At 41.0% G+C, this 51,936-nt stretch carries 42 protein-coding genes and 1 riboswitch; of the genes, 32 read left to right on the forward strand and 10 right to left on the reverse strand.

The features are described from left to right. Positions 1-205: 205 nt before the first annotated feature. Positions 206-1,498: a TolC family protein gene (locus BUC07_RS16455; protein WP_175552554.1), complete on the reverse strand. Its 1,293-nt coding sequence runs from the start codon at positions 1,496-1,498 to the stop codon at positions 206-208. A 170-nt stretch (positions 1,499-1,668) separates the two neighbouring features. Between BUC07_RS16455 and BUC07_RS16460 the strand changes: the two genes are divergently transcribed. The 3 genes from BUC07_RS16460 to BUC07_RS16470 all read left to right on the forward strand — a co-directional run bounded on the left by BUC07_RS16460 (position 1,669) and on the right by BUC07_RS16470 (position 4,753). Continuing rightward, positions 1,669-2,514, forward strand: coding sequence for an AraC family transcriptional regulator (locus BUC07_RS16460; protein ID WP_073172114.1), 846 nt, complete (start codon positions 1,669-1,671; stop codon positions 2,512-2,514). A gap of 411 nt (positions 2,515-2,925) precedes the next feature. Beyond that, on the forward strand, positions 2,926-3,807 hold the full coding sequence (locus tag BUC07_RS16465) for a class I SAM-dependent methyltransferase (RefSeq protein WP_073172117.1): 882 nt from the start codon (positions 2,926-2,928) through the stop codon (positions 3,805-3,807). 199 nt (positions 3,808-4,006) lie between these two features. Further along, entirely contained in the window at positions 4,007-4,753 is a 747-nt protein-coding gene (locus BUC07_RS16470) for a hypothetical protein (protein ID WP_073172119.1), read from the forward strand. 165 nt (positions 4,754-4,918) lie between these two features. On the opposite strand, the gene BUC07_RS21545 is transcribed toward BUC07_RS16470, so the two are convergent. Then, the gene (locus BUC07_RS21545) at positions 4,919-5,683 is read right to left on the reverse strand and encodes a flavin reductase (RefSeq protein ID WP_073172122.1); all 765 of its coding nucleotides are present in this window, start codon (positions 5,681-5,683) and stop codon (positions 4,919-4,921) included. Between the two features lie 236 nt (positions 5,684-5,919). Here BUC07_RS21545 and BUC07_RS16480 point away from each other — a divergent pair, with 236 nt between their 5' ends. The 3 genes from BUC07_RS16480 to BUC07_RS16490 all read left to right on the forward strand — a co-directional run bounded on the left by BUC07_RS16480 (position 5,920) and on the right by BUC07_RS16490 (position 8,978). Continuing rightward, on the forward strand, positions 5,920-7,287 hold the full coding sequence (locus tag BUC07_RS16480) for a sigma-54-dependent transcriptional regulator (RefSeq protein WP_073172227.1): 1,368 nt from the start codon (positions 5,920-5,922) through the stop codon (positions 7,285-7,287). A gap of 214 nt (positions 7,288-7,501) precedes the next feature. Next, on the forward strand, positions 7,502-8,302 hold the full coding sequence (locus BUC07_RS16485; protein ID WP_073172125.1) for a sensor histidine kinase: 801 nt from the start codon (positions 7,502-7,504) through the stop codon (positions 8,300-8,302). 7 nt (positions 8,303-8,309) lie between these two features. Further along, positions 8,310-8,978 carry a response regulator transcription factor gene (locus BUC07_RS16490; protein ID WP_073172128.1) on the forward strand — a complete coding sequence of 223 codons (669 nt, stop codon included), beginning with the start codon at positions 8,310-8,312 and terminating at the stop codon, positions 8,976-8,978. Positions 8,979-9,520: 542 nt separating this feature from the next. On the opposite strand, the gene ppdK is transcribed toward BUC07_RS16490, so the two are convergent. Continuing rightward, positions 9,521-12,223, reverse strand: a complete 2,703-nt coding sequence (gene ppdK, locus BUC07_RS16495; protein WP_073172131.1) for a pyruvate, phosphate dikinase — start codon at positions 12,221-12,223, stop codon at positions 9,521-9,523. Between the two features lie 598 nt (positions 12,224-12,821). Here ppdK and clpB point away from each other — a divergent pair. Continuing rightward, entirely contained in the window at positions 12,822-15,410 is a 2,589-nt protein-coding gene (clpB, locus tag BUC07_RS16500) for an ATP-dependent chaperone ClpB (RefSeq protein WP_073172134.1), read from the forward strand. A gap of 55 nt (positions 15,411-15,465) precedes the next feature. On the opposite strand, the gene BUC07_RS16505 is transcribed toward clpB, so the two are convergent. Beyond that, on the reverse strand, positions 15,466-15,819 hold the full coding sequence (locus tag BUC07_RS16505) for an Hpt domain-containing protein (protein ID WP_073172137.1): 354 nt from the start codon (positions 15,817-15,819) through the stop codon (positions 15,466-15,468). A 190-nt stretch (positions 15,820-16,009) separates the two neighbouring features. Here BUC07_RS16505 and gcvT point away from each other — a divergent pair, with 190 nt between their 5' ends. The 8 genes from gcvT (at position 16,010) to BUC07_RS16545 (ending at position 29,418) form a co-directional block, all read left to right on the forward strand. Then, positions 16,010-17,092, forward strand: coding sequence for a glycine cleavage system aminomethyltransferase GcvT (gene gcvT / locus BUC07_RS16510; protein ID WP_073172231.1), 1,083 nt, complete (start codon positions 16,010-16,012; stop codon positions 17,090-17,092). Positions 17,093-17,694: 602 nt separating this feature from the next. Continuing rightward, entirely contained in the window at positions 17,695-18,957 is a 1,263-nt protein-coding gene (locus tag BUC07_RS16515; protein ID WP_073172142.1) for an IS110 family RNA-guided transposase, read from the forward strand. 280 nt (positions 18,958-19,237) lie between these two features. Next, positions 19,238-20,308 carry a 3-phosphoserine/phosphohydroxythreonine transaminase gene (serC, locus tag BUC07_RS16520; RefSeq protein ID WP_073172234.1) on the forward strand — a complete coding sequence of 357 codons (1,071 nt, stop codon included), beginning with the start codon at positions 19,238-19,240 and terminating at the stop codon, positions 20,306-20,308. 70 nt (positions 20,309-20,378) lie between these two features. After that, the gene (locus tag BUC07_RS16525; RefSeq protein WP_073172153.1) at positions 20,379-21,308 is read left to right on the forward strand and encodes an NAD(P)-dependent oxidoreductase; all 930 of its coding nucleotides are present in this window, start codon (positions 20,379-20,381) and stop codon (positions 21,306-21,308) included. A gap of 2 nt (positions 21,309-21,310) precedes the next feature. Continuing rightward, on the forward strand, positions 21,311-22,561 hold the full coding sequence (locus BUC07_RS16530; protein WP_073172156.1) for a DUF1015 domain-containing protein: 1,251 nt from the start codon (positions 21,311-21,313) through the stop codon (positions 22,559-22,561). Positions 22,562-22,691: 130 nt separating this feature from the next. Then, positions 22,692-25,667 carry a PEP/pyruvate-binding domain-containing protein gene (locus BUC07_RS16535; protein ID WP_073172159.1) on the forward strand — a complete coding sequence of 992 codons (2,976 nt, stop codon included), beginning with the start codon at positions 22,692-22,694 and terminating at the stop codon, positions 25,665-25,667. Between the two features lie 249 nt (positions 25,668-25,916). Continuing rightward, positions 25,917-28,232 carry a sodium-translocating pyrophosphatase gene (locus tag BUC07_RS16540; protein WP_073172162.1) on the forward strand — a complete coding sequence of 772 codons (2,316 nt, stop codon included), beginning with the start codon at positions 25,917-25,919 and terminating at the stop codon, positions 28,230-28,232. Between the two features lie 172 nt (positions 28,233-28,404). After that, complete coding sequence (locus BUC07_RS16545; protein WP_073172164.1) at positions 28,405-29,418, forward strand: dihydroorotate dehydrogenase-like protein; 1,014 nt, start codon at positions 28,405-28,407, stop codon at positions 29,416-29,418. A gap of 381 nt (positions 29,419-29,799) precedes the next feature. Here the strand turns inward: BUC07_RS16545 and BUC07_RS16550 are convergent, their stop codons facing one another. Both BUC07_RS16550 and BUC07_RS16555 read right to left on the reverse strand, forming a co-directional pair. Next, entirely contained in the window at positions 29,800-31,002 is a 1,203-nt protein-coding gene (locus tag BUC07_RS16550) for a SpoIIE family protein phosphatase (protein WP_073172167.1), read from the reverse strand. Beyond that, complete coding sequence (locus BUC07_RS16555) at positions 30,986-31,912, reverse strand: PAS domain-containing protein (protein ID WP_073172171.1); 927 nt, start codon at positions 31,910-31,912, stop codon at positions 30,986-30,988. The genes BUC07_RS16550 and BUC07_RS16555 overlap by 17 nt, the downstream gene beginning before the upstream one ends. A gap of 187 nt (positions 31,913-32,099) precedes the next feature. Between BUC07_RS16555 and BUC07_RS16560 the strand changes: the two genes are divergently transcribed. From BUC07_RS16560 to BUC07_RS16605, 10 genes are all read left to right on the forward strand, one after another. Next, positions 32,100-32,444 carry a hypothetical protein gene (locus BUC07_RS16560; protein WP_073172174.1) on the forward strand — a complete coding sequence of 115 codons (345 nt, stop codon included), beginning with the start codon at positions 32,100-32,102 and terminating at the stop codon, positions 32,442-32,444. Further along, positions 32,444-32,863, forward strand: a complete 420-nt coding sequence (locus tag BUC07_RS16565; RefSeq protein ID WP_245792726.1) for an ATP-binding protein — start codon at positions 32,444-32,446, stop codon at positions 32,861-32,863. The genes BUC07_RS16560 and BUC07_RS16565 overlap by 1 nt, the downstream gene beginning before the upstream one ends. Positions 32,864-33,000: 137 nt before the next feature. Next, positions 33,001-34,368, forward strand: coding sequence for a [Fe-Fe] hydrogenase large subunit C-terminal domain-containing protein (locus BUC07_RS16570; protein ID WP_073172241.1), 1,368 nt, complete (start codon positions 33,001-33,003; stop codon positions 34,366-34,368). Further along, on the forward strand, positions 34,355-34,702 hold the full coding sequence (locus BUC07_RS16575; protein ID WP_073172177.1) for a serine kinase: 348 nt from the start codon (positions 34,355-34,357) through the stop codon (positions 34,700-34,702). The genes BUC07_RS16570 and BUC07_RS16575 overlap by 14 nt, the downstream gene beginning before the upstream one ends. A gap of 101 nt (positions 34,703-34,803) precedes the next feature. Beyond that, positions 34,804-35,544 carry a PHP domain-containing protein gene (locus tag BUC07_RS16580; protein WP_073172180.1) on the forward strand — a complete coding sequence of 247 codons (741 nt, stop codon included), beginning with the start codon at positions 34,804-34,806 and terminating at the stop codon, positions 35,542-35,544. Then, positions 35,541-36,089: an ATP-binding protein gene (locus BUC07_RS16585; RefSeq protein ID WP_073172183.1), complete on the forward strand. Its 549-nt coding sequence runs from the start codon at positions 35,541-35,543 to the stop codon at positions 36,087-36,089. The genes BUC07_RS16580 and BUC07_RS16585 overlap by 4 nt, the downstream gene beginning before the upstream one ends. Positions 36,090-36,105: 16 nt before the next feature. Further along, a complete protein-coding gene (locus tag BUC07_RS16590) occupies positions 36,106-36,501 on the forward strand; it encodes a (2Fe-2S) ferredoxin domain-containing protein (RefSeq protein ID WP_073172187.1) in 396 nt (131 codons plus the stop codon). Positions 36,502-36,522: 21 nt separating this feature from the next. Beyond that, positions 36,523-38,316, forward strand: a complete 1,794-nt coding sequence (locus tag BUC07_RS16595; RefSeq protein ID WP_073172190.1) for an NADH-quinone oxidoreductase subunit NuoF — start codon at positions 36,523-36,525, stop codon at positions 38,314-38,316. An 18-nt stretch (positions 38,317-38,334) separates the two neighbouring features. Further along, complete coding sequence (locus tag BUC07_RS16600) at positions 38,335-40,086, forward strand: NADH-dependent [FeFe] hydrogenase, group A6 (RefSeq protein ID WP_073172193.1); 1,752 nt, start codon at positions 38,335-38,337, stop codon at positions 40,084-40,086. Between the two features lie 53 nt (positions 40,087-40,139). Then, positions 40,140-40,649, forward strand: coding sequence for an NADH-quinone oxidoreductase subunit NuoE family protein (locus BUC07_RS16605; RefSeq protein WP_073172196.1), 510 nt, complete (start codon positions 40,140-40,142; stop codon positions 40,647-40,649). A 60-nt stretch (positions 40,650-40,709) separates the two neighbouring features. Here the strand turns inward: BUC07_RS16605 and BUC07_RS16610 are convergent, their stop codons facing one another. The 4 genes from BUC07_RS16610 to BUC07_RS16625 form a co-directional block, all read right to left on the reverse strand. Next, positions 40,710-41,444 carry a TerB family tellurite resistance protein gene (locus BUC07_RS16610; RefSeq protein WP_073172199.1) on the reverse strand — a complete coding sequence of 245 codons (735 nt, stop codon included), beginning with the start codon at positions 41,442-41,444 and terminating at the stop codon, positions 40,710-40,712. Continuing rightward, the gene (coaE, locus tag BUC07_RS16615) at positions 41,428-42,030 is read right to left on the reverse strand and encodes a dephospho-CoA kinase (RefSeq protein ID WP_073172243.1); all 603 of its coding nucleotides are present in this window, start codon (positions 42,028-42,030) and stop codon (positions 41,428-41,430) included. The genes BUC07_RS16610 and coaE overlap by 17 nt, the downstream gene beginning before the upstream one ends. A gap of 21 nt (positions 42,031-42,051) precedes the next feature. Further along, a complete protein-coding gene (locus BUC07_RS16620) occupies positions 42,052-43,041 on the reverse strand; it encodes a CdaR family protein (RefSeq protein WP_073172202.1) in 990 nt (329 codons plus the stop codon). Positions 43,042-43,117: 76 nt separating this feature from the next. Then, the gene (locus BUC07_RS16625) at positions 43,118-44,752 is read right to left on the reverse strand and encodes an ATP-binding response regulator (protein ID WP_175552555.1); all 1,635 of its coding nucleotides are present in this window, start codon (positions 44,750-44,752) and stop codon (positions 43,118-43,120) included. Between the two features lie 372 nt (positions 44,753-45,124). On the opposite strand from BUC07_RS16625, the gene BUC07_RS16630 reads away from it, so the two are divergent. The 7 genes from BUC07_RS16630 (at position 45,125) to BUC07_RS16660 (ending at position 51,487) form a co-directional block, all read left to right on the forward strand. Beyond that, positions 45,125-46,453, forward strand: coding sequence for a UDP-glucose dehydrogenase family protein (locus BUC07_RS16630; protein ID WP_073172209.1), 1,329 nt, complete (start codon positions 45,125-45,127; stop codon positions 46,451-46,453). A gap of 18 nt (positions 46,454-46,471) precedes the next feature. Continuing rightward, entirely contained in the window at positions 46,472-47,425 is a 954-nt protein-coding gene (locus BUC07_RS16635) for a UDP-glucuronic acid decarboxylase family protein (protein ID WP_073172246.1), read from the forward strand. Between the two features lie 138 nt (positions 47,426-47,563). Then, positions 47,564-47,854, forward strand: a complete 291-nt coding sequence (locus tag BUC07_RS16640; RefSeq protein ID WP_073172212.1) for a hypothetical protein — start codon at positions 47,564-47,566, stop codon at positions 47,852-47,854. An 88-nt stretch (positions 47,855-47,942) separates the two neighbouring features. Then, a riboswitch (cobalamin riboswitch) is annotated at positions 47,943-48,150 on the forward strand. Positions 48,151-48,251: 101 nt separating this feature from the next. Beyond that, positions 48,252-49,226, forward strand: coding sequence for a DUF4465 domain-containing protein (locus tag BUC07_RS16645; protein ID WP_175552556.1), 975 nt, complete (start codon positions 48,252-48,254; stop codon positions 49,224-49,226). A gap of 117 nt (positions 49,227-49,343) precedes the next feature. Continuing rightward, positions 49,344-49,913: an FKBP-type peptidyl-prolyl cis-trans isomerase gene (locus tag BUC07_RS16650; protein ID WP_073172218.1), complete on the forward strand. Its 570-nt coding sequence runs from the start codon at positions 49,344-49,346 to the stop codon at positions 49,911-49,913. An 85-nt stretch (positions 49,914-49,998) separates the two neighbouring features. After that, positions 49,999-51,072 (forward strand): chorismate synthase, encoded by a 1,074-nt coding sequence (gene aroC / locus BUC07_RS16655; protein ID WP_073172221.1) that lies wholly within the window; start codon positions 49,999-50,001, stop codon positions 51,070-51,072. Between the two features lies 1 nt (position 51,073). Next, entirely contained in the window at positions 51,074-51,487 is a 414-nt protein-coding gene (locus BUC07_RS16660; RefSeq protein WP_073172224.1) for a DUF134 domain-containing protein, read from the forward strand. Positions 51,488-51,936 lie beyond the last annotated feature (449 nt).

A 51,936-nucleotide genomic window follows, 5' to 3' on the forward strand; every position in this document is an offset into this window, starting at 1 on the left:
GAATTATAATTATTATATCCCCTGGTAGTCATTCTATAACAGATTTGTGGTAAAATCCATTAAGATACTGATTATCAGGGGTTTAATCAAATATTTTAAATACTTATTTTGCTCATTTTCAAATAGTTATCCACATTTTTAACGAAGTATTGTAATATTTATCAATTATTGTTTTTAATGTGTTTCATTCAATCAAAGTTTGTTATCAAAGAGTACCTATCTCTCTGAGTAATTTGTAGTAATTAAATACAACATCGAGTTTAGCATTAATAACTTGTAATTCTGCTTTCAACTTCATGTTACTGGCATCGAGCATTTCTGTTATCAAAGCAAGGTCATTCTGATACCTGTTGTTGATTACTGCATAATTTTCACTTGCCAACTGAAAGCTTTTCTGATAGGTATATAGTTTCTCATAAGCCTCACCATATTTTGTTTGGGCAGAATAAATAGCTGTGCGGGTGTTTTCTAATTCTGCCTCGTAAGCATAGTTTGCAGTATTTAAAGAGGATTTGGCAAGCGATATTTTATTGCTTGATTTATACAGCGATGCCAGATTGCATTTAATGCCAACACCCAGATACCAATAGTTTAAATTTTTGTTGATTGGCGGAACTTCCATTGTTATTGGTCCTTCAAAATAGTCAGCTCCAAATATTGCAACTGAAGGATACAAATCGGCTTTTGCCAGTTTAATATCTTTTTGTGCAACTTCCTTTTGCAATGATTGGATTTTAACACTTGGGCGTTTTTCATTTGCCTCATCAACCAAATTTTCTGCAAACAAAGGCAACTCATTTATATTCTGTACCGATGAGTCGGGAATAATAACTGTTTCATCGGGTAAGCCAAGAGCAATAGTTAAATGTATATTTACAATGCTTATGTTATTTTCAATTTCTATAAGTGCAAGTTTAAGGTTTTGTAACATTAACTCATATCGGGTAAGGTCGTTATCTAGTGCCATTCCTGTAGTAAGCTTTGCTTTTACATGCCGGATAAGTTCATTGGTTTCTTCAATGTTTTTATTAAATACTTTTTTTTGATTGTAGAGCTTATAAAGGTCGAGGTATTGTCCGGCTACGAGTAAACGAATATCCATACGGTTTTTATCATGCGACAGTGTAGCTATTTGTGATTCCAATTCGGCTTTTTCTATAGCATTAGATACAGCATCTCCTGCAAAAACCACATACGAAGCCTCTGCCGAAAAATTATTGCCAAAATGAGGCATTGCTGCATTCTGTGCATTTGAAAAATTGCGGTCAAATATTGTTGCATCGCCCAAATACATTGCTGATATTCCCACATCGACCGAAGGCAAACGTAAATTTTCAGCAACATCAATAGCCATATTAGCTGTTTCGGATATGGACTTACTAATTTTTAAATGAGTACTATTCCGCTCTGCTAAAACAAAAACTGTATCCAGCGATATGATTTTTTCTTTAGGTATTTGGGCAAATCCAACCTGAGCACTGATTAAAAACAGTGCCAACCAACAATGTATTTTCATAAAATAAAATTGAATTAATTAAGTCGCAAAAATCGTTTAGTTTGTTTCCGTTTTGGTTATCATTAATTCGCTAATAGTTGTCAAAATTTCCACATTTAATTGTTTTATGAATAAATTTTAGTTCTTTTGCTTATCAAAAAAAGAATTGACACATGTATCCTAATGAAGTATTCTCAAACACAGAATTAACCGAGGATGAATTTGCAATAGCATTGACAAGTAATAAATTACCTCTAAATAGTGCATTGGCGAAAGCTGGGAAATGCATTATATGTTATTGTCTAAATGGAGAAGCCGAGATAGAAGTAAACCTGACAAAGCATCGTTTTGTCAAGTCCGAAATAATGGTAATATTTCCCAGTCAAATTGTAGAACAAAAAAAAATCAGCCCCGATTTTTTAATCATGTATTTCACCCTTGCACCACATATTCTCCAAGAAGTTACCTTTCGGTTTCCGCCATCATTCCTTAACTTCTTACATTATCATTTTTATTACCGTGTTGGTGACGAAACAGTGAAAGAAGAAGCTGTAAGATTTAAAGAAATAGAAGAAAAATACTTGGATACCGAGAACTTTTGTCGAAGAGAAATATTAATGAACTTACTACGAATATTTTTTTTAGAATTATTTGATAAGATTAGAAGAGATGAACTAACGCAATCCGGTTCAAAACACAACCGAAAGGCTGAGATATATGAGAAATTCTGTAATCTTGTTATGCGGACTTATAAGCGAAACAGAGATGTGAAATTTTATGCGGATGCACTGAGTATTTCTTCAAAATACCTGTCAATTATTACAATGGAGCATTCAAGCTTTGGGGCTAAACAATGGATTGACGATTATGCTATTTTAGAATTGAAAGTAAGGTTGAAAAGTACAAGCGACAGCTTTCAAAAAATTGCAGATGAGTTTAATTTCTCGGATTTAGCCTTTATGTCCAAATATTTCAAATCAAGAGTTGGCATTTCACCAAGTGAATTTCGGAAGGGGTAATGTTTTTTGTTTTGAAAAGCTAGCACACAGTCGTAAGCACATTTGCAATTCCCACATGCCAGCTCACAGACCAAAATTGCAAAAGAGCTTCCACCTCTCCAGCCCGAGTAACCGCCTTTCAGGACGGTTTTAGGATTGGCCACGCTCAAAAAAACAAAATAAATTTGTGCTTCGTGGATAGGTTGGTGCAGATTGACAAAGACTTGAAAATAAAAGTTAATTAAATGACAAACCGACGGATATGAATGAACACCAGTTGCCAACATCGTGTATAGTGCATTTGGCGGATAGTGCTAATTTCAAGGGTGTTACATCTAATAAACTTTGTTGCGGTTTGACAGGAACGAGCTCCGAAATCCGCAACGACAACTTACAAGTGACGTTATGCCGCATACAATGAGACCAGTACAAATGGATAGATTTATAGAAAATATAGATAACCAAATAGAGTTTAATCAAGGCAAGAATATTTTTCTTGATAGATTAGATTTTTTTCAATTTGCTGAAGAAACGGTTAAAGCTATTTCAAGTATTGATAAGTTAAATCCAGATTCAAAAGAAACCTTAATTGATTACGCAACTGATAAAGCAATAGAAGAATTTTGCAGGATAAACCAATATTACTCATTTGACTCAAAAGCAAAAAATGATTTAGGAAAAATTTATTCTGATTTATTTGAAAACCTTCAAACTAAAACAAATTCAATTGAGGATATTTCAAAAAATCATTACGAAAACCTAAAAACTTGGTTAAAAGAAAATAATCCTTTTGCTGAAAAGATTTATAAAAACGACAACGAAAAAGTAAGTCCTGTTGCTTGTTCTGAATATTCCCCGAAATTGCAAATTGATATTTTACAGATTGATGTTAAGCATTTAATGCAACCAGTTTTGGATATAGGCTGTGGAAATAACGGACATTTAGTTAATTATCTTAAAAATCAGGGGATTGAAGTTCTGGGAATTGACAGATTTAAGTTTACAATGTCAAATTTGATAACAGTAGATTGGTTGGAATACGATTATGGAAAAGAAAAATGGGGAACAATAGTCAGTAACTTAGGATTTTCAAATCATTTTAAACACCATAATCTTAGAGAAGATGGGAATTATATTGAATATGGCAAAACTTATATGAATATTTTGAATTCATTGAAAATTGGTGGATGTTTTCATTATGCACCAGATTTGCCATTTATTGAGAAATATCTTGATAATAAACAGTTTGACATTAATAAATACGAGATTAACAAATACGATTTTAAAACGACGAAAATAAAAAAAATGAAATAAAGTACGACGGCATAACATTTTGTATAAGTAATGGCAGGCAATGTGGTAAATATCAAGGTTTGTAGCCCGCTCAAACTACGTAGCGGTTTGACAGGAAACTACTACGCAATCCGCCACTACTCATACAATTTACCGTTGGCGGTAATTATGACGCAACGAAACGTAAGCAAAAAACATCTTACAATAAAAAAATACCGAAATGAAACAATTAATTATTTTAGGATTTATCATTTTGATTGGATTACAATCATGTGAAAAGAATAATGATAATTCAATTAATGATTATTCGAGCAAAAATGAGATTACAATACCAACAGAATCCCCAAGGGGATTAGCCTTTGATGGAGAATATTTATGGTACAGTGATGATTCAGACAACAATTTATATAAATTATCAAGCAATGGAACGATTTTAAAAACATTAGACCTTAATGATTGTAAAATCACAGGTTTTGAGTTTTATGACAATTATATTTGGTGTATAAACGATACTACTGTATTAAATGACACAACAATATCTCATTACCCATTTTCAAGTATTTATAAATATTCAAAAACTGGAGAACGACTTGATACCATTTTAATTCAAGCATCAGGAAATACACAACGACCTGAATTTATTGGGATAACAATCAGTGATTCAAAGATTATTGGTTCTTCAAATCAAGGGTGGAGTTCTTGTTTATACAGCATAGACTTTGAAAATAAAGCAAAGACAATGTTGCAGTATCACTATTTGACTGGATTAACAACACATAACGATACGATTTTTGCAATTGACAGGAGCAATATAAATAAAAATAGGATTGTGTGTTTTGACTCTGAATATAATATAATTATAGATAAATCTATTGACATTGAATATATTGCAAGTGACTTAGCTTATGCAAATAATGATTTGTGGATTTGTGACAGAGAAAATAAAATATTGAGGAAGATAGAATAACTACCGCCAATAAACAGGACTCTAAGCGTCGTGCAGCGCCCAGCGATGAGTCCATGTTGAACCCGCCTGAATGACACTGTCGGGCAGGCTGCACCCGCCGGAATCAGGGCTATTTACTTAATGAAGATTTTTTGAAGAAGTATAATTAAGGTGTGGTTTTATTATTTAATCTTCATTGAAATATTCTTTACTGGCGTTGCAAATAGGGCATTTGTAATCATCCGGCAAATCTTCGAAAGGAGTTCCCGGGGGAATCCCGGCGGTTGGGTCACCTTCCTCAGGATTATATTGGAAGCCGCAAATGCTGCAGGTAAAGGTGTTTCCGCTTTTTCTAAATTTATCTTTATTACTCTTTTTATGCTCTTTATTTTCAGCAGTTTTTTCTTCAGGTTCATCATCTGCCTCTTTTTCTTTATCCAGCTTCTCTTTTTCGATATAGGTTGGAGCATTTTTGGGCGATAGCATTTTAAATTTCTCGCGGTAATATTTGTAAGTCAGCGGATCATCATCAGAAATAACATCGCTGTCTTTAACCTCCCCAATTATTAACAGGTGCGTGCCAACATCGTGGGTTGAAATCACCTCGCAGTCGAACCATGCCACTGCCGAATCGACAACAATTGGTGCGCCCGTTACAGCCGTTTTGGTTTCCACTTTTTTGAACTTATCCATGTCCTGGCTCGACATAAAACCAAACTCCCCAATCAGTGAAGAACTGGTTTCTTTACTTAAAACCGAAAGCGAAAATTTTTTACTATTCAGAATTTTATCGATTGTTGCATTTTTTTTATTGCAGCTTATGGCAATCCGGGGTGGTTCGGCGGTTACCTGAAATGCGGTATTGCCAACATAACCCGCTTTTTCGCCGTTGGTTTCGGTGGCAATAATATATAAACCGTAAGATAATTTGTGAAATGCTTTATATTTCATACTAACAGATTTTTATTTTAACATTTATAAAAATAACTAAATTTAGCTGATATGAATAAGATTGCCTTACTTTTATTGTTGTCACCTTTAGTGAAATAAATGATACAGAAGCAAAATTCATTGGTTTTTTTATCCCAAATGAAAAATTTGTCTCAAAAAGGGAAATGTTTCAAAAAATATTCCTATTTTGGTACGGAATTTACAAAACATGGACGAACAACATTAAATCAAAGAAGATGTCAGACCCAAAAAGCAACATTCGGTATAAAGTTTTCATTGTCGAAGACAATAAACTTTACGCGCAGGTTCTCAAAAAACAGCTTGTTGATAACAATTACCAGGTAAAAGTTTTTTACAATGGCAAAGATTGTATCGCACAACTCGATGATCAGCCCGATGTAATTACGCTGGATTATACACTCCCGGACATGACCGGGCAAGAAGTGTTAAAAGAAATCCAGAAAAAATTGCCAAACACGCATGTAATAATTATTTCGGCACAGGAAAGCATTAGCACGGCCATTGAGCTGATGAAAAACGGAGCTTACGACTACATTATGAAAGCTCCCGACACGCGTGAAAAGCTGACCAATATTATTAAAAACATCTACCAGTCGGACCAGTTAAAAGAGGAAAACACCCGGTTGAAAGATGCAATTAAGGAACGGTACCATTTCAGGAAACTGATAAAAGGAAACAGCCGCGAAATCGACCATATTTTTAACCTGATGGAGAAAGCCATACAAACCAACATTTCAGTTTCTATATACGGTGAAACTGGGACTGGTAAGGAGTTGGTTGCCAAAGGTATTCATTATAATTCGCCGCGAAGCAACAAGCCGTTTGTTGCAGTAAACGTATCGGCAATACCCGAAGGGCTGGTTGAGAGTGAACTGTTTGGACATGAAAAAGGCGCTTTCACCGGTGCCGATTTCAGGAAAACAGGAAAATTTGAACTTGCGAATACAGGAACTTTATTTTTGGATGAAATAGCCGATTTGGATTTGAATATCCAGGCCAAACTTTTGAGGATTATTCAGGAGCGTGAGGTTACGCGTCTGGGCGGAACAGAAGAAATTCCACTCGATGTGCGAATATTGACTGCTACTCATAAGAACCTGTCCACGCTGGTTTCGGAAGGTAAGTTCAGGCAGGATTTATATTACCGTTTGCTTGGGTTGCCAATTGAGCTGCCTCCGCTAAGGCAAAGAGGAAACGATGTTATTTTGCTTGCCAAGCATTTTGTAAACGAGTTTTGCAAAGAAAATAATATGGCTGCCAAAAGCATTCCGGATGAAACCAAACAACTTTTACTTAAATATAATTATCCCGGAAATATCAGGGAGTTGAAAGCAATAATGGAGTTGGCCTGTGTTATGACCAACAGTGACACCATTAAGCCGGCACATTTAAATATGAGTGTTGAAGAGAACGTTCAAAATTTATTGTCGAACGAGAAAACGCTCGAAGAATATAACCATGAAATTGTTCAGTATTTTTTAAATAAATACAATCAAAACGTAAGGCTGGTGGCTTCAAAACTCGGAATCGGAAAATCTACCATTTACAGGATGCTCCAGAAAAAAGAACTGGCACTTAATTAATAAATGCACATTATTTTGCATTTTACTAAATTTTAATACATTTGTAATGCAATACGTTCTGTATTGCTTGTGTGTTTGGGGGTTTATTTAAGGGCAGCTTTTGAGCTGCCCTTTTCTTTTGCGAAGAATTACAATCCAACACTTCAAAATTTCATTTATGTTACTTATTTTCGTGGTGATTTTTTAAGAGAGAATTATTCATATCTAATAACGGATGGCTCAATCTGGTAATGAGGAAATTATAATAGTTTATGTGATTGGCACCTTTGCCATGATCCTGCTTGCGGGTGCCATATTTTTCTTTTTTGTTACCTACCAGAAACGATTATTAAAGAAAGAACTCGAGATTAATAAGATGAAAGCCGAGCAGCAGGAAGAAATTCTCAGGAACATAATGCAAGCGCAGGAAAAAGAACGAAAACGAATTGCTCAGGATTTGCATGATGAAGTTGGTGCCATGCTCTCGGTTGTAAAGATGAATGTTGGAAGGATTGAAAGCAAATCAACCGACGAAATTCCCCAAAAACTTGCTGGCGAAACCAAAACCTACCTCGGTGATGTAATTACCCAGGTGCGACGTATTTCACGGGCATTGATGCCACCATCACTCGAAAAACTGGGACTTTCATTTGCATTGGAAGAACTGGTAAACTGGATTAATAAATCGGACCAGGTAAAAGTTGATATCGAAAAAAGCGGGGAACCGTTCCGTTTAGATCCAAAGAAAGAATTGTCCATTTTTCGTATTGTGCAGGAACTAATCAACAATGCCCTCAAACATTCACAGGCTAAGTGCATTTCTGTTAAAATGCGTTTTACCCCACGTTATATGGCTGTTTCGGTTGCCGATGACGGAATTGGCTTTGAACCTGAAAAGCTGAAAAGTCCCGGGTTGGGGCTCAAAAACCTCGAAAGCCGTGCCGAAATGATGGGGGGCGATTATAAAATGAAATCATTTCCCGGTAGCGGAACCTTTGCAATATTGCGAATAAAATCCAATGCTGATATAAAATAATTTAACAATGGTTACCAATCAAAAAATTGACCTTGTTATTACCGACGACCACAAACTTTTTCGGAAAGGGCTCAGTTCGTTGTTGTCTGATTTTGAATTTATTGGAAATATTTATGAAGCTTCAACTGGTATAGAATTGCTTGAGTTGCTGCAATCTGTTGATTCAAAGCCTGATATAATCTTACTTGATCTGCAGATGCCTGAAATGGATGGAATAGCGGCCAACAAAGAATTAAAAAAAGTATTCCCGGATATTAAGGTGATAATTCTTACTATGGAAGATGATGCCCAGTTAATTTTGCATTTGATTAGGCAGGGAGTGAACGGATATTTAATGAAAGATGCCGACCCGGATGAGCTGGAAACTGCCATTAAAAGCGTAATTGAAAAGGATTTCTATTTTTCTGATAATATATCGCAGTTAATTTACAGGAACCTGAATAAAAAGAGAAAAAAGAATTCCGGCTTATTTATTCATAAATTTACTCCCCGCGAAATTCAAACGCTTGAATTAATCTGTAGGGAATACACAGCCGCCGAAATTGCAGACGAGTTGAATTTGAGCGTGCGAACCATTGAAGGATACCGAAGTAATTTGCTTGATAAGTCAGGGGCCAAAAATATTGCAGGACTCGTAGTGTTTGCACTTACAAATGATCTTGTAAATTTTGAATAAAAAAAAGGGGTCCCGGCCAAGAACCCCTTTACGGATAATCCGTAAGTAAAATGCTCCTAAGTTATCTTATTTCACAAGAGAGAGAGGAAGTTTAACGGATTGAGTGAAAATTTGATAATTTGGAATGGAGCATAAATGGTGTGCCCAAGTTTACTGTATTTGAGCATTTGGGTAAGGTCTTTATGTAATTCCTGTTTTTTCATATCCTGTTATCACCTCTTTTGTCACAGCAAATATCAGGAATGTGATGTTCTTAAAATAGAGTACTTCTACGGGAATTTAGATATACGTATTTCTACGGTGTTTTTTTAGGTAGATGTACCTGTGAATTTGAAATGTTATGAAAAATAAAAAGGCTGTCCAACTTAATGAACAGCCTTTAACCCGGATTATTCACAAATAATCCCTATCTCCGATAGCGACTAAGATTCAGTAAAACTTTTTTTTAAAAGTTCAACTTCATCTAAGTCGGGATTAACCTGAACTTTATTCATATTTTTAAAATTTATGAATAGTTCAGGTTAAAATAAGCTTATTGAAAATTATTTAATGTTTGCCTGTGCTGCTGCAACGCGTGCAATTGGAACGCGGTAAGGCGAACAACTTACATAATCCATTTTAACGCTATCGCAGAACATTACTGAAGACGGTTCTCCGCCATGTTCTCCGCAGATACCGATTTTAAGATCAGGTTTTACTTTACGGCCTTTTTCAACTCCCATTTTTACTACCTGTCCAACACCATCCTGGTCGAGTACCTGGAACGGGTCGTTTTTCAGAATTCCTTTTTCAAGATAAACGGGGAGGAATTTTCCTGCGTCGTCGCGTGAGTAGCCAAAGGTCATCTGGGTAAGGTCGTTGGTCCCGAATGAGAAGAATTCGGCCACTTCGGCCACTTCATCGGCAGTAACCGCAGCACGTGGGACCTCAATCATTGTACCTACCAGGTAATCAACTTTGGCGCCTTTTTCTTCGAAAACTTTTTGTGCGGTTTCATGGATAATATCAGCCTGGAGTTTCAATTCTTTTACAGTACCAATGAGCGGAACCATAATTTCGGGACGGGCATCAACTCCTTTTTGCTTGAGGTTCACTGCTGCCTCAATAATTGCCCGCGCTTGCATTTCAGTAATCTCGGGATAAGTGTTTCCGAGACGGCAACCACGGTGCCCAAGCATTGGGTTGAATTCATGTAAATCGTCAACCAACGCTTTTACGGCCTCCACAGAAATTCCCATTTCCTGGGCCATTTCCTTCTGGTTTGCTTCTTCGTGTGGCACGAATTCATGTAATGGCGGATCGAGCAGGCGGATAGTAACGCCAAAACCAGCCATTGCTTCAAGGATTCCTTCGAAGTCTTCGCGCTGGTATGGCAATAATTTCTCCAAAGCTTTGCGTCTTTCAGTTTCGTTATTTGCCAGAATCATTTCGCGCATGGCTTTAATGCGGTCGCCTTCAAAGAACATGTGTTCTGTGCGGCAGAGGCCAATACCTTCGGCACCAAATTTCCGGGCAACTTTCGCGTCATTCGGAGAATCAGCGTTGGTACGCACTTTCATGCGGGCAAACTTTTCAGCCAAGTCCATGATTTTAGCAAAATTACCGCTCATCTCAGGATTCTTGGTATCTACTTTTCCTTCGTAAACTTTTCCGGTTGAGCCGTCGAGCGAAATCCAGTCGCCCTCTTTAAACTCTTTCCCGTCAATAGTCATTACGCGGGTTTTGTAATTGATTTTTACTGCACCTGCTCCTGACACGCAGCATTTGCCCATGCCCCGTGCAACAACGGCTGCGTGAGATGTCATTCCTCCGCGAGCGGTTAAAATACCCTCGGCAATATGCATGCCTTCAAGATCTTCGGGCGAAGTTTCAACCCGAACAAGGATAGACACCGGATATTTGGCTGCCTCGTCGGCAAAAAATACTACCTGACCTGTTGCGGCGCCTGGCGAGGCGGGCAATCCTTTTGCCACCTCATTTGCTGATTTAAGAGCAGAAGGAACAAAAACAGGGTGCAGCAGCTCATCCAGTTTGTTGGCATCGATGCGCGAGAGTGCTGTTTTTTCATCAATTTTGCCATCTTCAAGCATGTCAACGGCTATTTTAGCCATTGCAGCGCCGGTGCGTTTCCCGTTACGGGTTTGCAGTAACCACAATTTACCTTCCTGAATGGTAAATTCCAGATCCTGCATATCGCTGTAGTGATCTTCCAGTTTTTGCTGGGTCTCATCCAGTTGCTTGTATAATTCCGGCATTGTTTCTTCGAGCGACGGGAATTTGGATGCTCTCTCTTCTTCACTGATTCCCTGGAGTTCAGCCCATTTTCTTGAGCCTGAACGTGTAATTTCCTGAGGTGTGCGAATTCCGGCAACCACATCTTCACCCTGGGCGTTAATCAGGTATTCGCCATTAAAAATGTCTTCGCCTGTTGCGGCATCGCGTGTAAATGCAACGCCAGTAGCCGATGTGTCGCCCATATTTCCAAATACCATGGCCTGTACGTTAACGGCGGTGCCCCATTCGTCTGGGATTTTTTCCATCCTGCGGTAGTAAATCGCCCGTGGATTATTCCAGCTTCCGAATACGGCTGCAATTGCTCCCCAGAGTTGCTCCCACGGATCGGTGGGAAAGTCTTTTCCGGTTTCTTTTTTTACGGCTGCTTTAAAGCGTTTAACCAATTCCTGTAAATCTTCAGTAGTGAATTGCGTATCAAGCTCAATGCCTTTTTCTTCTTTTAATTGTTCAATAATCTCTTCAAAAGGATCGTTCTCCTCTTTGCTGGCGGGTTTCATTTCCATTACCACATCGCCGTACATTTGAATGAAACGACGGTAAGAGTCCCATGCGAAACGGGCATTGCCCGATTTTTTGGTAATGCCTTCAACAGCATCGGCATTCATCCCCAGGTTCAGGACTGTGTCCATCATTCCGGGCATTGATGCGCGGGCACCCGAACGAACTGACATCAGGCACGGATTATCCTTGTCTCCAAACTTTGTGTTGGTCAGTTTTTCAACCTGGGCAACCGCAGCCTCTACTTCAGGTTTAATTACTTCAAAGGTTTTTTCCTGCCCTTGTTCGTTATACATTGTGCAAACTTCGGTAGTAATTGTAAACCCCGGTGGAACAGGCACACCTATTAAATTCATTTCCGCAAGGTTTGCCCCCTTGCCACCCAGCAGGTTTTTCATATCAGCTTTACCTTCGGCCTTGCCTGCACCAAAAGTATATACATGTTTTGCCATAAGAAATTATTTTTATTTGTTACTGAATAAATCTCATAAATATTTTGGGACGCTAATGTAACTTAAATTTTTTATAATTGAAACAGCCCAGAACTATTCCATAACAGGCTCTGTCCCATATTTAACAGAAATACAAGGGGAAACAGATTGGTATATTAAAAAATTGTAAACAATCTTTCAGTGAAATTTAAAACTTTTTGGTATTTTATTCGGAAAATTCATGATGAACTTTCGTTTTGAAAGCAGGCATCCATTTGGGGTTATTTTGTTGCTTTAAAGGTGGGCGAAGCTATTTATCATTTTGAAAATGAAGTATTAACATTCTTTAACTTTGGTTTCAAAGTGTTAACTTAATTCTGTCGTATTTTTGTAATAGTGTTTGAGGTTAACGTGTTTTTTCATAGAGAATAGATTTGGTTAGGTTAGAAAAACAGGAGTGATGATCCGCTCCTGTTTTTTTTGGGGGCTTACTGCCAAAAATGCACCTCCGACAGTCATTTTATGCAAATATTTCATCGGTTTTCTGTTTGTGTGCGACATTCTGTCTTTCAGTTGTTTATGGATTGTTATTTGTAATTGACAGGAAAAATCAACGATTATGAATTTGAATAATTTTACGATAAAAGCACAGGAAGCCATTCAGCATGGTTTTCAGATTGCACAAGGGAATAACCAGCAGGCAACTGAAACGGGTCATATTTTGAAAGGACTCACACATTCAGCTGAAAATGTGGTGGAGTTTCTGTTAAAAAAATTAGGCGTAAATACTACCATTTTCCAGCAGGCATTGGATAAAATCATCGAATCGTATCCCCGTGTTACAGGAGGCGATCAGTACCTCTCTTCAACTGCTAACCGCGTTTTGCAAAAATCGCTGGCACTGGCCCAGGAGATGGGCGATCAATACGTTTCGGTTGAACATATTTTGCTGGCGCTGCTCGATGGCAACGATTCAGTTAGCCGGTTGATGAAAGATAACGGCATTTCAAAAAAAGATTTGCAAAAAGCCATTGAAGAGCTTCGCAAAGGTTCAAAAGTTGACAGCCAGACGGCAGAAGACAAGTTCAACTCGTTGAACCGATTTGCAATGAACCTTAACGAACGCGCCCGTACGGGTAAACTCGACCCGGTTATCGGCCGTGATGAGGAAATTCGCCGCATTTTGCAAATTCTCTCCCGGCGTACTAAAAACAATCCTATTTTAATTGGAGAACCCGGAACAGGAAAAACTGCAATTGCCGAAGGGCTGGCCCACCGTATTGTGCGGGGCGATGTGCCGGAAAACCTGAAGACAAAACAAATTTTTTCGCTCGACATGGGCGCACTGGTTGCCGGTGCAAAATACAAGGGCGAATTTGAAGAACGCCTTAAGGCAGTGGTTCACGAAGTGGTGAATTCCAACGAAGAGGTTATTCTTTTTATTGACGAGATCCACACGTTGGTGGGAGCCGGAAAAAGTGAAGGGGCAATGGATGCGGCCAATATCCTGAAACCTGCGCTTGCCAGGGGCGAATTGCGCGCAATTGGTGCAACCACTTTTAACGAGTATCAAAAATATTTTGAAAAAGACAAAGCACTAGAGCGCCGTTTTCAGGTTGTTCATGTGAACGAACCGGATACCCTCAGCGCCATATCGATTTTGCGCGGTATTAAAGAACGTTACGAAAGCCATCACAAAGTGCGGATAAAAGATGATGCAATTATTTCGGCCGTTGAACTTTCGCAGCGGTATATTTCCGACAGGTTTTTGCCCGATAAAGCCATCGACCTAATGGACGAGGCAGCTGCAAAATTGCGTCTCGAAATGGACTCGGTGCCTGAAGAACTCGATGAAATTGAACGCCGCGTAAAACAGCTGGAAATTGAGAGGGAAGCTATTAAACGTGAAAAAGACGATAAAAAGCTGGCGCAGTTAAGCGAAGAAATCTCAAATCTGAAAGAAGAACAATCGCGGTTAAGGGCAAAATGGGAAAGTGAAAAGTCGGTCATTAACGCCATTCAGAAAAAGAAATCGGAGATTGAAGATTACCGTTTTGAAGCTGATGATGCCGAGCGGCAGGGACTTTATGAACGAGTGGCCGAGTTGCGATATGGAAAAATAAAGGAAGCAGAGAATGATATTGAAAAACTGCATAAAGAGCTGCAGAAAATGAAAGAGGGCGAAAGCCTGATTAAGGAAGAAGTGGACGCTGAAGATATTGCAGAAGTTGTGGCTCGCTGGACAGGCATTCCGGTGGCCAAAATGTTGCAGAGCGAGCGCGAAAAACTGTTGCACATGGAAGAAGAACTGCACAAACGTGTGGTTGGCCAGGATGAAGCCATTGCTGCAGTTTCTGATGCTGTCCGCCGCAGCCGTGCCGGCCTGCAGGATGAAAAACGCCCCATTGGTTCGTTCATTTTCCTGGGCTCAACAGGAGTAGGAAAAACAGAACTGGCCAAAGCGCTGGCCGAATACTTGTTTGACGATGATAATATGATTACACGCATCGATATGTCGGAATACCAGGAGAAATTTTCTGTTACCCGGCTAATTGGAAGCCCTCCCGGGTATGTGGGCTACGATGAAGGGGGACAACTTTCGGAAGCAGTGCGACACAAACCTTATTCAGTGGTGCTTTTCGACGAGATTGAAAAAGCACACCCCGATGTTTTTAACGTACTTTTGCAGGTGCTCGACGATGGAAGGCTGACCGACAACAAAGGACGAACCGTTAATTTTAAAAACACAATAATTATAATGACCTCCAACCTCGGTTCGCACATTATTCAGGAAAGCATGGAAAACCTGTCGGACAAAAACCAGGAGGAAGTGCTTGAAAAAACACGCCTGAAACTGCTCGATTTACTGCGCAAGTCAATCAGGCCCGAATTTCTGAACCGCATTGATGATACCATAGTTTTTACACCATTGTCCAGGAATGACATAAAAGAAATTGTCCGGTTACAGTTTAACCAGGTAATAAAACGGTTATCGGGTACTGATATTAAAATTTCAATTTCTGAAAATGCCGTTGATTGGATGGCACAGGCTGGGTACGATCCGCATTTCGGGGCACGTCCTGTAAAACGGATTCTCCAAAGAAATGTACTGAATGAATTGTCGCGAAGAATACTTGCCGGACAGGTTGATAAAACAAAACCCATTGAGATTGATGAAAAGGAGGGCAACCTGGTATTTAAAAATTAGGTGCAATAAAAGGTGCCCTGGCTCTGTAAAGTCAGGGCATCTTATAGTAACTTTTTTACAAGTCGTTTAAATAAGATGCTAATTCCTTTGTGGCTCCGTTTAATTCTTCTTCAACCTGGGAAAGCAATCCGGGAATGGGATCAATCTGATTGTTTTCAGCAAGAAGCTGAATTCTTTTTAGGGTTTTGCCGGTTTCTTCCATGCTGAAAATTAAAGCCGACGACTTGGCCGTGTGTGCCTCTTTAGCCAGGTCGTTTTTTTCCTCTTCAGAAAGAAACTGATGCATATTTGCAATAAACTCGGGAACCTGTTTCAGAAAAATCTGAATAAGTTCTTTTTTAAAATCTTTGTCACCTCCCGAAATTTCTTCAATGTAACCAAGATTAATGTACTTGAAATTTTCGCTCATCTTCTATATTCAAATATGGGGGCGCAAGTTAGTGAAATTATCTAAATTAATAATTCCATAAACGCTGATAAAATTCATGTAAAAGCTATTAGCGAATCCATAATTTTGCATTTAATTTGAAGGTGAAACCAAATAAATTACTTCCTCCGGGGCTGAATTTATCCCTGTTCAGGAAACAAAAAAAATGAATATGAAACTTACTGCACTTAACGAAATACACAAAAGAGAAGGCGCTAAAATGGTTGAATTTGCCGGGTACGAAATGCCGGTTGAATACAGTGGAATTAAGGACGAGCACCTCGCTGTGCGAAATTCAGCAGGCGTTTTCGATGTTTCGCACATGGGCGAATTTTGGATTAAAGGACCCCATGCACTCGATTTGGTGAAAAAAATATCGTCGAACGATCCCACAGTTTTAAAGCCGGGGCAGGCACAATATTCATGTATGCCAAACGGGAAAGGAGGAATTGTTGACGACTTTCTGATTTATTGTTTTAGCCCCGAAAAATTTATGCTGGTTGTAAATGCCTCAAATATTGAAAAAGACTGGAACTGGATTGAAAGCCAGAATGAATTTGGTGCAGAAATGGAGAACAGCTCGGATGAAATCAGTTTGCTTGCAGTACAGGGGCCAAAAGCAACCGAAATTTTGCAGAAACTCACCACGGTGAAATTATCCGATATCCGATTTTATACTTTTGAAACCGGTAGCATTGCAGCGGTTGATGACGTAATAATTTCGGCTACCGGATACACAGGAGCAGGTGGCTTTGAATTGTACTTTGAAAACAAACACGCCGAAAAGGTTTGGAATGCAATTTTTGAAGCAGGTAAAGAATTTGATATTAAACCTGCCGGTCTGGGAGCCCGCGATACACTGCGGCTCGAAATGGGATTTTGCCTTTACGGAAATGATATTGACGACAAAACTTCACCAATTGAAGCAGGATTGGGGTGGATAACCAAATTTAACAACGGGCGTCAGTTTGTTGATCGCGACTTTTTAATGATGCAAAAAAAAGAAGGAATAACCAGAAGGCTTCGTGGTTTTGTATTGAAGGAACGCGGTATCCCGCGCAAAGGATATCAAATTGTTAATTCGGAAGGAAACCAAATTGGTGAGGTAACTTCGGGGAGCATTTCGCCAGTTTTGAACAAGGGGATTGGCCTTGGTTATGTAGCCAAAGAGTACAGTGCTTTTGCATCACCTGTCTGGATAAAAGTGAGAAACAAGAATATCCCGGCTGAAATTGTGAAGCTCCCGTTTATTTAGGCGAGTATATATTCATAAATAAAAAGCTGCTTTGCTGACTGCGGAGCAGCTTTTTCATTTTAAACACTATTGGGTGAGCAGCTATTTATTCGACCGTTAAATAATAGCTCCATTTTTAAATTCTTTCCTGAAAAGTGGCTTTCTTTTTCAGAATCGAATAAATTTGTATGGCTTTACATGAGGGACATCAAAAAACGTTAAAACAGCAAAATGATTTTTATCAGCTTGCAGGCTTTCTTTACAATGTTTTATAACTCAATTTTAAAGCCGTTATATTGATTTTTCTCATCTGCAAAACATAAATGAATAACGACCTTTGAAAAGGTGTTTTGCAAAAAAATAATTTTATTTATTCACCTTTAATAGTTGTTTGAAATTAAATGCGTTAAGGTACAGGTGGTTAGCAATCAAAAAAAATCACAGCTTTTGATAATGTGTTCCTGACGCGTTAAAACCTTAAAATTTTAATGAAATGAAACCTACATGACAATTTTTAGACACCCACGAGAATGAAAATTGGGTGCGCTGCGGGCGACACCATTTTTATTGAGTATTCGTAACTTAGTTCTGGCATAAGCCACATAACTAAAACGGCGATAAAGATGGAACCACCGCAAGTAAGTTTTAAGCAAGTCGTATCACGGGGATGCGGACTTGATGTGCACAAGAAAGTGGTAGTAGCTACCATTGACGGTGAAGGGTTAAGAAAACAAACCCGGGAATTTGGCACCGTCACGAGTTCTTTGAAAGAATTGAGAGATTGGTTATTGGAGAATGGGATTACGCACGTGGCTATGGAGAGCACAGGCGTATTCTGGAAGCCTGTTTACAATATTCTGGAACCGGCTGGTATAACGGTTTGGGTTGTCAATGCCGCCCATGTGAAATACGTTCCGGGGCATAAGACCGACAAAAAAGACAGCGCATGGCTATGTAAGTTGTTGCTTGCCGGGCTTCTCAAACCGAGTTTTATACCGGCAAAAGAGCAGCGGGAGTTACGCGATTTAACACGCTACCGTACAAAGTTGGTACAAAGCAATGCCTCAAACAAGAACCGGATAATCCGGATTTTGGAGGATGCCAACATCAAGTTATCGAGTGTGTTGAGTTCCACAAACGGCGTGGTGGGTACCAAGTTGATAGACAAAATCTGTGACGGAGAGGAAATCACCATGCAGGATGTGGATGAAGTTTATCACAAAAAGCTGGCAGCTACCAAAGAAGAAATCTTTGAAGCCTGCCAGGGATTTATTACCGAACACCATGTGTATATGCTTCAAATCATCCGCCAGGAAATTGCCGGTACACAGCAAACCATCGAAAGCCTGACCCAGCGGATAAAAGAAGTTTTGTTGCCTTACGAAAATGCGTTGGAACTGCTCCAAAAAGTTCCGGGTATTAGTTCTAAAAGTGTTGAAGACCTTGTAGCCGAAATCGGGTTGGACATGGGTGTTTTTCCAACAGAGAAACACTTGGCTTCATGGGCCGGCATGTCTCCGGGAAACAACGAGAGCGCCGGTAAAAAAAAAAGCGGACGGACAACCCGGGGAAACAAACAAGTTAAAGCTGTGCTGACCGAAATCGCATGGGCAGCCACAAGGACAAAAAACACGTTTTATCATGCAAGGTACCACAAACTGGCAGCGCGCAGGGGCAAAAAAAGGGCTCTAATTGCAGTTGGACATTCGATCCTGAAGTCAGTTTATCACATCTTGAGTGATATGAGTGAGTACAAAGAACTTGGGGCAGAGTATTTAATCAGCAGGACAGAAGCCAAACGTAAAGCGTACCTGAAAGGTGAACTGGGAAAGTTAGGCTATGTCGTTGAGTTAAAAGAACTGCCACCTGTAGAAAAAGCAGGATAACAACAAACCCATACGAAGGTCGATTTTTTCTGGCACCCGTTATTTGCGAATAACACTGAAGCCGAAAATGAAACTGACCTCAACAGCTAAGTACCCAAGAAAGTGATTCGAACACGTGTATGAAATTTTATAACTCTTAGCTGTTCAATAATTGCCTCCAATAACCCTGTATTTGCCATACCGACAAGTGCTCTCTTTTCTTTTGTTTTTTATTTTAAAAACTATTGATTTTAAACAAAACATGGGCTCTAAAGGCTCATTTAATAGAAATTATTTACGTATGAAAAAACACAATTTTTATGCAGGACCCTCCATTTTGCCTGAGTTTACCAAAAAAATGACAGCCGAAGCTGCGTTAAATTTTGCCGAAACCGGTCTGTCGGTGATGGAAGTTTCGCACCGCAGCAAAGAATTTGTAGCTGTTATGGAAGAAGCCCAGAACCTGGTAAGAGAATTGCTTCACGTTCCGGAAGGTTACTCGGTGCTTTTTTTGCAGGGCGGGGCAAGCCTCCAGTTTTTAATGGTACCCTACAATTTAATGAATAAAAAGTCGGCTTATCTGAATACCGGTTCGTGGTCATCAAAAGCCATTAAAGAAGCCAAATTTTTTGGCGACGTAGTTGAAGTGGCTTCCTCAAAAGATGCCAACTTTAATTACCTGCCCAAAGACTACACCGTTCCCGAGGATGCCGATTATTTCCATATCACAACCAACAATACCATTTATGGCACCGAAATTTTAAAGGAGCCCGACGTGAATGTTCCGCTCGCAGGCGATATGTCGTCCGATATTTTCAGCCGCCCGATTGACGTAGCAAAATACGATGTAATTTATGCCGGTGCCCAGAAAAACCTCGGGCCTTCGGGAGCTACGCTGGTAATTGTAAAAGATGAGGCACTGCAACGTGTTGACAGGCCAATTCCTACAATGCTGAATTACAAGACCCATATTGATAAAGGCTCGATGTTTAACACACCGGCTACACTTCCTGTTTTTGCTTGTTTGCAAACATTGCAATGGCTCAAAGAAAAAGGCGGTGTTGAAGGCATGGAAAAAATTAACATCGAGAAAGCCGGGTTGCTTTACGACGAACTGGATCGCAACAAGCTGTTTGTTCCCACTGTGCCCAATCCCGAAGATCGTTCAAGAATGAATGTTACTTTCGTTATGGCACCCGATTATACTGAACTTGAGAAAGACTTTCTCGATTTCGCCACCCAAAAAGGAATGGTTGGAATTAAGGGGCACCGCTCAGTTGGTGGTTTCAGGGCATCGTTATACAATGCAATGCCCTACGAGAGCGTGAAAGCCCTCGTGGAAGTGATGCAGGATTTCGAAAAAAATAAATAAATGGAAAATTACCCGCAACCCGGCACTTAAAGCAGAGGTTGCGGGATTTTTTCTGCAAAAACCCTTATCTATGAAAAAGATTTTAATTGCAACCACAAAACCGTTTGCTCCGGAGGCAATAAAAAAAATTAAAAAGATTTTAAGTAAAGCAAATTCCGAATATAATCTTGAATTGCTTGAAAATTACACTGACCGGCAGAATTTGCTGAAAGCAGTTGCTGATGCCAATGCGTTAATTGTAAGAAGCGATAAGGTTGATGCCGATGTGTTTGAAGCTGCTCCAAAGCTTCAGGTTGTGGTGAGAGGCGGTGCCGGATACGATAATGTAGATTTGGACTCAGCAACAAAAAAAGGGGTTGTTGTGATGAATACTCCCGGCCAAAACTCCAATGCGGTGGCCGAGTTGGCCATCGGTTTGGCGCTTTTTGGTTTACGCGAAAAATTCAGTGGTAAATCCGGTGGTGAAATGCGGGGGCGCACCCTTGGTTTGCACGGGTTTGGTTATGTTGCCCGGAATGTTTTTCGCATTGCACGCGCCTTTGGGATGAAAGTTATTGTTTATACGCGTTACAGCAAAGGGGCCGCTGCAGCCATTGGGTTAAAAGTAACCAATTCGCTGGAGCAACTTTACGAAAAAAGCGACATTGTTTCCATTCATGTTCCGGCGCGCGGCGAACATATTAAATCCGTTAGCTACGATGTGTTGAAATACCTTAAAGATGGAGCTGTAGTTGTAAACACAGCGCGTAAAGAGGTAATTAACGAACCCGACCTGGTGAGAATAATGGAAGAAAAGCCCGGAATTAAATACATGTCGGATATTACACCCGACTGCGAGGATGTTTTTCAGGAAAAATTTGAAGGGCGCTATTTTTTCACCCCTAAAAAAGCTGGTGCCCAAACTATTGAAGCAAATATTAACGCAGGTGTAGCTGCAGTACAGCAAATTGTTGCTTTTTTTGAAAATGGCGACACCACTTATCAGGTGAATAAAAAATAATTATGGCAACTATAAAACCGTTCAAAGGACTCCGTCCACCTAAAAATATTGCAGAAGATTTGGCCTGTTTGCCCTACGATGTAATGAATTCGGAAGAAGCAGCACAAATGGCCGCCGGGAACGAAAAATCGCTGCTGCGTATTACCCGTGCCGAAATTGAACTGCCGGAAATTCAGGATATTCATTCTGAAACTGTGTACAATAAAGCCCGGGAAAACTTTATTGCTTTTCAGGAAAAAGGATGGTTGGTGCAAGACGATGAACCCAAATATTACATCTACGCACAAACCATGAACGGGCGCACGCAGTACGGTATTGTGGGTGGTGCAGCCTGCTCCGATTACGAAAAGGGAGTGATTAAAAAGCACGAACTCACACGGCCGGAGAAGGAGGAAGACCGCATGGTGCTTACGCGGTACCTGAATGCCAACATTGAACCTGTATTTTTTGCCTATAAAGCTGTTCCTGAAATTGATGAGGTTATAAAAAGCGTAGTGGAAAATAACGAACCTGATTACGATTTTACAGCTGATGATGGTTTCGGACATCACTTTTGGGTAATTAATGATGTGGTTAAAAACCAAAAACTTGAAAAGCTTTTTGCTGAAAAAGTACCCTGCACTTATGTCGCTGACGGGCATCATCGAACAGCCGCCGCCGCACGGATTGGGCTCGAAAAATCAGCCCAAAATCCGAACCACACCGGCAACGAAGAATACAACTTTTTTATGGCAGTGCATTTTCCTGACGATCAACTGCAGATAATTGATTACAACCGGGTTGTTACCGACCTGAACGGCCATTCAGAAGAGGGTTTCTTACAAGAACTAACCAAAGGATTTGAAGTAGAAAAAATAGGGGCTGAGATATTCAAACCATCACGTTTACACGAGTTCAGCCTTTATCTTTCAGGAAACTGGTACAAACTCACTGCCCGCAAGGGAACATTTGATAATGACGACCCGATTGGTGTCCTCGATGTTACTATCCTCTCAAGTCAGGTTCTTGGGCCAATTCTTGATATTACTGACCTGCGTACCTCAAAACGAATCGATTTTATTGGCGGAATCAGAGGACTGGAAGAACTAAAAAAGCGGGTTGACTCAGGCGAAATGAAAGCAGCTTTCGCTCTTTATCCTGTTTCGATGCAGCAATTAATTCACATTGCCGACAGCGGGAATATTATGCCTCCCAAAACCACATGGTTTGAACCCAAATTACGCTCGGGACTGGTAATTCACAAACTGGACTGACATGTAGAATGTATATTAACTTGAAAAGGGGGCTGAGTGTTTCGGTCCCTTTTTTTATTTCCCAAACATTGCACCGGCTGTTTTATTTTCCTTAAAAATCGCTAATTTCAGCAGTTTAAAATCAGAAATTATGGATATTGAAAAGATAACACTTGGCAGCATTTACAAGCGTAAAAAAACCGATCGCGATATTTTTCAGGAACTTATGCCCACAAAGGTAAAAGAAGTGCTCCTTGTGGCCACGCTTTACGACTCCTATTCAATTGTGCGGGAAGGCCAGTTCAGCGATAAAATTTTTGGCGAATACCTGCAGCTCAATTTATATGCAGCACCGCGGTTTACAAGCGTAAATACCAGGGAAGAAGCACTACTCACACTCGAACACCGCGATTTCGACCTGATAATTGTAATGGCCGGCCTCGATAAAGATGCAGCAGTTGAAACAGCGCGCGAGCTGAGTCAGAGCCGTCCGCGGATTCCGCTTCTGCTGCTGGCAAATAACAATGCCGATTTAAGCTATTTTCAGGCCGAAGGGAGAAAAATAGACTTTATCGACCGGATATTTGTGTGGAACGGAAATTCCAATGTTTTCCTGGCCATGATTAAATACATAGAGGACAAAAAGAATGTAGCCCGCGATACACAAAACGGGAATGTTCGGGTGGTGCTGCTGGTGGAAGACAGCATTCAGTACTACTCGCGCTACCTGCCAATTCTTTACACCACAATTATGACCCAAACCCAGATTCTGGTGCAGGAAGATGCCAAAGACGAGTTGCATAAAATTTTGAAAATGAGGGCCCGGCCCAAAGTGATTCTGGTTGATAACTTTGAAGATGCGGTGCAGGTTATTAATAGCTACCGGCGGTACATGCTTTGTGTTATTTCCGACGTTCAGTTTGAACTCAACGGGGTGGACGATGAAAATGCCGGAATTGAGCTGCTGAAGTATGCGAAAAGCAACCTGAAATACGCCATTCCGGTGTTGTTGCAGTCGCAGGACATTGAAAATGCAGAACGTGCAAAAAGCATTCAGGCCGATTTCATCGATAAAAATTCAGAAAGCCTTTCCATGGATATTCTGAACTTTTTGTACCGGCGCCTCGGGTTCGGGAATTTTGTTTTTAAAGGCCAGGATGGCAAACCGATTACCGAAGCTGAAAACCTGGTTGAATTTCAAAAAAAATTCAGGGATATTCCGGCCGAGGCACTGCTTTACCACGGGAAAAGAAATTCTTTTTCAACCTGGCTGATGGCCCGCGGCGAAATTAATATGGCCGAACAGTTGCGGCCGATAAAAACAGAAGACTTCGAGTCCGCAGAAGAGCTGCGGCAGTTTTGTCTTGATGTTTTTCAAAATGTAAGGTTCGAAAAGTTAAAGGGCACCATCGTGAATTTCGATCCCGCACTGGCCACATCAAACCGGCTGATTCACCGGCTGGCCAAAGGTTCACTGGGCGGAAAGGGAAGAGGCATTGCCTTTATTTGCAATTTTATTGAAAATATAGACTTTCAGAAACTGATACCCAGTTTAAATATCCGCATTCCTTCAACTACAATAATTGGGGCGCTTGAGTTCGACAAGTTTGTTGAAATGAATAATTTGTATGACGATATTTATTCATTAAACGATTACGAGTCCATCCGGCAGCATTTCCTGGAGTCGGAATTTGACAGTAAAATCCGGGAGCGCTTAATGAGCTATCTCGAACAGGTAAATAAACCACTTGCCGTGAGGTCATCCGGACTTTTCGAGGATTCATTGCTGCAACCATTTTCAGGCGTTTATGCAACCTACTTAATTCCCAATAACCATCCCGATATAAATGTGCGTTTCAATCAGCTGGAAACAGCAGTGAAACTAGTGTATGCAAGTATTTTTACCGAATCGTCGCAAGCTTATTTCGATGCCATTAATTATAAAATTGAAGAAGAAAAAATGGCAGTTGTTATTCAGGAAGTAGTAGGGCAGGAATATAACAACAAATATTATCCGACAATTTCGGGCGTTGCACAATCGTATAATTATTATCCCATTTCGTACATGCAACCCGAGGATGGTTTTTCAGTGGCAGCTGTTGGGCTGGGAATGTATGTTGTTGGAGGGGAAAGTTCGTACCGTTTCTGTCCCCGTTTTCCTGCCATAAATCCTACGGCTGTCAGCGATCAGCTGCGCGATACCCAGCGTCATTTTTATGCCATCGATATGACAAAAAATGATTTTGACCTTATTACCGACGGCGAGGATGCTGCTATTATAAAATTCAGGATTAAAGAAGCTGAAAAAGATGGTACGCTTGAGCATTCTGCATCAACTTACCTGATGGAGAACGACGATCTGGTTCCCGGAATTCAGGACGAAGGGCCACGGGTTATCGATTTTGCCAATATCCTGAAATATGATTATGTCCCGTTAGCCGAAACCCTCAGGCTGCTCCTTCAATTGTTTAAAGAAGCCATGGGGTCGCCGGTGGAAATCGAGTATGCCATTGATTTGGATGCCAAAGAAAATGGGGTGCCCACCCTCTACCTGTTGCAAATAAAACCTTTAATAAGGCTTGAACAACAAGTGGACATTGACCTGGGGGCACTCGACGATGAAGGAGTTATTATGTACACCGAACGAGGAATGGGTAACGGGGAAATTGAAAGTATCAGTGATATTGTTTTTGTTGATCCTGAGAAATTTGAAAAGTCCAAAACCCGTCAGATGGCCGGCGAAATAAATAAAATTAACACCCTAATCGAAAAAGAGGGCAGGGAGTATATTTTGATTGGTCCCGGGCGCTGGGGCTCGCGCGATCCTTACACCGGAATTCCCGTACTTTGGTCGAATATTTCAAAAGCACGTGTAATTGTAGAAATGGGGTTGCCCGATTTTCCGCTCGATGCTTCTCTCGGATCGCATTTCTTTCATAATGTAACCTCTATGAACGTGGGCTACTTCTCTGTGCCTCACAATTCAAAAAACGAATTTTTAAAAATGGACATGCTGAAAGCGCAGAAAATTGTGAATGAAAGTGAGTTTATAAAACACATTCATTTTAAAGAACCATTGAAAGTTTTAATGAATGGAAAAGAACGAAAGGCACTTATTCATTTATAGAAAAATGTTTTTATGTGTTGTACAACAGGAACTCTGAGGCTTCTGAATGGTAATGAAGGAAATGTGTTAACAAATTTTAACCTGTTGTCAAATCTTGGACTGAAACTTCGGCATTTCATTTTAAAATTTATCTTTGTCTATTGGAGAAAATGTTTTGAAAACTAAAAATTACAAACAATAAAAACTAAGAGTTTACTGAATTTATTATTATCTAAACCGTAACGTTTGTTACATAAAAATTTCAATCTTATGGACAATATTTTCTTTATAGTTCCAATTGCTTCGATTTTGGCACTGGGCTTTGCCTGGTTTTTCTTTAAATCGATGATGAAGAATTCGGAGGGCACAGACCGGATGAAAGAAATCGCTCAGTATGTTAGAGAAGGTGCCATGGCCTATTTGAACAGGCAATACAAAGTGGTTACAATTGTATTTGTAATACTGTTTATATTGCTCACTATCATGGCTTATTTCAAAGTGCAGAACCCATTTGTTCCTGTTGCATTTCTTACCGGTGGTTTTTTCTCCGGCCTTTGTGGTTTTCTGGGGATGAAAACTGCCACATTTGCTTCGGCACGTACCGCACATGGCGCATCGCAATCGCTGAATAAAGGATTGCAGGTTGCTTTCCGCAGTGGTGCAGTAATGGGCCTTGTGGTAGTTGGTTTTGCATTGCTTGACATTGCCGCCTGGTTTCTGATATTAAACGAGTGGGTTTATACACCCGATAACATGGCCAACGGGCTACATTTTCTTGGGTTAAACCTTGTAAATGCACACCCCGAATATGTAACCGAGGGGGTTATTAACAGTGCAGGCGAACGTGTTAAATTAATTGAAATTACAGTAACCATGCTTACTTTCGGAATGGGCGCATCTACCCAGGCGTTGTTTGCACGTGTGGGCGGTGGTATTTACACCAAAGCTGCCGATGTGGGCGCCGACCTGGTTGGTAAAGTTGAAGCAGGTATTCCTGAAGATGACCCGCGCAACCCGGCTACAATTGCCGATAATGTGGGTGATAATGTTGGTGATGTTGCCGGAATGGGAGCCGACCTTTACGAATCGTATGCCGGTTCTATTCTCGCTACTGCTGCACTGGGGGCTTCGCTCCCTGCACTGGTTATGAAAGATGCAGGACTCACGGCTTATCAGGCTGTGCTTGCCCCAATGATGGTAGCTGCAATCGGTATTATTCTTTCAATAATCGGAATTTTTATGGTGCGCACCAAAGAGTCTGCCACACAGAAAAACCTGTTAAATGCATTGTTGCTTGGAACCGGCGGTAGCTCAGTTCTTATACTTCTGGCTATGATTGGCCTTGTCTTTTTGGGTTGGGTAACCTGGGGCGTTTTCTGGGCTGTGGTAATTGGTTTGGCTGCCGGTGTTATTATCGGGCAGGCCACGGAGTTTTTTACATCCGATGAATACAAACCAACCAAAGGTATTGCCAAACAAGCCCAGCAGGGGCCGGCAACTACCATTATCGACGGCGTTGCAGTTGGAATGACATCTACCTGGATTCCGGTGGTAACAATTGTGCTTGGAATTATGGGTGCTTTCTGGGCATCAGGTGGTGCACAGCATTTTGCCATGGGAGTTTACGGAATTGGTTTTGCCGCTGTTGGTATGCTTTCAACACTTGGAATCACGCTGGCTACCGATGCGTTTGGGCCAATTGCCGACAATGCCGGCGGAAACGCCGAAATGGCGGAGTTGGATCCTAAAGTTCGCGAACGCACCGATGCACTCGATATGCTGGGAAATACAACCGCTGCTACCGGTAAAGGTTTTGCCATTGGTTCAGCTGCACTTACAGCAATGGCTCTTATTTCAGCATATATGGAAGAAGTTCGTTTGTGGTTCAGTAAAATTGCAAAGGCCGGCGAAGGTTTTGTTACCAAAGGAGGTATGGATTTTTATGTTGATGTTCCTGAAGGTGTAAACGGAATTGAAATTGCTTCTGCCTCGGTGAAACAATTTTCAGCCGCTTACGATATTACCCTTTTTAACCCGCTGTTTTTAGGTGGAATTTTCATTGGTTCAATGATGGCTTTCCTGTTTAGTGCACTTACAATGAAAGCCGTTGGGCGCGCTGCTGGTATTATGATTGACGAAGTGCGCCGCCAGTTCCGCGAAATGAAAGGCATTTTAACCGGCGAAACAAAACCGGATTATGCCAAATGTGTTGCTATTTCTACCAAAGGTGCGCAGGGCGAAATGATGCTGCCCTCCATTGTTGCTATTGCTGTTCCTGTAATTGTTGGTGCCGCAATGGGGGTTGCCGGTGTTGTTGGCCTGCTGGCAGGTGGTTTGACTACCGGGTTTACACTCGCAGTATTTATGAATAATGCCGGAGGAGCTTGGGATAACGCCAAAAAATATATTGAAAAAGGAAATTACGGCGGTAAAGGTAGCGAAGCACACCACGCAGCCGTTGTTGGCGATACAGTGGGCGACCCGTTCAAAGATACTTCAGGCCCATCGCTGAATATCCTTATTAAACTTATGACTATGGTTTCGGTTGTTATGGCCGGTTTAACTGTTACTTTAAGTTTGTTATAATCATTTTTGAATTTGAATTGAAAAGGACCACCTGTTGTTTAGCAGGTGGTTTTTTGTTTTGTTTCAGTATAAATTCCGGTTCTTTTATAAAAGAGCACCAATTATAAAAGGATTTTGAGCAAAATATTTCTATATTTAGTTTTTAATTAGGAAAATCAAAAAATCAATTAATATGGCAGATCTTTCAACAACTTACATGGGGGTAAAACTTAAAAACCCGCTAATTCTTGGTGCTTGCAATTTGGTAGAAAAACCAAAAACCATTGAAGAACTTGAAAAAGCAGGGATTGGCGCAATCGTTTACCGTTCGTTATTCGAAGAACAGGTTCAGCTTGAGGACCTTCAAATGTCAGAAGATCTTACCGAATACGAAGAACGCAATGCAGAAATGATTCGGCTTTTTCCGGAAATTGAACATGCCGGCCCGAAGGAACATTTATACAACCTTGAAAAACTGAAGAAAAATGTTAGTGTGCCGGTGTTTGCCAGTTTAAATGCATTGTATGAACCCACCTGGGTAGAGTACGCACAGGAACTGGAAAAAACCGGAGTTGACGGGCTGGAATTAAACTTATATGCTACCCCCGGTTACTTTGAGCGCTCCGCAGAATCGATTGAAGAGAAACAGGTGGAAATTGTAAAAGCAGTTAAAAAGGCAGTAAAAATTCCGGTGAGTGTTAAAATCAGTTTGTTTTATACCAATCCGCTGAATTTTATTAAAAAAGTTGATGAGGCGGGTGCTGATGCTTACGTGCTTTTTAACCGCTTCTTTCAGCCCGAAATTGACATTAAAAAAGAAGAATTTCATTTTCCTTGGGAATTGAGTAATCCAAGAGATCACATGGTCGCACTGCGGTTTGCCGGATTGCTTTATGGCAACCTCGATGGTGATGTTTGTGTGAGCCGCGGAATCTATACACCCGAAGATGTAATTAAAATGTTACTGGCCGGAGCCGATGCCGTGCAGCTGGTGAGTACAGTTTATAAAAATAAACCAGCCGTTGTGGCACAAATCCTCGATGAACTGAACAATTGGATGGATGAAAAAGAGTACAAATCAATAGATGATTTCAGGGGCAAACTATCACGCAAAAACATGAAAGATCCATTCACCTATCAGCGTGCTCAATACATTGATATTTTAATGAATTCAGAAGGTGTTTTTAAGAAATATCCGATGAGATAGGTAATCATTTAAGTTTATATGTGTTACACAAAAGCAGGATCCGTTTCAGGGTTCTGCTTTTTTTTTCTGAGATTTTAATCCCTTTTGCCAATCTTACTTTTTTAAGCTTCATATAGGCATTTTTTACCCAAACAATCAGCATTTTCGCCCCTCTGTTTAAGTCGTTGAAATAACTATTTGTCGAGTCAAAAGACTTTACTTTGTGGTGTTTGAAACAGCAAAGACAACGTTCAAAAAGATATTTAAAAATACGATGGGGAAAGTTAACGTCAGAAAAAATTTTCCCAATACAAACCCAGAATGATAAAACCGGAAAGAAGGTTTATAAGGACGCTTGAAAACTACTGCAAATTATTGTGGTAGTTTTTTTTTTGAGAATTATCAGAGATACTCAATTTCAACATGTTTAAAGAATTTGTTGGCCAGAATTTTCATAATGCGTTTAACTACAAATTTTCGAAGTTCTAATTCTATTGGCTGCTCCGGATCCTGGTGCGCCCAGTTGATGCGTGTGCCCAGAATAATTTCAATGCTGTCGTGTTGAAGCAGCAGTTTAACTACTTTTTCCGGCGGACTGTCCTGCAACCGTGTATCACTGTTGTAATTATCGAGAATTTCCTCTACTTTCCCAAGGGTCAGAATTCCTTCGGTAACCATTTCAAATCCTTCCATCTTTGCTGAAGGTGGCAAAGTATTGCGGGTTTTGGGAGCATGTTCAATCTCAACATTCATATTCAGTTCGCGGGCAATTATTTCGGCAGTGGTTCCTCCGCATATTATTTTTTTTCCGTTGAAACTTTTAATTCGATCGGCAAAATCGTAATCCTTTATTTTATAGAATGGCGGACCTGTAATTAGCATGAATTTCCGTGGTTCCCTGAAATAAATTACGCCGCTCGTGGTATCGTCTTTCATTTCAAAGTTGTCGTTCATGGCTGCCTGGTTAATGATTTTCCTTGACAGTTTTGCGGCCGAAATGGTTGGCATGCGCTCCACCTGGCTCAGGGCAAAACTGTTAACATTATCAATTCCCCAGCCCATGGGATAGCGGTTGTTGCCCCCCAGCCCCGATTGAACAACGCCATCGGTAAGGAATACCAGCCGGTCTTCTTTGCGCGCAACAAATTCGCGGCAACGCAATAGTTTCCCCACATTTTCATGGCCTCTTACCTCCAGTTCGTATTCTTTGGGTTGAAATGGTTTCCCATTGCGTATGATAAGCACCGGCGGATTGTCATAGTTGATTATCCGCACCTTCCCATCGGCTTCCAGTTCAATAATTGTAAAAGTGGCATAACTTTCTTTGCCGTCGCTGCTTTTGGGCAGAGCCTCCATAATTATTCGCGATGAAATTTCGGGCTTGGTGTGAAACCGTGCATATTTCAGTGCCATTGTAGCTGTGAGCTGGGCCAGTACGCTGGCTTTTATCCCGTGCCCGATTCCGTCGCTTAAAACCAGAATAGTACGACCTTCTTCCCTGAAAATGTCAGATAAAAAAACATCACCACAGGCAATTTCATTCCTGGGACGTTTTTGCTGCACATCAATTTCAACGTGGCAGTCTTGATTATTGGTCGTCACCATATCTGTAAGATTGAATTATTGAATTGAGTAGTTCTTCTGTTTCTGCTGCATTTTCGCCCAGCAGGTGGGCGATTTTTTGTACCGTCTCAATATTTTGTTCCTTAATGCGCTGTGCCCGGTTAATAATTTCGTCGCGAACAAGCAAGGGGGCCGACATGTCGCGGATAACGGCACCTACAACCTTTTGTTTGTAAAGTGTTACTACCGAAACATGAAGCAGTTTGTCGCTGTATTTAATGTCGCGGTCAAGCATCTCTTCGCCCGATTTTAGTATGCCCGACAACATCTTGAAAATGACTTCGGGAACCAATCCTTTCACATCAGCGCCTTTCAGCCCGGGAATGGTTTCGTACAACTCCAGGATATCTTCTCCCATTAAACGGGCAAAACTTTCGTTGGAGTCGATAACTTTATTTTCCTGATCCATCATAATGATGCCCAGGTTTATTTTGTGCATCATGTGCGACGAAACTTCCATCGACTCTCTTGCTTTCTCCAGGCGTTTCTCGGTTTTTTTGAGTTGGGTGATGTCATTTATCGAGCCTACAATTCCAACAATTTTGTTGTCATTGTCGCGGATAACGGCTTTGTTTATGACCACATCCAAACGGGAACCGTCTTTTTGTTTTACCCGGGTTTCGTAGCCCTGCACGTCCGGGTTCGCAATCAGCTGCTGGTCCCGGTGATGAAAAATATCAGCCATTTCTTTAGTGTAAACATCATAAACCGACTGACCAATAATTTGTGCTTTCGGCATTCCCAGAAATTCCTCGTGGGCTTTGTTGCACATCTGGAAAACCCCTTCTAAATCGCGGTAGAAAATGGGCACCGGCAATGCATCAATTATTTTTTGATAAAATTTTGGATCTTCAATATTGCCCGGCAAAAAAGATTGTTTGTCGTAAATCATTATATCATTTTTAGTAAGAACAAAATTCAGCTGGAAAATTAGTCATTTAAAAGCTTATTTCGAATCATTTTAAATCTATTTAATAACATGAATTTATGAGTTTTAGCAGTAAAATCGTGATTTGTACTATTATCTTTGTTTTTGTCTTGAATGAAATTTCAAAAGAGGAAATTAATAGTACAATATTGTGAAAATCAACGAAATAATTGAGAAGATAAATGCCAGGGCAGCAACCAGCCTTCCAGAGGAAGACTTCGAACTGGAAAAAGCTTTCAGCTCCGATTTGATGAGCGATGTGCTAACACTCGAAGAGGAAAATATACTGTTGATAACTGGCCTGGCCAACGTGCAGCTAATCCGTACTGCCGAAATGGCCAATATTGATGTGGTTGTGCTCGCCCGGGGAAAAAAGGCATCGCCCGAAATGGTTGAACTGGCCAGCGAAAACGGATTGGTGATACTGGAAACTCCGTTTTCAATTTACAAAACCAGCGGAATACTTTATTCGAATGGCCTAAAACCGGTTTATTAATGGCAATTGAGTTGAATTTTACAATTGAGGGGGGCGATTTTTCCAATGCCGGGAAAGCATCGAGTAAAATAAAAAAGGTGTTAAAACAATTGAATATTGAGGCCAAAATCATAAAAAAAATTGTTGTGGCAGTTTACGAGGCCGAAGTAAACGTGGCTGCACACGCTTATAGTGGAAATGTAAAAGCCCTGGTAGGTGAAAATGATGTGGTGGTGATGGTATCCGATTCCGGCCCGGGCATCGAAAATGTCGAATTGGCTATGAAAGAGGGATATTCAACTGCATCGAAAGAAGTAAGGGAAATGGGTTTTGGCGCAGGAATGGGGCTTGCCAACATTAAAAGAAATACTGACGAGCTTAAAATTGAAACCAAAGTGGGCGAGGGGACAACCGTGACGTTTAGCCTGAACTATTCATAAATTTTAAAAATATGAATAAAGTTCAGGTTAATCCCGACTTAGATGAAGTTGAACTTTTAAAAAAAGTTTTACTGAATCTTAGTCGCTATCGGAGATAGGGATTATTTGTGAATAATCCGGGTTAGATGTTTTTACTGATGAACAACAACAAAAAATATCATGCACTGAAAGTGGATACGCAAAAATGTTTTGGGTGCACGCATTGCATGAAAATCTGCCCCACCGAAGCCATACGTATTGTTAATGGCGTTGCTGTTATCGATAATCAGCGGTGTGTGGATTGCGGAAACTGCCTGCGTGCTTGCCCGGCAGACGCGTTTTATGTGGAGCAGGATGATCTCAGTAAAATTAACAACTACAAACACCGGGTGGTACTTTTCCCTTCGGTCTTTATTGGCCAGTTTTCTGAAATTTATTCTGAAGGCCAGATTTATGAAGCATTGCTTGAATTGGGATTCACCCATATTTTTGAAGTGGAACAACCTGCCGGCTGGCTAATGGAATCCATAAAAGACTTCAGCGGTGAAAATACACACCGCCCGTTAATCTCTTCGTTTTGCCCGGCAATAGTTCGGCTTATCCAGTGCAAGTATCCGTCGCTTACAGCGCATATTGTGAGAAGAAAAGCTCCTCACGATCTGGCCGCTCATTTTGCTATTGAACAGCTCAAAAAGGAGGGGGCAAAAGAGGATGAAATCGGTATTTTTTACGTGTCGCCCTGTTCTGCAAAAATGGCTGCAGTAAACCAGCCCGTGGCCGAAAAAGAGTCGATTGTAACCGGGGTAATCAACATGAAAGATTTGTATAACCGGATTATGAAACTGATTCCAACAAAAGAAAAGATGGACACTTCCGGATTTCGCCGGTACCTGAGCCGCGAAGGAATTTTATGGAGCCTTCCGCGTGGCGAATCGGCGTGGTACAGGAAAAAGTCAATGGCAATCGACGGGATTCATAATGTGGTTAAATTTTTAGAAAGGCTGGAAAACGACGAAGTGCCCGAAATAGATTTCCTGGAGCTGAAGTCGTGCAGCGAGGGGTGTGCGGGAGGTATTTTGCTTACCGGAAACCGCTTTCTTACGGTTGAGCGCCTGCAAAAGCGTGCTGCCCGATATCCAAAAGCTGCACAGGTTGAGGTAGAAAATGCCGCGAAGGAACTGGTGAAAAAGAAACTTGTTGCCGATGAAATTAAACCCGAACATATTTTTGTGCTCGACCAAAATCGCTCCAAAGCCATTGAGAAACTTCAGAAAATTAACGACATTTTATGCCAGTTGCCGGGGTTGGACTGTGGTGGTTGTGGAGCCCCAAACTGCCATGCACTTGCTGAAGATATGGTGAAAGGAAAGGCCAAAATGACCGATTGCGTTTTCCTGCAAAATAAATACTTAAAGGAACAAAAAGTAAAGCCTGAAAAAGCGTATAAAAACCTCGAAAAAATTTGGGGAAAACAACGCTTTGAGGCCGATTGCAACAAAAAAGGAGGTAGAAATGAAGGTTTCTGATTTGGTTGAAAAATACGGACTGAAAGTTTTTTCGGGCAAAGAAGGCCTGGGAAAAACGATTGAAGGCGGCTATGTGTCCGATTTGCTGAGCGACGTAATGGGCAATGCCGCCGAAAATGAAGTTTGGATTACGTTGCAAACGCACCAAAATGTTATGGCCATTGCGTCGTTGAAAGATTTGGCTGCCGTTATTCTGGTGAAAGGCCTGGAGCCTGATGAAGATACGCTTGAGCACAGCAGGGAAGAAGAAATTCCGCTGCTGGGAACTGCAATGGGAACTTTTGAAATGGCCGGAAAACTCTATGCTGATTTAAATCCGGGGTCCCAATCATAAATCCGGTACCCAGTCTGAAGGCCAGGCCTGTTTTTATTGATTGCCTCTCGCTGAATTCAATAAAACAAAAGTTGAACTGATTAGTTACAAAATCTGTAATAATGAAAAAATTCAGGGCCGATTTACATATCCACTCGTTGTTGTCGCCCTGTGCCGATTTGGAGATGACCCCGCTAAATATTGTGCAGAGGGTTAAAGAAAAACAAATTGACATCATTGGAATCACCGACCACAATTCCACGAAAAATGCAATGGTGATAAAACAACTGGCCGAAAAAAAAGGGATTTTTGTGTTAACCGGCGCCGAAGTCACCACCCGCGAGGAAGTGCATTGCCTCACCTTTTTTGAAAAGGAGAACGAACTGCAAAAATTCCAGCAGTTTATTGATGAAAATATAAACAAAATTCCCAACGACGAAGGTTATTTTGGTTACCAGCCGGTTGTTGATGAAAATGAAAACATTAAAGAAATGATTCCTTATTTTCTTCCGGCAGCGCTTCAGAAGGGGATCACCCAGGTGCAGCAACAGGTTGAAAAACTCAACGGAATTTTCATTCCTGCCCACATCGACCGGTCTGCAAACGGTATTCTCAGCCAGCTGGGGTTTATTCCACCCACCCTAAAGTTCGATGCACTCGGCCTTTCGAGGCATGGTTCGGTAAAACATGTTCAAAAACAGTATGTTTTACAAAACAAAATCACCTTTATTCGCAATTCCGATGCCCATTTTCTGGAACAAATTGGCGAAATTTACTCCCTCTTTAATTTGAATGAAATAAGTTATTTGGAAATAAAAAAGGCTTTGAATCAATTGGATGGCCGTTTTGTTGAGCAGGTATGAAAACCATTTCGGAACATGTGCTGGATATTGTACAGAATTCAGTCAGGGCTAAAGCAACATTGATTGAAATCATAGTAAATGAAAATAAAGAAAATAATCTTTATACCCTGGTTGTAAAAGATAATGGTTGCGGAATGCCGGAGGAAATTTTGAGGCAGTCAACCAACCCGTTCTTTACATCGCGGAAAACCCGGAAAGTGGGACTGGGGTTGTCGCTTTTAAAGCAAAATGCCGAAGGTGCAAACGGCTCTTTTACCATCGATTCTGTTCCCGGAGAAGGGACTTTGGTAAAAGCTGTTTTTCAGAAATCGCATTTGGACCGGCCTCCGCTTGGCGACATCTGGAACACGTGGTATTACACGTTGCTGAGCAATCCGGAAATCAGGTTGATTTACAAACACTGCACGGGGGCAGGCAGTTTTGAAATCGACTCGAAAGAGATTTTCGACATGCTCGAAGGCGTTTCACTAAGCCAAAAAGAAGTGAGAGAAGCTGTTATTGAAATGATAATAAATAACCTGAAAGAATTGGAAGTGATTAACTAAAAAATACCATTCAACTATGACAAAAATAAAAACTGTGGCTGACCTTAAGAGAATAAAAGACGAAGTTCAGTCGAAAATTAAATTGCGGGAGAACAGCGATCATCCCGAGCAAATTGTTCAGGTAAAAGTGGGCATGGCTACTTGCGGAATTGCATCGGGGGCAAAAGAAACCATGAAATATTTTGTGGATGAGTTGGAACAGCAGGCTATTGATGCTGTGGTGACGCAAACGGGCTGCATGGGTTATTGCTATGCCGAACCCACCGTGGAAGTAACCCTGCCGGGAAAAGATGCTGTGGTTTTTGGATATGTAAATAAAGAGAAAGCAGAAGAAATTATTGATGTTTACATAAAACGCGGCGAACTTATCGACGGCGTAATTCCAATTACTTTTAAAACCATCGACGATTAATAAACTTTCAACTAATCAATTATGACCGATTATAAAATGCATTTGCTTATTTGTGGCGGCACAGGGTGCAAAGCTGCTGAAAGCGATGAAATCAAAAAATCATTAAAAAACTGGATTGATGAGCTCGGCCTGGAAGACGATGTTCAGGTCGTTTTTACCGGCTGCTTCGGATTTTGCGAAAAAGGGCCTATTGTTAAAGTGATGCCCGACAATACTTTTTATGTGAACGTTAAACCCGATGATGCTGAAGAAATCGTAAAAGAACACCTTCTCAAAGGCCGGCCGGTTCAGCGGTTATTATATACCGACCCGGTAAGTAAAAAAGCAATCAGCGATTCAAAAGGAATGAATTTCTACAAAAAACAATTGCGGATTGCTTTGCGGAATTGCGGTTTCATTAATCCTGAAAGCATTGATGAATACATCTCGCGCGATGGATATATGGCGCTTGGCAAATGCCTTGGTGAACTCACTCCTGATGAAACTATCAAAGAAATAAAAGACTCAGGATTGCGCGGCCGTGGCGGCGGCGGATTCCCCACAGGATTGAAATGGGAAATTACCCGGAATGTGGAATCGGATGAAAAGTACGTGGTTTGCAATGCCGATGAAGGCGACCCCGGTGCATTTATGGATCGTTCAATACTCGAGGGCGATCCACATTCGGTTATTGAAGCCATGGCCATTTGCGGTTACTGCATTGGTGCCGAAAATGGACTGGTTTACATCAGGGCTGAATACCCACTTGCCATTGAAAGACTGAAAATTGCGCTTAATCAGGCGCGTGAATACGGGTTGCTCGGTGAAGATATCCTGGGAACCGGGTTCAATTTTGAAATAGATATCCGCCTTGGTGCCGGGGCATTTGTTTGCGGTGAAGAAACAGCGCTCATCCATTCAATGGAAGGGTTAAGGGGCGAACCTACTTTCAAACCCCCGTTCCCATCCGTTTCAGGCTACCTGGGCAAACCCACCAACGTGAATAACGTGGAGACTTTTGCCAATATCCCGGTAATTCTGAACAAAGGAGCCAGCTGGTTCAGCAAAATTGGAACAGAGAAATCGAAAGGTACCAAAGTATTTGCCCTTGCCGGTAAAATCAATAACGTGGGGCTGATTGAAGTGCCTATGGGGACAACCCTGCGCGAAGTGATTTACGATATTGGCGGTGGCATAAAAGATGGCAAAGGATTTAAATCGGTGCAAACCGGTGGTCCTTCAGGCGGATGCCTCACCAAAGATTTTCTGGATACACCAATTGATTACGACAACCTGATTAAGGCCGGCTCAATGATGGGCTCCGGTGGTATGATTGTGATGGATGAAGATGACTGTATGGTTTCTATTGCCAAATTTTACCTCGAATTCACACTCGAAGAATCGTGTGGTAAATGTTCGCCCTGCCGCATTGGAAACAAACGTCTGCACGAAATTCTCGAGAATATAACCAATGGAAATGGAAAAGAGGAAGATTTAGAACGGCTGAAATTACTGAGCAATGTAATAAAAGATACCTCTTTGTGCGGCCTGGGACAATCTTCGCCCAATCCTGTGTTGTCCACAATTCTCAATTTCGAAGATGAATACCTGGCGCACGTTAATGAAGGAAAATGCCCGGCAGGACAATGTAAAGCGTTGCTTAAATATGAAATAATTGAGGACTTGTGTACCGGATGCACACTTTGTTTCCGCAACTGCCCGGTGGGAGCAATTACCGGGGAGAGAAGGCAGCCGCACTACATCGACCAGTCGCTTTGTATTAAATGTGGCGTGTGTTACGAAAAATGCAAGTTCAATGCAATTAGACTTTCTTAATCCTGAAAATTAAAAACAATGGATACAGTACAATTAACAATAGATAATAAACCACTGGTAGTAAAAAAAGGAGCTACCATTTTAGAGGCGGCAAAAAGCATTGGGGTTCATATTCCCACGCTTTGCCATATGAAACTCGACGACATGAATATTGAGAACAAGCCCGGCGGGTGCCGCGTTTGTGTGGTAGAAGTGGAAGGAAGAAGAAATCTCGCCCCGGCCTGTTGTACCGAGGTTGCCGAAGGCATGGTGGTACATTCGCACTCCATACGTGCCATAAATGCACGAAGAACTGTTGTTGAATTAATCCTTTCGGATCATCCGGCCGATTGCCTTATTTGCGCAAAGTCGGGGAATTGTGAATTGCAGGATATGGCCCATCACCTCGGAATAAGGGAAATCCACTACAAAGGCGAGCAGTCAACTTACCGTGAAGACACTTCACCGGCTATTATCCGCGATGTGGACAAGTGCATTATGTGCCGCCGTTGCGAAATGATGTGTAACGAGGTGCAAACAGTTGGGGTACTTTCTGCCATCAACCGCGGGTTCAACTCTGTTGTTTCTCCTGCTTTTGAAATGAACCTCGACCATTCGGTTTGTACTTATTGCGGGCAGTGCGTGGCTGTTTGTCCAACCGGCGCGTTAACCGAAGTGAATCAAACCAATAATGTGGTAAGGGCATTGTCTGATCCTGCAAAAACTGTAATTGTTCAAACCGCTCCTGCCGTGCGTGCTGCGCTGGGCGAAGAGTTCGGAATGGAACCCGGCACGCTGGTAACAGGCAAACTTGTTTCGGCGTTGCGCAGCCTGGGTTTCGACAAAGTTTTTGATACCGATTTTGCTGCCGACCTCACAATTATGGAGGAGGGCACTGAATTACTCAACAGGCTGACTAAATTTTTGGAGGGAGATAAAGATGTGCAGTTGCCAATACTTACATCTTGTTGCCCTGCCTGGGTGAAATTTTTCGAACATCAGTTTCCACAGCTGAAAGATATTCCTTCCACAGCACGGTCGCCACAACAAATGTTTGGGAGCATTGCCAAAACCTATTTTGCAGAGAAAATGGGAATCAAACGGGAGGATCTGGTAGTGGTTTCAATTATGCCATGTGTTGCCAAAAAGTATGAATGCGGGCGCGATGAGTTTAAAGTTGATGGCAATCCGGATGTGGATTACGCCCTTACTACACGCGAGCTGGCTTCGCTCATTAAGTTAGCAAATATCAACTTTAGCCGCTTATCAAATGAGGATTTCGACCAGCCGTTGGGGGAATCAACCGGGGCAGGCGTGATTTTTGGTACAACCGGTGGTGTAATTGAGGCTGCGGTACGAACCGCCTACGAACTGTACACGAAAAAGCCACTTCCCAAAATTGATTTTAATGAATTGAGAGGAATGGAAGGCATCCGGCAGGCTACAATTGATTTCGACGGATTTCCAATAAATATTGGCATTGCCCACGGATTGGGAAATGCCCGCGAGTTGCTTAAAAGAATTGAAGAAGGGGAGAGTAATTTTCATGCTATTGAAATTATGAGTTGCCCGGGTGGATGCATCGGGGGTGGCGGCCAGCCCTATCATCATGGCAATGTGGATATTCTGAAAAAAAGGCAAATGGCTATTTACCAGGAAGATGGTAATAAAAAAATCAGAAAGTCGCATGAAAATCCGTACATCATTCAGTTGTATGAAGAATTTCTGGGTAAACCGATGAGCGAAAAGGCGCATCAGTTGTTGCACACTGAATATTTTGATCGTACTTAAATATTTTGGTTTTATCTAAAATCTAATAGTCTAAAGTCTAAAAGTCTTATATCATGCCAAAAATAAAACTTGCCGAAAATACGGTCCAACAGATTAAAGAAGTTTGCGCTGAATTTGGGAACAAAGAAGGCGAACTCATAAACGTGTTACACAAAGTTCAAAACAAGCTGGGCTATCTTCCGGCCGAAGTGCAGGAAGTTATTGCCCGCGAACTCAAAACCTCGGTGGCAAAAGTTTACGGAGTAGTCACTTTTTACAGCTTTTTCACTATGATTCCCAAGGGAGAGTTCCCCATTTCAATTTGCATGGGAACTGCCTGTTATGTGCGGGGAGCCGAACAGGTTCTGAGCGAATTTAAACGCCAGCTGAAAGTGGAGGTGGGCGAATCAACCGACGATGGAAAATTCTCGCTGAACTGCCTGCGTTGCGTGGGAGCTTGCGGCCTGGCACCCGTTGTTATGGTGGGCGAAAAAGTGTTCGGCAGGGTTGCACCCACCCAGGTGGTTAATATTATTAAAGAATACCGCGAAGGATGTGCAAGTGAAAATGCAAAATCTGCATAACATTTAATTTGTTCTGTTGCCCGGGGCGCATCGTATTTTACTGATGCTGCCCCGGTATTTTTATGCAATATTCCGCTCTTTTTTAATGTTTTCGTAAGCCCGGTTCACCATTTGGAATTTCTCGTTTGCTGCTTTCTGAAAATCATTGCCCAGGTGGCTCACTTTGTCGGGGTGATATTTCATGGCCATCCGGCGGTAGGCTTTTTTCAGTTCTTCGTTCGATGCATTCTGTGCAATTTCCAGAATTTTATAATCGGCATCGATGTTTCGAACAAACATGGCCTGGATGGACTCAAAATCGCCGTTGCCAATGCCCATCTGGCGGGCAATCGTTTCAATAAGCTTTCGTTCATTTTCGTCCACATGCCCGTCGGCTTGTGCAATGCCAAATAAAAAATGAAGCAGTTGCAACCGCGCCGAATAGTTCATGTTTTGCTTGATTTGGGTGCAGACAGCATTCACCGGGATAGATTGCTTCAGAAGATCGCGCAACATTTTCACGGCTTCCTGTGCCGATGCAGCTCCAAAGTTTTGCACCATAAATTTTTTAACATAGTCCAGTTCCGATTTCAATACTTTTCCATCGGCTTTCATAACTGCAGCTACCAATACCAGCAGGCTCATCACGTAGCCGCCGGTTGTGGTACGGCCCGAGTAACCGCTTGGCCTTCCTGTCTGAATTTCAGTTGTGCTTCCATCGACAATTGAGCCCACCACAAAACCAAAAATTGCTCCTATGGGGCCACCAACTGCCCAGCCTAATCCTCCGCCAATCCATTTACCAAATTTTGCCATCTTCTTTTAGTTTTTTATCTATTTCAATAATTTTTGGTATCAATAAATTTTTATTATCGTTCATCAGAACAAGGTTGGCCAGTTCCTGTTTTTTTTCTTCGGGGAGCTGGTTTTTTATGCGTTCCTCAACCTCTTTTCTGCTTATTTGGTCGCGTTTCATTACCCTTTCAATCCGCTCATTTTGGGGGGCTGTTACCAAAATGTTGTAATCCATTATTTTGTAGAACCCGCTTTCAAAAAGAATGGCCGCTTCGTGAATGACGTACGGAAAATGCTCGTGCTGTTTCACCCAGTTTTTAAAATTTCTCCGAACGGCAGGATGTACCAGCGCATTCATTTTAGAGAGTTGAATTTTATCATTGAAAATAATTTCGGCAAGTTTTTTTCGGTCAATGGTGCCATTTGGGGTGTAAATATTTTCACCAAAAAGGTGAATGAGTTCTGATTTTAGCTGTTGGTCGGTATCAAGTAAATTTTTAGCTGTCTTGTCGGCTTCAAAAATCGGGACCCTCAACAGTTTAAAAACTTTGCATACTGTAGTTTTTCCGCTTCCAATTCCGCCTGTAACTCCAATGGTTAAAGCCATACTGATTTTTTTGAACATTCATTAATCGGTTTCCACCAAAAAATCAACCGATTGGGGTGAAACCCGGAGCGATTGAATAAATGGAGGTTTCGAATCAATAGTTACATCAAGGGTTTCGCTGCTGTTGTCAGCCTGGTTGAAATCAACAGTGATTTTAAAACTATTTGTTGTTGTGCTTTCATAGTTGCTCATCCCCACCAAAAACGAAACTTTTACTTCCGAAGGGAAAAGTTTAACAGAAACACCTTCGGGCTTATTTTTTATTTCAACCGGAATAGTAAGTTCCTTTTCGGTAAATTTTTCGACCGGTATTTTAACCAGTACTTTATCGGACGACAATTCTGTGTTTAACGGCCTTTTTACCTGCACAACTTTTTCAATATTCTCATCGATTTCTGAAATGTTAACTGATTCGGTTTCCAGAAAACGGATTGTGTCGAGTGCTGTCGATGGCCCCGATATTTTTATGCTTTCAGGCTGAAAAGTAATTTTGTTTTTGAGGTAAAACTGCGGTTTAAAAGTGGTGGTAAGGTTGGTTTTCACCGGAAGTGTTTTTGTGGCCGCGCTGTCAAAAATCAGTGTAATTACATTGGGTGAAATTTCTGCAATTGAAATTTCATTGGTAACCTGCTGCGAAACTCTTTCAATTAAACTTTGCGATTGGATGGTGATGATATTTGCGCTGCCTTCATGATTTTCGTGGATTGAAGCAAGATCTAATACGATAGGTGAAGGCGACAAAATGAGTTTATACCGTAAAATGGAAAAACCATGTCCTTCAACTTTCAGTTCAAATCTTTTGGGTGGAGTACTGGTTAAAAACATCTCCTCGGGCGGATTGGTGTATTTAACCGGGTAATTTATAGTGGTTGTGTAATCTTTACTTAATGCGTTCAAAAACCAAAGTGCAGTGGCAATTAAAAGGCAAACAGCAAATACAATCAGCCGCCGGTCCTTCTTTAGTTTTTCAAAGTTGAAATAATTCACTATTTCTGTGAGTTTCTTTTTCATTGTAGTAGTTGAAATTCGACAAAATTAATGAATTATGCCAATTGAAAAATCATTCTTTTCAGTTTATTTTATCATTTTAATCTGCCTCAGTTTTTTCCACATAGCTGAATTTCAGGTATTTTTTTAAAATGAAGTCCACATCTTTTTTGAATACAGGTTTTTGAAGGTAGCCGTCGAACAAACGGTGAATTTGTTTGCTGTGGTCTTTCAGGGTTGAGGCGGTGAATGCAATTAGGGGTATATGTTTCAAATCTTCGTCCTGTTTTATTGCTTCGGCGGCATCGTATCCACTTATTCCCGGCATTCTGATGTCCATAAAAATAATGTCGGGTTTGTCGGTTTTTAATTTTGCCAGTGCGCTGGTGCCATCACTTTCTTCAATAAAAGTGGCCTGGTCCGATTTGATAATTTGTTTCAACACAAGTTTATTGTAACTGATATCATCCACAATCATAATTTTGCAGGGCTCCAGTTGCATAATGGTTCCTTCTTTTTGCGGAGCCTCCCTGGGGTTGTCGGCTGATGCTGTTTTTACATCAAAAAAAGTTACAGTAAAAACAGAACCTTGTTCTGGTTTACTTTCCAGGGAAATGGTACCGTTTAGTTTTTTCAGCAATCCGTTTACAATGGCAAGCCCCAGGCCTGTTCCTTCATGTTCGCGGTTTTGGTGGCTGTCTTGCCGGGTAAAGGTTTCAAAAATATTTTTTTGTTGTTTTTTGCTTATGCCAATACCTGTATCCTCTATTGAAATTATAAGATTTACCTCATCTTTTTTACCGGTTCTTTTGGCATGGGCTGAGATTTCAACTATTCCGTTTTGAGTGAATTTTACAGCATTGCTTACCAGGTTGAATATGATTTGGTAAAAACGGATTTCGTCCATAAAAAAATTAGCGGGGACCGATGAATCGGTGACAACATTAAACGACAATTTTTTATTTTTAACTTTTTCCTGAAATACCAGTTCAATATCGTTAATTACTTCCTGGTAGTTCATCGGGTGGATATCCATCTCCATTTTACCGGCCTCGATTTTCGACAAATCCAGCAGGTCGTTTAAAAGATTTAGCAAGTTGCGTGCGCTTTCAAGAATTGTACTCAGGTATTCGCGGTGCTGTTTTTGTTCGGCATTATCAAAAAGCCACTGGCTGAACCCTAAAATAGCATTGAGCGGAGTTCGGATTTCGTGCGAAACATTGGCGAGGAATTCTGATTTTGAACGGGAAATTTCTTCTGCTTTTTTTAGTGCTTCCCTCAATTGTTTCCCGCTGTTTTTTAGTGGGGTAATGTCTCTTGCGATGGCAAGAACTTCATGGGGGCCGGTTTTTACAAGCCTGGCTTCGTAATAGAAAATTTTATCTGATTTCTTCTGGTTGAAATGGAATTGAACTGTTTCCTTTTTGAAGCAATTTTTTAACGCATTGTCGAAAACCAGGGCATTTTTTCTGCTGAAAACATTGTGGATAGTTGGTTTTTCTCCGTTTATTAAATGGCCAAAAAGTTTATTTTTTTGTGGCAGGTCAGCCGTTATAATTTCACCTTTGTCAGTTATGTTGAAAATAACATCAGGTTCATTTTTTATAATGGTGTTTTTTTGTTTTAAGGCTTTTTCCAGTTCTCTTTTTAGCTGTCCGATTTGCTCTTCTGCATTAATTCTTGCAGATTTTTCTTTTTCCAGTTTTTCTTTAAAAAGCGCCGCATCGTTTTCCATATATTTTTGTTTATAGATATCCGTAATGCACATTCGAATGTTCTGAGCATTGTTTTGCAATGCCAAAATGCAGGAAATGAACATTTGTTATTATGCAATACCGGAATTAATAATTTTTTTAATCTTCCCACCTTGAAATTACATATTTTTTTACAATTGCCGTCCATAAAATTGAAAAACTATGGTAATTTTCAATGGAAAGAAACAACGTCCTAATCAAAAATCGTACATTTGAATGTTTATTTCGAAATGCACTATTAAATATATAGATACATAAACATGAAATAAAGCAGGCGTAAATTTTTACATAAAGTAGATTTTACACAATGACAAGTTGCATGTTTTTCAAACAAATAAAAACAGGTTAAGCAGATGAAGATTACAGTAATAGGCACAGGTTATGTTGGATTGGTATCAGGAACTTGTTTTGCCGAAACAGGTGTCCAGGTTGTTTGTGTTGATGTGGATGAACACAAAATTAAAATGTTGAACAACGGGAAAATACCCATTTACGAGCCCGGACTTGAAGATATTTATAAACGAAATGTTGAAAAGGGAAGGCTCTCTTTTACAACAGATTTGAAAAGCAGCCTTGAAAATTCGGAGGCAGTTTTTATTGCCGTTGGAACGCCTCCCGATGAAGACGGGAGTGCCGATTTGAAATATGTGCTTGGTGCGTCGTCAGAAATTGGAAAGCACATGGATCATTACATTGTAGTGGCCACAAAAAGTACCGTTCCTGTGGGGACTTCGGTAAAAGTAAAAGCTGCAATTCAAAAAGAACTGCAAAAACGTGAGGTGGAAATTCCGTTTGATGTGGCTTCAAATCCCGAATTTTTGAAAGAGGGCAGTGCTGTCCAGGACTTTCTGCGTCCGGATCGCATTATAATTGGTACAGAATCGGAGCAGGCAATTAAGGTGATGAAAAAACTCTACAAGCCATTTTTGCTCAACGGGCATCCGATTTTGTTTATGGATATCACATCTTCAGAAATGACAAAATATGCCGCCAATTCGATGCTGGCCACCCGCATAAGTTTTATTAACGAAATTGCCAATTTGTGCGAAATTGTTGGAGCCGACATTGATGCCGTGCGGAGAGGAATTGGTTCCGACCCGCGGATTGGAAACAAATTTTTGTATCCGGGCACCGGTTACGGCGGTTCATGTTTTCCCAAAGATGTGCAGGCACTTATTCGCACAGCCAATGAAAAAGGGTATCCGCTTGAAATTTTGAAAGCGGTTGAATCTGTAAATAACAGGCAAAAGTCAACGCTTTATCAGAAAATTTTTAATCATTTTGGAGGCAAATTAAAAGGGTTGAAATTTGCAATGTGGGGCCTGGCTTTCAAGCCCAAAACCGATGATATGCGCGAAGCGCCATCACTGGTTATAATTGAAAAATTAATTGAAGCCGGTGCTGAAGTTGTTGCCTACGACCCTGTGGCCATGAAAGAAGCGAAGCGGATTTTGGGGAACAAAATCGGCTATGCAAAAGATGAATATGATGCCTGTATTGATTCCGATGGCATTATTCTCGTAACCGAGTGGCCTGAGTTCAGGTTGCCCAATTTCAGGGTGCTTGAGCGGCTGCTGAAAAATAAAATCATTTTTGACGGACGTAACATATACGACAGGGCAGAGCTGGAAGAAATGAATTTTACCTATTATCCCATTGGTCGTAAACCGGTGAAAAGTTAAATCAAAAAGTTGAAAAAAATGAAACGGATTTTGGTAACCGGCGGTGCCGGATTTGTCGGCTCGCATCTGTGTGAATACCTCCTGAACCAGGGGAATGAAGTTATTTGCCTCGATAATTATTTCACGGGCAAAAAACAAAAAATAGTTCACCTCATGGAAAATCCATGGTTCGAGATTATACGACACGACGTTACCATGCCGTACTACATTGAAGTGGACGAAATTTACAACCTGGCTTGCCCGGCTTCGCCAATTCACTACCAGTACAATCCTATTAAAACCATTAAAACTTCGGTAATGGGGGCCATAAATATGCTTGGACTGGCTAAACGTATCAAAGGAAAAATATTGCAGGCATCAACCAGCGAAGTGTATGGCAATCCGGAAGAGCATCCGCAACCGGAAGGTTACTGGGGAAATGTAAATCCGATTGGTGTACGTTCCTGTTACGATGAGGGAAAACGATGTGCCGAATCGTTGTTTGTGAATTACCATCAGCAAAATGATGTAAAAATAAAAATTGTACGCATTTTTAATACTTATGGTCCCAAAATGGAACCCAACGACGGCAGGGTGGTGTCAAATTTTATTGTTCAGGCGCTGCAAAATAAGGACATTACCATTTTTGGCGATGGCAAACAAACGCGAAGTTTTCAGTATGTAAGTGATTTGGTTGAGGGGATGGTGCGCATGATGGAAACCGGTGATGATTTTACCGGCCCGGTAAATATTGGTAATCCGGGTGAATTTACTATGCTCGAACTGGCACACGAAATTTTGGATATTACCGGTTCAAAATCTAAAATTGTTTACCAGCCGTTACCCGAAGACGATCCGGTGCAGCGCCAACCCGACATTTCGCTGGCCAGAAAAAAATTAAACAACTGGGAGCCAGTTGTTCCCTTGCGCGTGGGACTTGAAAAAACAATAGATTATTTCGAACATCTGCTTTCTTCAGAAAAGATTTCCTGAAAGTTTATTTAACTGGTAGCATTAAATAATTCGGTAATAACAGCTATTTGAAAAAGATAAAAAAGTACGATTTTTGAAAATTGTTTTGTTAACTAAATTTTAATTTACGAAATTTACATAAATTAAAAATTTAAAACTATGGATGGAAAAACAAAGGCAATTGTAGCACACATTACTATTATCGGTTGGATTATTGCATTGGTTATTAACAGCAACGAAAAAGACGAGTTCGCCAGTTATTACATTCGTCAGACTCTTGGAATATACCTTGCAGGTTTGATTCTGACTTTAATTCCCGTGATTGGCTGGATTGTTTCGATTGTGGTTTTCGTTTTTTGGATTTTGAGCCTCATTGGTTCAATTCAGGGAGAAAAGAAAGAAACACCATGGTTGGGAAAATATTTTCAGGAGTGGTTTAAGGCACTATAGTAGTTGTCTGACAAAGTGGTGCAAATTAAAAGAATGCACCTGGGGATGAGTAAAAAAATCTTCAGGTGCATTTTTTATAAATAAAAATCTATTTTTGCAGTGAAATGGTTCTCAGTTTTGAGATTTTGAGGGAATCCGGTGAGCCCGATAACTATCGGGGAAGTCCGGAGCTGTACCCGCAGCTGTAATCCTTTCATGTTGACAGCATTTCAGCCACTGTTCCGTCGGTAAACGGAGCGGGAAGGCCGCTGCCAATTGGGGAAAGCCAGAAGACCTGCCGTTTCATAAACAATATCGTAAGCTTTCGGGAGTAAAAGCTGGAGGTAATATACCTTTCATTTTTCCCACAGGTTTTTGGTATTGTAAAATGTTTTGTTTCACCAAAATTAATTTTACAATGAAAAAAATTTACTTGTTTCTGGGGCTCTGGGTGGCCCTGTTGTCAGCAAATGCCCAGACTGTAGCAACTTTTGATGATGTAGTTTTGGAATCCGGTTCGTGGTATAATGGCTCCGACGGTGCCGGTGGTTTTAACAGCGGCGGATTCTGGTTCCCCAACGATTACAATGCCGAATATCAAAGCTGGAGTGGTTTTTCTGTTTCGAATATGACAGACACGGTTACCCCAGGGTACGAAAACCAGTACAGCGCCATTCCCGGTGGCGGAGTTTCAGGTTCTGAAAATTATGCAGTAGCTTATTTTCCGGGCACACTAAAAATGGAATTTGATTCTGCAGTTGATATTACCGGGTTCAATGTTACCAATTCAACTTATGCCTATCTGGCCATGCGCGACGGTGGTGTAAACGGTTTTGCCAAACAGTTTGGAGGTGCCGACGGAACCGACCCCGATTATTTAAAACTTTTGGCCTGGGGAGTTAATGAGTGGGGCAATTCAACCGATACTGTTGAATTTTTTCTGGCCGATTACCGGTTCGAAAATTCAGATGAAGATTACCAGGTAAATACCTGGGAATGGATGAATTTGAGTGGCCTGGGAAAAGTAACTGAACTACATTTCAGTATGGAATCCACTGATATGAGTGAATGGGGATTGAACACGCCGGCATATTTTTGTATCGATAATTTTACGATGGCAAAACTCACTTCTTCCGGCATTCTTGTGAATAAAAAAAATCAGGCGCTAAATGTATATCCCAATCCGGTAAATAATTTTATTCAGGTAGAATTGCCTGAAAAAATTGAAATGGTTGTTTTAACTGATTTGTCGGGCAAAATATTTTACAGGGAGAAAGTGGAAAATGAAACCAATATACGCATCTCAGGTCTAGGGAATTATCCTCCCGGAATGTATTTGCTGAAAGTGAAAAATGCAAAAGGCTATTCAGTGAAAAAAATCTTGAAAAATTAAAAAAATTGCAATCCAAAGCATTGTTTTTTTGTTATTAAACCAGTAAAGGATTTAAAAGTATTTTGTTCTGTGCCATAAAAAGAGTTTATTTGCAATTAATAAAAAATTTGAAGAATTATGTTAGAGATTTCAAAGCATTCAATGGTTACATTGACCTACGATTTGAGGGTGGACGATGAGAAAGGAGAAGTAGTTGAAAAAGCAACTGCTGAAAAACCATTACAGTTTTTATATGGCGCCGGGGTTATGCTGCCCAAGTTTGAATCTCTCCTTGCAGGCTTGAAACAAGGAGAACCATTCTCCATAAAGCTTACAAAAGATGATGCTTACGGTGATGTAAATCAGGATGCAATAGTTGAATTACCCAAACATGTATTTCTTGTTGACGGGAAATTTGACGACGAGTTAATTGCTGTTGGCAATGCAGTACCAATGATGAGCAGCAATGGCCAGCGGCTGAACGGCCTTGTACTCGAAGTTAACGATGAAAACGTGAAGATGGATTTCAACCATCCGTTAGCCGGCGAAGATTTGCATTTTGCAGGAGAAGTGCTTGAAGTACGCGAAGCAACCGAAGAAGAAGTGGCCCAGATACTTTCGGGCGGTGGATGTGGTTGCGGAAGCGACGGCTGCGAAGACGACGGATGTGGATCAGACCACGGTGGCGGTTGCGGTTGCGGCAGTTAATTTATTTTTGATTATTACCACAATTTAAGTATTTTAACCCCGTTTTCTTGAACATTTGCAAGAAAACGGGGTTTTTTTAATGTGTATGAATACGTTTGGAAAAATATTTCGATTAACCTCTTTTGGAGAGTCTCACGGCCGTGGCATAGGTGGAATTATTGATGGCTGTCCTGCTGGTATTGAGCTGGATATGGACCTTATTCAGAAAGATTTGGCAAGAAGAAAACCAGGGCAGTCGAAAATAACTACCCAACGCAAGGAAGCCGATCAGGTGGAATTTCTTTCCGGTATTTTCGAGGGAAAAACGCAGGGAACGCCAATCGCTTTTATCATTTGGAATAAAGACCAACACTCCAATGACTATAATAACTTAAAAGATGTTTACCGGCCTTCGCATGCCGATTATACTTACCAGCAAAAATATGGCACACGCGATCACCGGGGGGGCGGACGATCATCAGCCCGCGAAACCATTGCCCGGGTTGTGGCAGGGGCCATCGCCAAACAAATACTGGCGGTAAAAGGAATTACCATCCAGGCATTTGTGTCGCAGGTGGGCGAAGTAAAAATGGAAAAACCCTACACCGAAACAGATCTTACCAAAACTGATGACAACATTGTACGGTGCCCCGATGAGGAAACCGCTGCAAAAATGATTGAACGCATTGAAAAAGCCGGAAAAAACCACGACACCGTTGGTGGAACGGTATCATGCGTGGCCCGGGGCATTCCTGCCGGTTGGGGCGAGCCTGTTTTTAACAAGCTGCATGCCGACCTTGGTTTTGCAATGTTGGGTATAAACGCAGTAAAAGGGTTTGAGTACGGATCTGGTTTTGCAGGAACCAAGCTGAGTGGTTCGGAACACAACGATGTATTTATTCATAGCAAAGACGGTATCCGGACAAAAACAAATAACTCAGGAGGAATCCAGGGAGGTATTTCCAACGGTGAAGACATATATTTTAATGTGGCTTTTAAACCTATTGCCACTTTGCTGAAAGAACAGCAAACAGTTGACAAAGACAGTAATGAGGTGACAATTAACCCAAAAGGAAGGCACGATCCGTGCGTTTTACCACGTGCAGTACCTATTGTGGAATCCATGGCTGCGCTTGTGCTGGTCGATCATTTTTTATTAAGCAAACTAAATTCAATGTAATATGCCCAGAAGAAAAAGAAACAGAAGAATACAGGTACCCCCTGTTATAAAAGGAATGTCGGTTTTTGGTGTTAGAGGCCGCAAATCGAATGAAGTAATTCTTCGGCTGGAAGAGTACGAAGCCATTCGGCTGCTCGATTATCAAAACCTGACCCAGGAGCAGGCTGCCATACACATGGATGTTTCGAGGCCCACTTTAACACGGATTTACGAAGAAGCCCGAAATAAAGTGGCCACAGCTTTTGTTGAAGGCCGTGACATCATTTTCAGGGGAGGTGATATTTACTTCGATAAAAACTGGTTTAAATGTAATACATGTCTGGCCAGTTTTAACAACTACGAGGAAGAAAATCCGGACTGCCCTGTTTGCAGTTCTTCTGAAGTAATTTCCTTAAACGAATTTTATTCGAAATAGATAAAAAAATACCACCGGGCCTCTACCCGGTGGCATTAAATCAAGTTGTGATAAAACCAGAGCCTTTATACAAAAGGATATACAAGTTATGGAATATTATTTGTTTTAGCAATAGCTATTCAATTTATTTTTAGTGAAATATAAGTCTCTAACTTTTGAATTTGGATTCCTTCTTCAGGCACAAGCATCTTTTTCTCTTAATTTAACATATTTTGAATCTCAGTTTTTCTTAGATTATTGAAGGAATTCTATTTTTGTAGTCAAAAATAGATCACAACTAACTTTTTAAGTAAGGTTTGCTGAAAAACAATATTAACAATTGATTGTCAATAAATTACATACAAAAAAGTCACGCAATTTAGCTTCAAAGTGCAAACAAAATATTAACTTCAAGGGAAAAAGTTTGCACATCATGGTTAAATATCAATCTGTCCGGCAGTTAAAAATCG

This window comes from Tangfeifania diversioriginum (genome assembly GCF_900141875.1).
Classification (GTDB): domain Bacteria; phylum Bacteroidota; class Bacteroidia; order Bacteroidales; family Prolixibacteraceae; genus Tangfeifania; species Tangfeifania diversioriginum.

What these genes read in the sequence shown, in the direction of transcription:
- BUC07_RS16460 (WP_073172114.1), top strand. Translation starts at nt 1,669, where the DNA reads ATGTATCCTAATGAAGTATTCTCAAACACAGAATTAACCGAGGATGAA.
- BUC07_RS16465 (WP_073172117.1), top strand. Translation starts at nt 2,926, where the DNA reads ATGGATAGATTTATAGAAAATATAGATAACCAAATAGAGTTTAATCAA.
- BUC07_RS16470 (WP_073172119.1), top strand. Translation starts at nt 4,007, where the DNA reads ATGAAACAATTAATTATTTTAGGATTTATCATTTTGATTGGATTACAA.
- BUC07_RS21545 (WP_073172122.1), bottom strand. Translation starts at nt 5,683, where the DNA reads ATGAAATATAAAGCATTTCACAAATTATCTTACGGTTTATATATTATT.
- BUC07_RS16480 (WP_073172227.1), top strand. Translation starts at nt 5,920, where the DNA reads ATGTCAGACCCAAAAAGCAACATTCGGTATAAAGTTTTCATTGTCGAA.
- BUC07_RS16485 (WP_073172125.1), top strand. Translation starts at nt 7,502, where the DNA reads ATGGCTCAATCTGGTAATGAGGAAATTATAATAGTTTATGTGATTGGC.
- BUC07_RS16490 (WP_073172128.1), top strand. Translation starts at nt 8,310, where the DNA reads ATGGTTACCAATCAAAAAATTGACCTTGTTATTACCGACGACCACAAA.
- ppdK (WP_073172131.1), bottom strand. Translation starts at nt 12,223, where the DNA reads ATGGCAAAACATGTATATACTTTTGGTGCAGGCAAGGCCGAAGGTAAA.
- clpB (WP_073172134.1), top strand. Translation starts at nt 12,822, where the DNA reads ATGAATTTGAATAATTTTACGATAAAAGCACAGGAAGCCATTCAGCAT.
- BUC07_RS16505 (WP_073172137.1), bottom strand. Translation starts at nt 15,819, where the DNA reads ATGAGCGAAAATTTCAAGTACATTAATCTTGGTTACATTGAAGAAATT.
- gcvT (WP_073172231.1), top strand. Translation starts at nt 16,010, where the DNA reads ATGAAACTTACTGCACTTAACGAAATACACAAAAGAGAAGGCGCTAAA.
- BUC07_RS16515 (WP_073172142.1), top strand. Translation starts at nt 17,695, where the DNA reads ATGGAACCACCGCAAGTAAGTTTTAAGCAAGTCGTATCACGGGGATGC.
- serC (WP_073172234.1), top strand. Translation starts at nt 19,238, where the DNA reads ATGAAAAAACACAATTTTTATGCAGGACCCTCCATTTTGCCTGAGTTT.
- BUC07_RS16525 (WP_073172153.1), top strand. Translation starts at nt 20,379, where the DNA reads ATGAAAAAGATTTTAATTGCAACCACAAAACCGTTTGCTCCGGAGGCA.
- BUC07_RS16530 (WP_073172156.1), top strand. Translation starts at nt 21,311, where the DNA reads ATGGCAACTATAAAACCGTTCAAAGGACTCCGTCCACCTAAAAATATT.
- BUC07_RS16535 (WP_073172159.1), top strand. Translation starts at nt 22,692, where the DNA reads ATGGATATTGAAAAGATAACACTTGGCAGCATTTACAAGCGTAAAAAA.
- BUC07_RS16540 (WP_073172162.1), top strand. Translation starts at nt 25,917, where the DNA reads ATGGACAATATTTTCTTTATAGTTCCAATTGCTTCGATTTTGGCACTG.
- BUC07_RS16545 (WP_073172164.1), top strand. Translation starts at nt 28,405, where the DNA reads ATGGCAGATCTTTCAACAACTTACATGGGGGTAAAACTTAAAAACCCG.
- BUC07_RS16550 (WP_073172167.1), bottom strand. Translation starts at nt 31,002, where the DNA reads ATGGTGACGACCAATAATCAAGACTGCCACGTTGAAATTGATGTGCAG.
- BUC07_RS16555 (WP_073172171.1), bottom strand. Translation starts at nt 31,912, where the DNA reads ATGATTTACGACAAACAATCTTTTTTGCCGGGCAATATTGAAGATCCA.
- BUC07_RS16565 (WP_245792726.1), top strand. Translation starts at nt 32,444, where the DNA reads ATGGCAATTGAGTTGAATTTTACAATTGAGGGGGGCGATTTTTCCAAT.
- BUC07_RS16570 (WP_073172241.1), top strand. Translation starts at nt 33,001, where the DNA reads ATGAACAACAACAAAAAATATCATGCACTGAAAGTGGATACGCAAAAA.
- BUC07_RS16575 (WP_073172177.1), top strand. Translation starts at nt 34,355, where the DNA reads ATGAAGGTTTCTGATTTGGTTGAAAAATACGGACTGAAAGTTTTTTCG.
- BUC07_RS16580 (WP_073172180.1), top strand. Translation starts at nt 34,804, where the DNA reads ATGAAAAAATTCAGGGCCGATTTACATATCCACTCGTTGTTGTCGCCC.
- BUC07_RS16585 (WP_073172183.1), top strand. Translation starts at nt 35,541, where the DNA reads ATGAAAACCATTTCGGAACATGTGCTGGATATTGTACAGAATTCAGTC.
- BUC07_RS16590 (WP_073172187.1), top strand. Translation starts at nt 36,106, where the DNA reads ATGACAAAAATAAAAACTGTGGCTGACCTTAAGAGAATAAAAGACGAA.
- BUC07_RS16595 (WP_073172190.1), top strand. Translation starts at nt 36,523, where the DNA reads ATGACCGATTATAAAATGCATTTGCTTATTTGTGGCGGCACAGGGTGC.
- BUC07_RS16600 (WP_073172193.1), top strand. Translation starts at nt 38,335, where the DNA reads ATGGATACAGTACAATTAACAATAGATAATAAACCACTGGTAGTAAAA.
- BUC07_RS16605 (WP_073172196.1), top strand. Translation starts at nt 40,140, where the DNA reads ATGCCAAAAATAAAACTTGCCGAAAATACGGTCCAACAGATTAAAGAA.
- BUC07_RS16610 (WP_073172199.1), bottom strand. Translation starts at nt 41,444, where the DNA reads ATGGCAAAATTTGGTAAATGGATTGGCGGAGGATTAGGCTGGGCAGTT.
- coaE (WP_073172243.1), bottom strand. Translation starts at nt 42,030, where the DNA reads ATGGCTTTAACCATTGGAGTTACAGGCGGAATTGGAAGCGGAAAAACT.
- BUC07_RS16620 (WP_073172202.1), bottom strand. Translation starts at nt 43,041, where the DNA reads ATGAAAAAGAAACTCACAGAAATAGTGAATTATTTCAACTTTGAAAAA.
- BUC07_RS16625 (WP_175552555.1), bottom strand. Translation starts at nt 44,752, where the DNA reads ATGGAAAACGATGCGGCGCTTTTTAAAGAAAAACTGGAAAAAGAAAAA.
- BUC07_RS16630 (WP_073172209.1), top strand. Translation starts at nt 45,125, where the DNA reads ATGAAGATTACAGTAATAGGCACAGGTTATGTTGGATTGGTATCAGGA.
- BUC07_RS16635 (WP_073172246.1), top strand. Translation starts at nt 46,472, where the DNA reads ATGAAACGGATTTTGGTAACCGGCGGTGCCGGATTTGTCGGCTCGCAT.
- BUC07_RS16640 (WP_073172212.1), top strand. Translation starts at nt 47,564, where the DNA reads ATGGATGGAAAAACAAAGGCAATTGTAGCACACATTACTATTATCGGT.
- BUC07_RS16645 (WP_175552556.1), top strand. Translation starts at nt 48,252, where the DNA reads ATGAAAAAAATTTACTTGTTTCTGGGGCTCTGGGTGGCCCTGTTGTCA.
- BUC07_RS16650 (WP_073172218.1), top strand. Translation starts at nt 49,344, where the DNA reads ATGTTAGAGATTTCAAAGCATTCAATGGTTACATTGACCTACGATTTG.
- aroC (WP_073172221.1), top strand. Translation starts at nt 49,999, where the DNA reads ATGAATACGTTTGGAAAAATATTTCGATTAACCTCTTTTGGAGAGTCT.
- BUC07_RS16660 (WP_073172224.1), top strand. Translation starts at nt 51,074, where the DNA reads ATGCCCAGAAGAAAAAGAAACAGAAGAATACAGGTACCCCCTGTTATA.